Annotated in this window: 50 protein-coding genes and 2 tRNA genes (1 of these 52 running past the window's edge); 28 read left to right on the top strand and 24 right to left on the bottom strand. The window is 61.5% G+C overall.

The window, feature by feature from the left end; translation table 11 throughout:
* The 11 genes from DL899_RS07320 to DL899_RS07270 form a co-directional block, all read left to right on the top strand.
* Positions 1-1346, top strand: partial view of a type II and III secretion system protein family protein gene (locus tag DL899_RS07320; protein WP_111733382.1) — the 3' portion only. 76 nt of this gene lie to the left of the window's left edge; only the last 1346 of its 1422 coding nucleotides appear in the window; its start codon lies off the left edge, out of view; the stop codon is at positions 1344-1346.
* 16 nt (positions 1347-1362) lie between these two features.
* Positions 1363-2019 (top strand): OmpA family protein, encoded by a 657-nt coding sequence (locus DL899_RS07315; protein WP_111733380.1) that lies wholly within the window; start codon positions 1363-1365, stop codon positions 2017-2019.
* A 259-nt stretch (positions 2020-2278) separates the two neighbouring features.
* Positions 2279-3517, top strand: a complete 1239-nt coding sequence (locus DL899_RS07310; RefSeq protein ID WP_111733571.1) for a CpaE/TadZ family protein — start codon at positions 2279-2281, stop codon at positions 3515-3517.
* A gap of 14 nt (positions 3518-3531) precedes the next feature.
* Positions 3532-4968 carry a TadA family conjugal transfer-associated ATPase gene (locus DL899_RS07305; RefSeq protein WP_111733378.1) on the top strand — a complete coding sequence of 479 codons (1437 nt, stop codon included), beginning with the start codon at positions 3532-3534 and terminating at the stop codon, positions 4966-4968.
* 5 nt (positions 4969-4973) lie between these two features.
* Positions 4974-5942 (top strand): type II secretion system F family protein, encoded by a 969-nt coding sequence (locus tag DL899_RS07300; protein ID WP_111733376.1) that lies wholly within the window; start codon positions 4974-4976, stop codon positions 5940-5942.
* 10 nt (positions 5943-5952) lie between these two features.
* The gene (locus tag DL899_RS07295) at positions 5953-6936 is read left to right on the top strand and encodes a type II secretion system F family protein (protein WP_111733375.1); all 984 of its coding nucleotides are present in this window, start codon (positions 5953-5955) and stop codon (positions 6934-6936) included.
* 27 nt (positions 6937-6963) lie between these two features.
* The gene (locus DL899_RS07290; RefSeq protein WP_111733374.1) at positions 6964-7512 is read left to right on the top strand and encodes a tetratricopeptide repeat protein; all 549 of its coding nucleotides are present in this window, start codon (positions 6964-6966) and stop codon (positions 7510-7512) included.
* Between the two features lie 29 nt (positions 7513-7541).
* Positions 7542-8399: a tetratricopeptide repeat protein gene (locus tag DL899_RS07285; RefSeq protein ID WP_111733372.1), complete on the top strand. Its 858-nt coding sequence runs from the start codon at positions 7542-7544 to the stop codon at positions 8397-8399.
* 5 nt (positions 8400-8404) lie between these two features.
* On the top strand, positions 8405-8899 hold the full coding sequence (locus DL899_RS07280) for a prepilin peptidase (RefSeq protein ID WP_204355267.1): 495 nt from the start codon (positions 8405-8407) through the stop codon (positions 8897-8899).
* Positions 8900-9013: 114 nt separating this feature from the next.
* Complete coding sequence (locus tag DL899_RS07275) at positions 9014-10324, top strand: ATPase (protein WP_111733370.1); 1311 nt, start codon at positions 9014-9016, stop codon at positions 10322-10324.
* Between the two features lie 268 nt (positions 10325-10592).
* Positions 10593-11018, top strand: coding sequence for a PaaI family thioesterase (locus tag DL899_RS07270; RefSeq protein ID WP_111733369.1), 426 nt, complete (start codon positions 10593-10595; stop codon positions 11016-11018).
* A gap of 10 nt (positions 11019-11028) precedes the next feature.
* On the opposite strand, the gene folD is transcribed toward DL899_RS07270, so the two are convergent.
* The 3 genes from folD to ileS form a co-directional block, all read right to left on the bottom strand.
* Positions 11029-11931, bottom strand: a complete 903-nt coding sequence (folD, locus tag DL899_RS07265) for a bifunctional methylenetetrahydrofolate dehydrogenase/methenyltetrahydrofolate cyclohydrolase FolD (protein ID WP_111733367.1) — start codon at positions 11929-11931, stop codon at positions 11029-11031.
* A gap of 78 nt (positions 11932-12009) precedes the next feature.
* Positions 12010-13686, bottom strand: coding sequence for a formate--tetrahydrofolate ligase (locus tag DL899_RS07260; protein ID WP_111733365.1), 1677 nt, complete (start codon positions 13684-13686; stop codon positions 12010-12012).
* A 167-nt stretch (positions 13687-13853) separates the two neighbouring features.
* Positions 13854-16757, bottom strand: coding sequence for an isoleucine--tRNA ligase (gene ileS / locus DL899_RS07255; protein WP_111733364.1), 2904 nt, complete (start codon positions 16755-16757; stop codon positions 13854-13856).
* 218 nt (positions 16758-16975) lie between these two features.
* Between ileS and DL899_RS07250 the strand changes: the two genes are divergently transcribed.
* The gene (locus DL899_RS07250) at positions 16976-17386 is read left to right on the top strand and encodes a group III truncated hemoglobin (RefSeq protein ID WP_111733362.1); all 411 of its coding nucleotides are present in this window, start codon (positions 16976-16978) and stop codon (positions 17384-17386) included.
* Positions 17387-17445: 59 nt separating this feature from the next.
* Here DL899_RS07250 and DL899_RS07245 read toward each other — a convergent pair whose 3' ends face one another.
* Together DL899_RS07245 and DL899_RS07240 are read right to left on the bottom strand one after the other, a co-directional pair.
* Positions 17446-18441: a YcjF family protein gene (locus DL899_RS07245; RefSeq protein ID WP_111733361.1), complete on the bottom strand. Its 996-nt coding sequence runs from the start codon at positions 18439-18441 to the stop codon at positions 17446-17448.
* Entirely contained in the window at positions 18438-19865 is a 1428-nt protein-coding gene (locus DL899_RS07240; RefSeq protein ID WP_111733359.1) for a YcjX family GTP-binding protein, read from the bottom strand. The genes DL899_RS07245 and DL899_RS07240 overlap by 4 nt, the downstream gene beginning before the upstream one ends.
* Positions 19866-19973: 108 nt before the next feature.
* Between DL899_RS07240 and truA the strand changes: the two genes are divergently transcribed.
* Complete coding sequence (truA, locus tag DL899_RS07235; RefSeq protein ID WP_111733357.1) at positions 19974-20756, top strand: tRNA pseudouridine(38-40) synthase TruA; 783 nt, start codon at positions 19974-19976, stop codon at positions 20754-20756.
* A 41-nt stretch (positions 20757-20797) separates the two neighbouring features.
* Positions 20798-20874, top strand: a tRNA-Arg gene (locus DL899_RS07230).
* A 77-nt stretch (positions 20875-20951) separates the two neighbouring features.
* Here DL899_RS07230 and DL899_RS19350 read toward each other — a convergent pair.
* Positions 20952-21329 carry a hypothetical protein gene (locus DL899_RS19350; RefSeq protein ID WP_162685523.1) on the bottom strand — a complete coding sequence of 126 codons (378 nt, stop codon included), beginning with the start codon at positions 21327-21329 and terminating at the stop codon, positions 20952-20954.
* Between the two features lie 214 nt (positions 21330-21543).
* Positions 21544-21619: transfer RNA gene (locus tag DL899_RS07225), tRNA-Thr, on the bottom strand.
* Positions 21620-21758: 139 nt separating this feature from the next.
* On the opposite strand from DL899_RS07225, the gene DL899_RS07220 reads away from it, so the two are divergent.
* Complete coding sequence (locus DL899_RS07220) at positions 21759-22631, top strand: hypothetical protein (RefSeq protein ID WP_111733355.1); 873 nt, start codon at positions 21759-21761, stop codon at positions 22629-22631.
* Between the two features lie 800 nt (positions 22632-23431).
* A complete protein-coding gene (locus DL899_RS07215; RefSeq protein ID WP_111733354.1) occupies positions 23432-25225 on the top strand; it encodes an acyclic terpene utilization AtuA family protein in 1794 nt (597 codons plus the stop codon).
* A 43-nt stretch (positions 25226-25268) separates the two neighbouring features.
* Here the strand turns inward: DL899_RS07215 and DL899_RS07210 are convergent, their stop codons facing one another.
* The 12 genes from DL899_RS07210 to DL899_RS07160 all read right to left on the bottom strand — a co-directional run bounded on the left by DL899_RS07210 (position 25269) and on the right by DL899_RS07160 (position 36672).
* A complete protein-coding gene (locus DL899_RS07210; protein ID WP_239494635.1) occupies positions 25269-26180 on the bottom strand; it encodes an MBL fold metallo-hydrolase in 912 nt (303 codons plus the stop codon).
* A 109-nt stretch (positions 26181-26289) separates the two neighbouring features.
* Positions 26290-26508 (bottom strand): hypothetical protein, encoded by a 219-nt coding sequence (locus DL899_RS19345; RefSeq protein WP_162685522.1) that lies wholly within the window; start codon positions 26506-26508, stop codon positions 26290-26292.
* Positions 26509-26865: a phenylacetate--CoA ligase family protein gene (locus DL899_RS07205; protein ID WP_111733351.1), complete on the bottom strand. Its 357-nt coding sequence runs from the start codon at positions 26863-26865 to the stop codon at positions 26509-26511.
* 162 nt (positions 26866-27027) lie between these two features.
* Positions 27028-27825 (bottom strand): ABC transporter ATP-binding protein, encoded by a 798-nt coding sequence (locus tag DL899_RS07200; protein ID WP_239494634.1) that lies wholly within the window; start codon positions 27823-27825, stop codon positions 27028-27030.
* A 45-nt stretch (positions 27826-27870) separates the two neighbouring features.
* Positions 27871-29109, bottom strand: a complete 1239-nt coding sequence (locus DL899_RS07195) for an ABC transporter substrate-binding protein (RefSeq protein ID WP_111733349.1) — start codon at positions 29107-29109, stop codon at positions 27871-27873.
* Positions 29110-29258: 149 nt separating this feature from the next.
* Complete coding sequence (locus DL899_RS07190) at positions 29259-30314, bottom strand: branched-chain amino acid ABC transporter permease (RefSeq protein WP_111733347.1); 1056 nt, start codon at positions 30312-30314, stop codon at positions 29259-29261.
* 3 nt (positions 30315-30317) lie between these two features.
* Positions 30318-31202 (bottom strand): branched-chain amino acid ABC transporter permease, encoded by an 885-nt coding sequence (locus DL899_RS07185; RefSeq protein WP_111733346.1) that lies wholly within the window; start codon positions 31200-31202, stop codon positions 30318-30320.
* Positions 31195-33147, bottom strand: a complete 1953-nt coding sequence (locus tag DL899_RS07180) for an AMP-dependent synthetase/ligase (protein ID WP_111733344.1) — start codon at positions 33145-33147, stop codon at positions 31195-31197. The genes DL899_RS07185 and DL899_RS07180 overlap by 8 nt, the downstream gene beginning before the upstream one ends.
* Positions 33144-33917 (bottom strand): ABC transporter ATP-binding protein, encoded by a 774-nt coding sequence (locus DL899_RS07175; RefSeq protein ID WP_111733342.1) that lies wholly within the window; start codon positions 33915-33917, stop codon positions 33144-33146. Before DL899_RS07175 ends, DL899_RS07180 begins: the two co-directional genes overlap by 4 nt.
* A complete protein-coding gene (locus tag DL899_RS07170) occupies positions 33918-34706 on the bottom strand; it encodes an enoyl-CoA hydratase/isomerase family protein (protein ID WP_111733340.1) in 789 nt (262 codons plus the stop codon). It lies immediately after the preceding gene.
* Positions 34707-34783: 77 nt separating this feature from the next.
* Complete coding sequence (locus DL899_RS07165) at positions 34784-35941, bottom strand: acyl-CoA dehydrogenase family protein (RefSeq protein ID WP_111733338.1); 1158 nt, start codon at positions 35939-35941, stop codon at positions 34784-34786.
* Between the two features lie 41 nt (positions 35942-35982).
* Complete coding sequence (locus tag DL899_RS07160; protein WP_111733336.1) at positions 35983-36672, bottom strand: TetR/AcrR family transcriptional regulator; 690 nt, start codon at positions 36670-36672, stop codon at positions 35983-35985.
* 287 nt (positions 36673-36959) lie between these two features.
* On the opposite strand from DL899_RS07160, the gene DL899_RS07155 reads away from it, so the two are divergent.
* The 11 genes from DL899_RS07155 (at position 36960) to DL899_RS07105 (ending at position 50452) form a co-directional block, all read left to right on the top strand.
* Positions 36960-38126, top strand: a complete 1167-nt coding sequence (locus tag DL899_RS07155; RefSeq protein ID WP_111733334.1) for a beta-ketoacyl-[acyl-carrier-protein] synthase family protein — start codon at positions 36960-36962, stop codon at positions 38124-38126.
* Positions 38123-39310 carry a thiolase family protein gene (locus DL899_RS07150; RefSeq protein WP_111733333.1) on the top strand — a complete coding sequence of 396 codons (1188 nt, stop codon included), beginning with the start codon at positions 38123-38125 and terminating at the stop codon, positions 39308-39310. Before DL899_RS07155 ends, DL899_RS07150 begins: the two co-directional genes overlap by 4 nt.
* Before the next feature lie 20 nt (positions 39311-39330).
* Entirely contained in the window at positions 39331-39795 is a 465-nt protein-coding gene (locus DL899_RS07145; RefSeq protein ID WP_111733331.1) for a Zn-ribbon domain-containing OB-fold protein, read from the top strand.
* A 105-nt stretch (positions 39796-39900) separates the two neighbouring features.
* The gene (locus DL899_RS07140; RefSeq protein ID WP_275426787.1) at positions 39901-41472 is read left to right on the top strand and encodes an acyl-CoA carboxylase subunit beta; all 1572 of its coding nucleotides are present in this window, start codon (positions 39901-39903) and stop codon (positions 41470-41472) included.
* Positions 41473-41511: 39 nt separating this feature from the next.
* On the top strand, positions 41512-42675 hold the full coding sequence (locus tag DL899_RS07135) for an acyl-CoA dehydrogenase family protein (protein WP_111733327.1): 1164 nt from the start codon (positions 41512-41514) through the stop codon (positions 42673-42675).
* Positions 42675-43502: an enoyl-CoA hydratase-related protein gene (locus DL899_RS07130; RefSeq protein WP_111733325.1), complete on the top strand. Its 828-nt coding sequence runs from the start codon at positions 42675-42677 to the stop codon at positions 43500-43502. Before DL899_RS07135 ends, DL899_RS07130 begins: the two co-directional genes overlap by 1 nt.
* Positions 43502-45493, top strand: coding sequence for an acetyl-CoA carboxylase biotin carboxylase subunit (locus tag DL899_RS07125; protein ID WP_111733323.1), 1992 nt, complete (start codon positions 43502-43504; stop codon positions 45491-45493). The genes DL899_RS07130 and DL899_RS07125 overlap by 1 nt, the downstream gene beginning before the upstream one ends.
* Complete coding sequence (locus DL899_RS07120) at positions 45490-46635, top strand: NAD(P)H-dependent flavin oxidoreductase (protein ID WP_111733321.1); 1146 nt, start codon at positions 45490-45492, stop codon at positions 46633-46635. Before DL899_RS07125 ends, DL899_RS07120 begins: the two co-directional genes overlap by 4 nt.
* A gap of 44 nt (positions 46636-46679) precedes the next feature.
* On the top strand, positions 46680-47576 hold the full coding sequence (locus DL899_RS07115; protein WP_111733319.1) for a CoA transferase subunit A: 897 nt from the start codon (positions 46680-46682) through the stop codon (positions 47574-47576).
* A 15-nt stretch (positions 47577-47591) separates the two neighbouring features.
* Positions 47592-48416, top strand: a complete 825-nt coding sequence (locus tag DL899_RS07110; protein WP_111733317.1) for a CoA-transferase — start codon at positions 47592-47594, stop codon at positions 48414-48416.
* Positions 48417-48430: 14 nt separating this feature from the next.
* Entirely contained in the window at positions 48431-50452 is a 2022-nt protein-coding gene (locus DL899_RS07105; RefSeq protein WP_111733315.1) for an NADPH-dependent 2,4-dienoyl-CoA reductase, read from the top strand.
* A gap of 328 nt (positions 50453-50780) precedes the next feature.
* On the opposite strand, the gene bktB is transcribed toward DL899_RS07105, so the two are convergent.
* From bktB to DL899_RS07080, 5 genes are all read right to left on the bottom strand, one after another.
* Complete coding sequence (gene bktB / locus DL899_RS07100; RefSeq protein WP_111733313.1) at positions 50781-51968, bottom strand: beta-ketothiolase BktB; 1188 nt, start codon at positions 51966-51968, stop codon at positions 50781-50783.
* 86 nt (positions 51969-52054) lie between these two features.
* The gene (locus DL899_RS07095; protein ID WP_239494632.1) at positions 52055-53071 is read right to left on the bottom strand and encodes a phosphotransferase family protein; all 1017 of its coding nucleotides are present in this window, start codon (positions 53069-53071) and stop codon (positions 52055-52057) included.
* A 20-nt stretch (positions 53072-53091) separates the two neighbouring features.
* Complete coding sequence (locus DL899_RS07090; RefSeq protein WP_111733566.1) at positions 53092-54699, bottom strand: AMP-binding protein; 1608 nt, start codon at positions 54697-54699, stop codon at positions 53092-53094.
* 13 nt (positions 54700-54712) lie between these two features.
* Positions 54713-55924, bottom strand: coding sequence for an acyl-CoA dehydrogenase family protein (locus DL899_RS07085; protein WP_111733309.1), 1212 nt, complete (start codon positions 55922-55924; stop codon positions 54713-54715).
* 10 nt (positions 55925-55934) lie between these two features.
* A complete protein-coding gene (locus DL899_RS07080; RefSeq protein ID WP_111733564.1) occupies positions 55935-56720 on the bottom strand; it encodes an SDR family NAD(P)-dependent oxidoreductase in 786 nt (261 codons plus the stop codon).
* Between the two features lie 116 nt (positions 56721-56836).
* On the opposite strand from DL899_RS07080, the gene DL899_RS07075 reads away from it, so the two are divergent.
* Complete coding sequence (locus DL899_RS07075; protein ID WP_111733307.1) at positions 56837-57532, top strand: TetR/AcrR family transcriptional regulator; 696 nt, start codon at positions 56837-56839, stop codon at positions 57530-57532.
* Positions 57533-57671 lie beyond the last annotated feature (139 nt).

The raw sequence follows: 57671 nt of genomic DNA, 5'->3' as shown, positions 1-57671 counted from the left end.
CAGCGGAAACGCTGCGCGTCCTGCGTGAAGGGACATCGCAGGATCTGAGCATAACGATGAACCAGGCCGTGGTCGTCGAAAGCGACGTGCCATTCGCCGAGTTGAGCATCGCAAACCCCGCGATCGCCGATTTCTCGACCCTGTCGGACCGCACCATCTATGTGCTGGGCAAGACCCCGGGCCGCACCACACTGACACTGCTGGATGCGACCGGCCGGCTGATCACCAATGTCGATGTGCGCGTCAGCGCAGATGTGACCGAGTTCAAGGAACGGCTGCGCCAGATCCTGCCGCGCGAGGACATCGAGGTGCGCACCGCCAATGACGGCATCGTGCTGTCGGGCACCGTCAGCAGCACCACCAGGATGGACCGGGCGCTGGAGCTGGCTGAACGGTACGCGCCCGAACGGGTGTCGAACCTGATGTCCGTTTCCGGCAAGCAGCAGGTGATGCTGAAGGTCCGTTTCGCCGAGATGCAGCGCAGCGTGTCCAAGGCGCTGGGATCGTCGCTGTCGATCGACGGGCGCAACAGCTCTGGCCTGGGCGTGATCGGCGGCACCAACACCACCAACACGCAAGGATCGGTCCTGAACACCCTGTCCGGCGCCATCCCCAGCGTTCAGTCGAACAACGGCGCCATCGCGTTCGGTTTCGACGTCGGCTCGGTCGAGGTCGGCATCCTGCTGGAGGCGCTTGAAAACAAGGGCGTCGTACGCACCCTTGCCGAACCGAACCTGACCGCCCTTTCGGGGCAGGAGGCGACGTTTCTGGCGGGCGGCGAATTTCCTATTCCGGTGGCGCAGGACAACGGCACCACCACCATCGAATTCAAACGCTTCGGGGTCGAGCTGGACTTTACCCCGCGGGTCGTGGACGATGGCGTGATCAACCTGGAAATGGCGGCAGCGGTATCGTCGATCGACTCGGCCAACTCGCTGGTCGCGAACGGGCTGACGATCAATGCCTTCCGCCGGCGGGATACTTCGACCACGGTGGCAATGCGCGACGGGCAGAGCTTTGCCATCGCCGGGTTGCTGCAGGACGATTTCCGCGACACCAACGGCCAGGTTCCGTGGCTGGGCGACGTGCCGGTTCTGGGCGCGCTGTTCCGCAGCGCCGATTACCAGCGTTCGCAGACCGAACTGGTGATCATCGTTTCGGCGCATCTGGTGATGCCGACCTCCGGCGAGGCGCTGATCCTGCCGACCGACAGGATCCGCCCACCGACCGAGTCGGAGCTGTTCCTGCACGGGCGGGTCGCGGCAGATGCACAAGAGAGCCAGACCCCCGCCGGCGAAGTCGCCCGGCAGGATTTTGAAGGCTCCTACGGCTATGTGATGGATTGAGGGAACGGGTGCCGACATGAAACAACTTGCCGCCGTTTTCGGCCTTGTGGCGCTAGGCGCCTGCACCACCCAGCCCGGCGAAAGCGTCGGCTTTCATAACGGTCAGGCCGGCGTTCTGACCGACGGGCCGACGTTGGGTGAGGCGACCATGAACAACACCCAGATCATGAGTGGCGAAAAAAGCTATGCCATCGACCTGGCGCACAAGTTCGCCAACAAGGTGCCCAGCATGGTGAATTTCGCCTTCGATTCGGCGGTGCTGGACGCCCAGGCGCAGACAGCCCTGATGCAGCAGGCGCATTTCATTCGCCAGTATCCCGAGGTCCGGTTCCGCGTATACGGCCACACCGACGCGGTGGGATCGGCCGCCTACAACCAGCGACTCGGCCTGCAGCGGGCGCGGACGGTGGTCAACTTCCTGGTGCGCCACGGGATCAGCCGCTCGCGGTTGGAAGCCGTCGCATCCTACGGTGAGACGCAGCCCCTGGTGGTGACCGAAGGGCGCGAGCGCCGCAACCGCCGCACAGTTACCGAAGTTTCGGGTTTCGTTCAGTCGCACCCGCTGATCATGGACGGCAAATACGCCGAGGTGGTCTATCGCGAGTACATCAAGAGCGCCGAGCCAGCCAGCACGCTGAAACTGGTCCAGCAAGAGGCCGGCGGCGAGGAATAAACCCGGAAAAGGGACGCGAATACATCTTTCTCCCTGTCCGGCAAGTGCCGGGCGAACTGAAAAACCCGCCCCTCGAGGGCGGGTTTCTTTGTCTCAAGGTTCCGCACAATTACGGTTTTTTGGCCCCAATGTTGCCCTGTTTATAGGGGAGTTTTAGCCAAGTAAGAGTGCATTTCCCCGTGCAGAGACTGCGTGCATAGGGCGGCAAAACAGCCGTTCGGCCACCACCGCCCATGCACATTGACGAATGGAAACCGAGATGACGAGTAGTGATAGCAACCAGGACGGACAAGGCCGGCTGATCGCCTGCACGGTCAGCCGTGACGTGCAGAATTTTGACTTGCTGATAGAGGATATGGAGGCCGCCCTGGGTGAAGCGTGGGGCGATCTCAACATCAACGAAGCGCTGGCATACTTCGGTCAGCCCGAAGCGAACGATCTCGAATTCGCCGCCATAGCCATCGATGATTCGGACGAGGACGACCTGCCGCTGCTCAGCGAAATCATTTCCCTGGCGGCGTCGCGCGGTATCCGCGTGATCCTTATCGCCGAAGATGTCAGTCCCGCCGTATTGCATCAGCTCCTGCGCCAGGGGGCGGACGAATTCGTACCCTACCCCCTGCCCGAAGGCGAACTGGAAGCCGCGATCCAGCGCATCCGGCGGCGCGACGCGGTCGCCGCTATCGAAGGCACACCCTTTGCCGCCGGCAACGCCCCGGGCGACGGCGTTCTGCTGGCTGTCCAGGGTCTTGCCGGGGGCACCGGCGCCACAACCCTGGCTGTGAACCTGGCCTGGGAACTGGCGACCGTCGACAAGACGAACCCGCCGCGCGTCTGCCTGCTGGACCTTGGCCTGCAAACCGGCACCACCGCCACATACCTCGACCTGCCCCGCCGCGAGGCCGTGTTCGAGATGTGGTCGGACACCGAATCGATGGACGAGGACATCTTCAAACAGTCGCTGACCCCTTACGAGGAGAAGCTCTGGGTTCTGACCGCACCGTCCGAGATGCTGCCGCTCGACATGATCACGCCCGAGGATGTGGGCCGTGTCCTGGAATTCGCGCGCAGCAAGTTCGACTACGTGATCGTCGACATGCCCGGCGCGCTGGTTCAGTGGACCGAGACCGTGCTGTGCGAAGCGCAGATATATTTCGTCACGCTGGAACTCGACATGCGTTCGGCCCAGAACGCGCTGCGGCTCAAGCGTGCACTCAAGGCAGAGGACCTGCCGCTGGAAAAGCTGCGCTATTGTCTCAACCGCGCGCCCAAGTTCACTGACCTCAACGGCAAGGGCCGCGTCAAGCGGCTGGCCGAGAGCCTGGAAATCAACATCGAGGTGCAGCTGCCCGATGGCGGTCGGGTCGTTACCCAGGCCGGGGATCACGGTGCACCGCTGGCCAGCGCCGCCGCCAAGAACCCGCTGCGCAAGGAGATCGCGAAGCTTGCGGCCTCTCTGCACGAGATAGGCAAGGCCGACGCCGAAGAAGCGGCGTAAAAAGGATCTGAGCGATGTTTTCCCGATACAAGAAGACCGCGACCGCCGCGGCCAAGCCCGTCAAGGCTGAGAAACCGCCCGAGCCGAAGATCGCACCCAGTGCCGATCCGGCACCGAAGCCATCGCTGCGGCGCGCGCCCCAACCGGCTGCGCCCCGCCCTGCCGACAAGGAACGTAAGCGCAAGGAGCGGATGGCCGAGATCAAGCTGGACCTGCACCGTTCGCTGCTGGACAACCTCAACCTTGCCGCGCTCGACACCGCCACCGAAGCCGACCTGCGGCAAGAGATCAGCTCTATCGCGTCGGAGGTGCTGGAGGAAAAGGGTATCGTCCTCAACCGCGAGGATCGCGCCACCCTGACGCAGGAACTCTATGACGAGGTCAAGGGGCTTGGCCCGCTTGAAACCCTGCTCAAGGATGACACCATCAACGACATCCTCGTGAACGGCCCGCAGCAGATTTTCGTCGAACGCGACGGCAAGCTGGAACTCAGCGACGTCACCTTCAAGGATGAAAAGCACCTCTTGCGTATCATCGACAAGATCGTCTCCGCCGTCGGCAGGCGGGTGGACGAATCCAACCCGTATGTCGACGCGCGCCTTGCCGATGGCTCTCGTTTCAACGCGATGGTGCCGCCGATTGCCGTCGATGGCAGCCTGGTGTCGATCCGTAAGTTCAAGAAGGACAAGCTGGGCATCGACGACCTGATCAGTTTCGGCGCCTTTTCCGAGGAAATGGCGGCCTATCTCGAGGCGGCGGTCGCAACCCGGCTGAATATCATCGTCTCGGGCGGTACCGGTTCGGGTAAAACCACCACGCTGAACGCGCTGTCCGGCTTCATCGACAATGCCGAGCGCATCCTGACGATCGAGGACACCGCCGAACTGCAGCTGCAACAGACCCATGTCGGCCGAATGGAAAGCCGCCCGCCCAACGTCGAGGGCAAGGGCGAGGTCAGTCCGCGCGACTGTCTGAAGAACGCGCTCAGGATGCGCCCCGACCGGATCATTGTGGGCGAGACCCGCGGCGAAGAGGTGATCGACATGCTGCAGGCCATGAATACCGGCCATGACGGATCGATGACAACGATCCACGCCAACAACGCACGCGACGCCATCAGCCGACTGGAAAACATGATCGCCATGGCCGGCATCGAGATGCCGCTCAAGGCGATGCGCAGCCAGATCGCCAGCGCGGTGAACCTGATCGTGCAGGCCTCGCGTCTGCAGGATGGTTCGCGGCGGATGGTCTCGATCACCGAGATCACCGGGATGGAAGGCGACGTGATTTCCATGCAGGAAGTCTTTCGCTTTCAGCGCACCGGGCTTTCGCCGGACAACAAGATCGTCGGTCACTATACCGGCACCGGTGTCCGCTCGAACTTTACCGAACGCTTCCGGCTGTGGGGCTATGACCTGCCGCCCAGCATCTATGAACCGGTCACGGGGTAGACATCATGGGCATTTCACTCGAGCCGATCATCTATGTGCTAATCTTTGCCGGTGTCCTGGCGCTGGTCGAAGGCATCTACCTGACCGTTTTCGGCAAATCGATCAGCCTCAACAGCCGTGTAAACCGCCGTCTGGACATGCTCGACAAGTCGGGCAACCGGGAAGAGGTGATGGAAAAGCTGCGCAAGGAAATGACGCAGCACCTAAAGGCCCGCAACATCCCGATCTATTCGATCCTGTCGTCTAAGGCGCAAAAGGCGGCGATCGCATTCACCCCCAAACAGCTGATCATGCTGATGGGCGGGGTTTCTGTGCTGGCCTTCGCCTTGCTAACGGTGGGCACAGACACCGACATTGCAATACGCGCCGCGGTATCGCTCGGCATCGGCATCGCCGGGGTGTTCGTCTGGATCAACGCCAAAGCGGCCAAGCGCATGAAACTGATGGAAGAACAGCTGCCGGACGCGATCGAACTGATGGTGCGTAGCCTGCGGGTGGGACATCCGTTTTCCTCAGCCATTTCCATCGTCGCCGACGAGGTCGCCGACCCGTTGGCCACCGAATTCGGTATCATTGCCGACGAAAGCGCCTATGGCCGCGATGTGGGGGAGGCGCTCAAGGACATGGCCGAACGGCTGGACATGCAGGATCTGCGTTTCCTTGCGGTGGCGGTGACCATCCAGCAGCAGTCCGGCGGCAACCTAGCTGAAATCCTCGAAGGGCTGGCCAAGGTGATCCGTGCGCGGTTCCGCCTGTTCCGCCGGGTCAAGGCCATCACGGCCGAGGCGAAATGGTCAGGCAATTTCCTGTCCGCCTTTCCGATCCTGGCGCTGGTCGGCATCCAGATGATCAAGCCCGACTATTACGACGACGCGATGAACCATCCCTTGTTCATTCCGGCCTGCCTAGCTGTGGGCGGGTTCCTGGTGGCAAACATCTTTGTCATGCGCTCACTGGTGAACATCAAGGTCTGAGGCACGCAACATGGAATTCTTCAGTAACATATACGGCACGCTAACCGGCTCGCTCGGTCCTTTCGGGCCGCTCATCCTGGTGGGCACGTTGGGGGTGGTCCTGGTTCTGGTCACCATCCCCATCATGATCAGCCAGTCGCGCGACCCGATCGACAAGCTGAAAAAAGCCACCGCCAGCGGCCAGCCTGAATCGCACAACAAGCAAAAGCTGCGCGCCAAGGGCCACAATGACAAGCTGGACAAATACGCCAACTTCCTTGAACCCAAGGATGAAAAACAGCTCAGCCAGATGCGGCTGACACTGATGCAGGCGGGTTATCGCAACCGCGACGCGGTGCGCTATTTCCACTTTGCGCAGTTCGCACTGGGCATTCTCGGCCTGGTGCTGGGTGTCGCCTATTTCCTGATCTTCAAATCGGGCGAGGGATCGACCACCCAGCAGATGCTGCTTTATATCCTCGGCCCCGGCGGCGCCGGCTACATGCTTCCCAAATACTGGGTCACCAAGCGTCAGCAGCAGCGCCAGCAGGAAATCGAAGAGGGATTTCCGGACAGCCTGGACATGATGCTGACCTGTGTCGAGGCGGGCCAGTCGATGGATCAGGCCATCATCCGGGTCTCGCACGAAATCCGCGTTTCCTTCCCCGCCCTGGCGGAAGAGTACGAGATCGTCTCGCAGCAGATGAAGGCCGGACGCGACAAGCCCTCGGTGCTCAATGACATGGCCGAACGCTGCGGTGTGCAGGACATTTCCAGCTTTGTCACCGTGCTGATCCAGTCGCAGACCTTTGGCACCTCGATCGGTGACGCGCTGCGCATCTATGCCGGCGAAATGCGTGACAAACGGGTCATGCGCGCCGAGGAAAAGGCCAACAAGCTGCCGACCAAGATGACATTGGCCACGATGATGCTTACAGTGCCCCCACTACTGATAATCCTTGTGGGTCCGTCGGTTCTGGGCATCATGGAACTGGTCGCGATGGGCTCGCAATAGACAAAACGCCGAAAAGGCGGGGCAGCAATGATACGGGCAGGGGCGGTTTTGCTGACATGTCTGGCCCTCGTCGCTTGCGACGGGGGTGTTACCCATGACACCCCCTATGCACCGGGCCTTGCCCCCAATGGCGAGGCCGTGGATGGCCTGCTCGTCGGGCACCGGCTGATGGATGCGGGCGAATACGAACTGGCGATCGACGCCTATTCGCGCGCCGCGCTCAACCACGGCATGACCGCCGAAATCCTTGCCGGGATCGGCTCTGCCAATCTAAAGCTGGGGCGGGTCCACACTGCGGAACGGCTGCTGCGAAAGGCCATCGACAAGGACGAGCACGCGCCGGAGGTCTGGAACAATCTGGGCGTCGCGCTGATGGAACGGGGCGAAACGGCCGAAGCCGCACAGGTTTTCCGCCGCGCCTACGCGCTCGACAATGGCGAAAGTGACTCAATCCGCGACAATCTGCGGTTGGCACTCGAAAAAGTTGAAAAACCGGATTATGATGTTCCCGAGGACCAGTCCTATAAATTGGTGCGGCGGGGCAGTAACGACTATCTGATCCGCAAGATACCATAACGGGGCAAGAGCAGCAAAAGGACGCAAAAATGCGCCACCTTCTTCTTACCGGCTTGTGCGCCGCGGGCGCATTGGCATTGGCGGGATGCGAAACCGCGCCGAATGCCGATGTCGACCGCGCCTTTCAGGGTGTCAACGCCGTGGACGGCAACAACCTCAACGATGTCATGCTGACCGTGGCCGACCCCGAAGAGGCGGTTTCCTACTTTCAGCGCAGCATCGGCCAGAACCCCGACCGGATCGACCTGCAGCGCGGGCTGGCGAAATCGCTGGTGCGCGCCAGGCGCTTTACCGAGGCGGTCACGGCATGGAAGACGGTCACCGACCACCCCGAGGCAACGGATGACGACCGCGTCGATTACGCTGACGCGCTGATCCGCAACAATGACTGGGAACGCGCCGAGGCGGTGCTGGATACCGTTCCGCCCACCTTTGAAAGCTTCAAGCGTTACCGGCTGGAGGCAATGGTCGCCGACAGCAACCAGGAATGGAAAAAAGCCGACAGTTTCTATGAAATTGCCGTCGGCCTGACCACCCGGCCGGCAGGGGTGCTGAACAACTGGGGGTATTCCAAGTTGACGCGGGGCGAATTCCCCGAGGCAGAGCGCCTGTTTTCAGACGCCGTCCGGCAGGATGGTTCCCTGTTCACCGCCAAGAACAACCTGATGCTGGCGCGCGGGGCACAGCAGAACTATGCCATGCCCGTGATCCCGGTAACGCAGACCGAACGCGCGCAGCTGCTCTATACGCTGGCGCTGTCGGCGATCAAGCAGGGCGACACGACCATCGGCAAGGGGCTGTTGCGTGACGCCATTGACACCCACCCGCAGCATTTCGAGGCGGCTGTTCGGTCGCTTCGCGCGCTCGAGGAAAACGTGAGCAACTGATCCGCATGGACCTGCAGATCACCCCGGCAGAGGCGCTCTGGTTCCTGCCCTTCCTGACACCGCTCTGCCTGTGGGTAATGTGGAGCGACCTCAGCGCGATGCGCATACCCAACGTGGCGGTGCTGGCAATGGCGGCGGTGTTTGTCTTGGTCGGGCTGATCGCGCTGCCGCTGGCGGAATATCCTTGGCGGCTGGTGACCATGGTGGTGGTGCTGGTCGTGACGTTTATGGCCAACATGGTGGGGCTGATGGGCGCGGGCGATTCCAAGTTCATCGCCGCCGCCGCGCCGTTCCTCGACCCCGGCGACATCGCACCGCTTTGCCTGATCTTCGCCGCCTGCCTGCTGGCCGCCTATGTCAGCCATCGCCTGGCCAAGTATTCCCCGCTGCGCCGGCTGGCACCGAACTGGACAAGCTGGGACCGCGGCCGAAAATTCCCGATGGGTTTCGCCCTGGGCGGCACATTGGTGATCTATCTGGCGCTCGGGGCTACGGGCTAACGCCCTCGCCCTGCCCGCGCCCGCCACGGACCATATTTTCGGCACGTTTTCACGCGATATTGGCTTTGGCCCGGCAATGCGCCGGTATCGCAGCAATAACAGGGGCAAGCACCTATGAACATGCAGGCCACTCAGGGCGTACAGCCGCCGCCGCCGCCCAACCGGATCGAAGAGATGCAATTGCCGATCGTGATGATGCGCGACATCATGATCAAGACGATGTTCCGCAAGAACATCGACATGGTCAGCGAACTGGCCGAGGCCCTGTGCCTGCCGCGCGCGGTGACGCAGGAACTGGTCGACATGGCCCGCAGTCAGACGCTGCTGGAGGCCACGGGCACCCTGAACGCCAATGCCGGCGACGAGATGGGCTATCAGCTGACCGACAGCGGCAAGGCGCGCGCGCTCGACGCGCTCAGCCAGTCGGAGTATTTCGGCGCCATGCCGGTGCCGCTGCAGGCCTATGGCGAGCAGGTCAAGCGCCAGTCGATCCGCAACATCCAGATCACGCGCCAAGAGCTGGTGCAGGCGATGGGACACCTGGTTCTGCCCGACAGCCTGCTCGACCATCTCGGGCCGGCGGTGTCGGCGGGACGGTCGATCCTGATGTACGGCCCCCCCGGCAACGGCAAATCCTCGATTTCGAACGGCATCCGCGACGCGATGGGCGACAAGATCTATGTCCCCCGCGCGATCGAGTATTCCGGCCAGGTCATCACCGTCTATGACCCCATCGTGCATTCCAAGGCCGAGGTCGAACGCGACGACCCCAACAGCCTGCGCCGGCGCCGTACCTTCGACACCCGCTATGTGCGCTGCGAGCGGCCGACCGTGATCACCGGTGGCGAGTTGTCACTGTCGATGCTCGATCTGGTCTACAACCCCACCGCGCGCACCTACCAGGCGCCGTTGCAGTTGAAATCAACCGGCGGCATCTTTATCGTCGACGACCTTGGCCGCCAGCAGGAACCGCCGCAGGCGCTGGTCAATCGCTGGATCGTGCCGCTGGAGGAATCAAAAGACATCCTGGCCCTGCAATCGGGCGAAAAGTTCGAGGTGCCGTTCGATACGCTGGTGATCTTTTCCACCAACTTTCACCCCAACGAGATTTTCGACAACGCGGCGCTGCGGCGGATCTTTTTCAAGATCAAGATCGACGGCCCCAGCCAGGCAGATTTCCTGAAAATCTTTGCCATGGTGGCGAAAAAGCGGGGCATGCCGCTGGACGAGGCGGCGCTGCTACACCTGCTCAAGAAAAAGTACCCCACGATCAAAAACGTCTATGCCAACTACCAGCCGATATTCCTGATCGACCAGATGATCTCGATCTGCGATTTCGAAGGCATCCCCTATCAGATGACGCCCGACCTGATCGACCGGGCCTGGGCCAACATGTTCGTGCGCGATGAGGCGATCGCGCACTGATGGCGGCCACGCCGATCCGCTGTCATCCCACCCGCGCCCCGGGCTGACCCGGGGCCTCGGGTTTTCAGCCGCCGTTTCAGCACCCAAAACAGCCGCAGTCTGTTGCGCGCGGGGCGCTTTCCCGCCCGCGCTGGCGGTATGACTGCGCTGCCCGGCCGCTTGAGACGTTGCCGGCCACGCTTACCATTGGGCGCCGCGCCTGTGCTGGCGACTTGCCCAGACCACCCCGGTTGTGCCTTAATTCATCCCATCCAAAGGGGCGATCCACATGACACCTGCCGTCGAGAAAAAGATACGCGACAGCTTTGCCGCCCAGGCGATGATGGAAACGCTGGGGGCCAGGCTGGTCAGGGTCGCGCCGGGCGAGGTAGAAATCACCGCGCCGATCCTGCCATCCAGCCGCCAGCAGCATGGCTTTGCCCATGCCGGGCTGACCTTTGCCATCGGCGACAGCGCGGCGGGGTATGCCGCGCTCAGTACCATGGCCGAGGATCACGAGGTTCTGACCGCCGAGATGAAGATCAACCTGCTCGCCCCCGGCGCCGGCGACGTGCTGATCACCCGTGGCCGGGTGATCCGGCCGGGGCGGCGGCTGGTGGTGGTTCAGGCGGATGTCTTTGCCGTCCGGGAAGGGGCCGAGGCGCATATCGCCCTGCTGACCGGCACGATGGTGCCGGTCATACCAAAGGGCTGAACAGCGCCTCTCAGGCGGTCAGGCCCTCGGGCTCCGCCAACCCGTTCGCGCGGCAGCAGGCGGTCACCGTGTTGGCCAGCAGGCACGCGATGGTCATCGGCCCGACACCGCCGGGCACCGGCGTGATCGCCCCTGCCCGCGCTGCCGCGCTTTCGAAATGCACGTCGCCCACGAGGCGGGTCTTGCCCTCGCCCCTTTCGGACGCGTCGATGCGGTTGATGCCGACGTCGATCACGGTTGCGCCTTCGCCGATCCAGTCGCCCGGCACCATTTCCGGCCGGCCCACGGCGGCGACCACGATATCAGCGCGGCGTACCACGTCGGGCAGGTCACGGGTGCGGCTGTGCGCAATCGTCACGGTGCAGCTGTCGCGCAGCAGCAGCTGCGCCATCGGCTTGCCAACGATGTTCGACCGCCCGATCACCACCGCGTTCATGCCCGACAGGCTGCCGTGATGGTCGCGCAGCATCATCAGGCAGCCCAGCGGGGTGCAGGGCACCATGCTTTTCTGCCCGGTCGCCAGCAGACCGACATTGGAGATGTGAAAGCCGTCGACATCCCTTTCGGGATTGATCGCGTTAATCACCAGGTCTTCGTCAAGGTGGCCGGGCAGCGGCAGCTGCACCAGGATGCCGTGAACGGCCGGATCGGTGTTGAGTTTCTCGATCAGCGCCAGCAGATCGGCCTCTGAGGTGTCGGCGTCAAGCTTGTGCTCATAGGAATTCATCCCCGTCTCGATGGTCTGCTTGCCCTTCGATCGCACGTAGACCTGGCTGGCGGGGTCTTCGCCCACCAGCACCACCGCCAGGCCGGGGGTAATACCATGCTCTTCTTTCAGCCTTGCAACGTGCGACGCCACTTTTTCCCGAACGGTCGCGGCAAAGGCTTTCCCGTCAATGATCTTGGCCGTCATGTCTCTTCCTTGCAAAATGGTGGGGTGGGACCCCACCCCGCACCTTACGCGCAGGGTGGGGTTCGTATCCACCGTTCCTCAGAACAAGCCTTCGATCTGGCCCGCGTCGTTCAGCCGGATATTCTCGGCCGACGGTTTTCTGGGCAGGCCCGGCATGGTCATGACCTCGCCGCAAACCACCACCACGAACCCGGCGCCGGCGCTCAGCCGGACCTCGCGCACCGGGACGGAATGCCCGGTCGGCGCACCGCGCAGGTTGGGGTCGGTGGAAAAGCTGTATTGCGTCTTGGCCATGCAGACCGGCAGGTCGCCGTATCCCTGTTCTTCCCACAGGCGCAGCTGGTCGCGGATCTTCTTGTCGGCCAGCACCTCGTCAGCGCGATAGATGCGCTTGGCGATGGCTTCGATCTTTTCGAACAGCGGCATGCTGTCGGGATAGAGCGGCGCGAACTGGCTGGCGCCGCTGTCGGCGATCTCGGCCACGCGGCGTGCCAGGTCCTCGGCGCCCGCACCGCCATCGGCCCAGTGGCGGCTGACGATCGCCCCGCTGCCCTGGCTGGCGGCATAGTCGATGACGGCCTGGATTTCGGCGTCGGTGTCCTTGACGAAGTGGTTGATCGCCACGACCACCGGCACGCCAAAGCTCTTGAGGTTGCCGATATGGCGGCCGAGGTTGGCGCAGCCCTTCTTCACCGCCTCGACACTCTCTTCGCCCAGGTCCTCCTTGGCGACGCCGCCGTTCATCTTCATCGCCCGCACCGTGGCGACCAGCACCACGCAATCGGGTGCCAGACCGGCCTTGCGGCACTTGATGTTCATGAACTTTTCCGCCCCCAGGTCGGCGCCAAAGCCGGCCTCGGTCACAACGTAGTCGCTGATCTTCAGCGCGGTCGTGGTGGCGATGACCGAGTTGCAGCCATGGGCGATGTTGGCGAACGGGCCGCCATGCACGAAGGCGGGGTTGTTTTCCAGCGTCTGCACCAAGTTGGGCTGCATCGCGTCCTTGAGCAGGACGGTCATCGCGCCCTCGGCCTTGATGTCGCGGCAATATACCGGGCTGCGGTCGCGCCGGTAGGCCACGATCATGTCGCCGAGCCGGCGTTCGAGATCCTTGAGGTCCATGGCAAGGCACAGGATCGCCATCACCTCGGACGCGACGGTGATGTCGTACCCACCCTCGCGCGGAAACCCGTTGGCGACGCCGCCCAGCGACACGTTGATCTGCCGCAGCGCGCGGTCGTTCATGTCGACCACCCGACGCCAGACCACCCGGCGCACGTCGATTTCCTGGCTGTTGCCCCAGTAGATGTGGTTGTCGATCATCGCCGACAGCAGCGAATGCGCACTGGTGATGGCATGGAAATCGCCGGTGAAGTGAAGGTTCATATCCTCCATCGGCACAACCTGGGCATAGCCGCCGCCCGCGGCGCCGCCCTTCATGCCGAAGTTGGGGCCAAGCGATGCCTCGCGGATACAGATCGTGGCCTTCTTGCCGATCCGGTTCAGCCCGTCACCCAGGCCCACCGTGGTGGTGGTCTTGCCCTCGCCCGCGGGCGTGGGGTTGATCGCAGTGACAAGGATCAGCTTGCCGTTCTTGTTGCCCTGAACAGAGTTGATGAAATCCTGGCTGACCTTGGCCTTGTCGTGACCATAGGGCAGCAGGTGATCTGTCGGAATGCCCAGCTTGTCACCGATCTCCTGGATCGGTTTCTTGCTGGCTTCGCGGGCGATCTCAATATCGGTCTTGTAGCTCATGGTTAATCCTCTGCTGTCCACATCGGGCAGAATCCCTCGGGCAGTTGATTAACCGGTCCAACGCAAACGCCGTACCGCGAATACGACATTACCGGCGTTTGTTGCGGCGATTACGGGATTCGGGGGTTTCCGATGTGAAACCCCCGAATCTGATCGCGTTCGGGGCACTAGCCCAATGCTGCATCGCAGCGCGCGCAGGTGCCCGGATGCGAATGGGTGCCGACATCCGGCAGGATTTTCCAGCAGCGCTGGCATTTCTCGCCTTCGGCGCGCTCGAACACGACGGTCACGCCGTCGGTTTCAGGCAGGCGGAACGCCTCTGCGGGGCTCGGGTCACCCGTCAGCCGGATATCCGAGGTGATGCAGATATCGGCGAAATCAACCGATTTCAGCGTTTCCAGCAGGTCGGGGTCGCGCACATGCACCACCGGTGCAGCCTCGAGGCTGGCGCCGATCACCTTGTCGGTGCGCTGCACCTCCAGCGCGGCAGTCACCACCCGGCGGGCGCGGCGCAGCTCGGCCCATTTCGCCGCCAGCGGTTCGTTCAGCCAGTCGGCCGGCGTTTCGGGGATGTCGACCAGGTGCACGCTGCTGTCCTCGCCGGGGAAAAGTTCCAGCCAGACCTCTTCCATCGTGAAGACCAGCACCGGCGCCAGCCAGGTCGTCAGCCGGTGGAACAGCAGGTCCATCACCGTGCGCGCGGCCCGGCGGCGGGGCGTGTCGCCGTCGCAATACAAAACGTCCTTGCGGATGTCGAAATAGAACGCCGACAGCTCGACCGTGCAGAAATTGAACAGCGCCTGGAAAACACCCTGGAAATCATGGGCGGCATAGCCCGTACGCACCTTGTGATCCAGCTCTGCCATCCGGTGCAGCACCCAGGCCTCCAGCTCGGGCATGTCGGCGGGATCGACGCGGTCCTCTTCGCGGAAATGGGACAGCGCCCCCAGCAGGAACCGCATGGTATTGCGCAGCCGCCGATATCCGTCGGCGACCCCTTTCAGGATTTCCGGCCCGATGCGCAGATCGGCGGTATAGTCCGACTGCGCCACCCACAGGCGCAGGATGTCGGCGCCGTATTGCTTGACCACCTCGTCGGGGGCAACGGTGTTGCCCAGCGACTTGGACATCTTGATGCCCTTTTCGTCGAGCGTGAAACCATGCGTCAGCACGCCGCGATAGGGGGCCCGGCCGATGGTGCCGCAGGCCTGCAGCATCGAGGAATGGAACCAGCCGCGATGCTGGTCGGTCCCTTCGAGATAGAGGTCAGCCAGCCCGTCTTCGCTGCCGTCCTCGCGGTCGCGCAGCACAAAGGCATGGGTCGAGCCGCTGTCGAACCACACGTCGAGGATGTCGAACACCTGTTCCCATTCATCGGGATCGTAATCGGTGCCCAGAAAGCGTTCTTTCGCGCCCTCCTTGTACCATGCATCGGCGCCTTCGGACTCGAACGTCTCGACAATGCGGGCATTCACCTTGTCATCGCGCAGCAGGAAGTCCGGATCGGTCGGCAGCGCACCCTTTTTAGTGAAACAGGTAAGCGGCACACCCCAGGCACGTTGACGCGACAGCACCCAGTCGGGGCGCGCTTCCATCATTGAATGCAGGCGGTTGCGGCCCGATTGCGGGGTGAACTTCACCAACTCGTCGATCGAACGCAGGGCGCGTTCGCGGATCGTCTTGCCATAGGTATCGTTGCCGCCGCAGGGCACGTCGATGGCGGCGAACCATTGCGGTGTGTTGCGATAGATGACCGGCGCCTTGGATCGCCACGAGTGCGGGTAGGAGTGCTTGATCTTGCCGCGCGCCAGCAGGCCGCCGACCTCGATCAGCTTGTCGATGACGGCCTTGTTGGCGTCGCCCTCTTTCCCCTTGCGGCTGAGGATGTACTTGCCCCCAAAGAAGGGCAGATCGGGGCGGAACGACCCGTCATCGAGCACGTTGTAGGTGATCACCTGGTCGAGCATCCCGAGGTCGCGGTAAAGCTCGTATTCCTCCATCCCGTGCGAGGGTGCGCAATGGACAAAACCGGTGCCCTCTTCGTCGGTGACGAAGTCGGCAGTGCGGAAATCGCGCGGATCATCCCATTCGCCTTTGGAGCCTTCGGCCCCGGCGAGGGGATGGGAAAGCGACAGACTCGACAATTCTTCGGCACTGACGTCGCGCACGCGCTGCCACATCCCCGGCTCCAGCCGGGCCTTGGCCATCACGTCCTCGGCCAGCTTGTCCGCCAGGATGAACTTGTCGCCGACATTGGCCCAGCATTCATCGGGCGTGCCCGTGACCTCGTAAAGGCCATAGGCGATGTCCGCGCCATAGACGACCGCCTTGTTGGACGGGAGAGTCCAGGGCGTGGTGGTCCAGATGACGACATGGGCGTTATGCAGATCACCGTCATTCAGCACCTTGAACTTCACCCAGACGGTAAAGCTCTCCTTGTCGTGGTACTCGACCTCGGCCTCGGCCAGCGCGGTCTTTTCAATCGGCGACCACATCACCGGCTTGGACCCCTGATAGAGCGTGCCGTTCATCAGGAACTTCTGGAACTCGGCCGCGATCACCGCCTCGGCGTGGAAATCCATCGTGAGGTACGGTTTGCCCCAGTTGCCGGTGACACCGAGGCGCTTGAATTCCTCGCGCTGGATATCGACCCAGCCATCGGCAAAGTGGCGGCATTCCTGGCGGAAATCGACGATATCGACCTCGTCCTTGTTCTTGCCCTTGGCGCGGTACTGTTCCTCAATCTTCCATTCGATGGGCAGGCCGTGACAGTCCCAGCCCGGGATATAGCGCGCGTCCCGCCCCATCATCTGCTGGCTGCGCACCACCATGTCCTTGAGGATCTTGTTGAGCGCGTGACCGATATGCAGATGCCCGTTGGCGTAAGGCGGGCCGTCATGCAGGGTGAAGGGCGGGCGCCCGTCGGCCTTGTCGCGCAGGCGGTCATAGATACGCAGGCGTTCCCAGCGTTGCAGCCATTCGGGTTCGCGCTTGGGCAACCCGGCCCGCATCGGAAAGCCGGTTTGCGGCAGGTTGATCGTGTCTTTGTAATCGGGGGTCTCGGCGCACATATGATGCGTCCTTCGTCAGCTGTATTGTCTGGTATCGAAACAGGCGGCGGGGTTTCCCATGCGCCTGAAATCCCGGTCGCTCCTGATGGTCAGAGCGCCGGGCATGTAATTCGAACGATGATCGCAAGGCCAGTCATCACGGGGGCGCTTATAGGACGGCACCCCTGCCGCGTCCAGAGCCCCTTGCGCCTGCCCCCGCCGCGCGCCACATACCCACCATGACAACCGCCCTGCCCCCGCGTTTCGACGTCTCGCGCCCCGAGATCGAAAGGGTCGTCGCCCGTTTTTATGCCGCGGTGCGCGATCATCCGGGGCTTGGCCCGATTTTTGCCGTGCATGTCACCGACTGGCCCGCGCACGAGGCCAGAGTCGCCGATTTCTGGGCCAACACCATCCTGCACGAACGCGGCTACCAGGGCACCCCGGTCGAGGCGCATCTGCGCGCCGGCAATGTCAGCCCGGGGATGTTCTCGACCTGGCTGGCGCTGTTCGACACGGTGCTGCAGGTGGAACTGCGCCCCGACCAGGCGGCGGCGTGGTCGGCACTGGCGCATCGCATCGGCCGGTCGATGCGCGCCGCCGTGGTCGAGCGCGACACCCACCCCGGCGGCGTTCCCAAGCTGCGCTGAGGCCCGTTGCGGACGACCTGCTTCTTCTTGGTCAAAAATACCCCGGGGCACCCGCCAACCTACCGGCCGAACAGCCCGGTCAGCGCGCGCCGCACCAGCCCGCTCACTGACGGGCGGCTCAGGCGGGCAAAGGGCAGCGGGCGGCAGACCTCGATCGCCGCCACGCCGACCCGCGCGGTCAGGGCGCCGTTCACCAGCCCCTCGCCGAACCGGCGCGAGAGCTTTGACAACACCCCGCCACCGGCGACCGAGCCCAGCATGTCATCGCCCACCGCCACCGCGCCGGTGGCCACCAGGTGCGTCATCACCGCCCGCGTCAGCCGCCAGCCACCCAGCACACCTGCGCGCCCGCCATAGATTTCGGCGATGCGCCGGATCATCCGCAGGTTGGCGGTCAGCGCGGCGATCACATCGGCCAGCGCCAGCGGCACCAGCGCGGTCACCATGGCCACCTGCCGCGCCGCCGCCTCGACCTCGCGCGCCGCCGCACTGTCGAGCGGGCCCAGCAGCTCGGCCTCAGCCACGCCCAGCAGGCCGGCGGCGTCAAACTGGTCCGCCCGCGCCTCTGCCAGCCGCTCGCGCGCCCAGCGCGTGTCCTCTCGCCCGCGGTAAAGCCGTTCCAGCCCGTCCACCACCTGCCTCGCGCCCGCCAGGTCATCGCCCGTCAGCGCGGCCTCGGCCTGTCGTTGCAACCCGTCGATGCGGCCCAGCCGGGCAAACGCCGCCAATTCCCTGAGCGCGATGACGGCCAGCAGGGTCAGCACCGCCGCCATCAGCGCGGTGACGGCATAGCCCAGCACCGGCGCCCGCGCGATCAGGCCCGCCGCGAAATCCCACGCGGCCACCGACAGCACCGCCCCCAGCAGCGCCAGCACCAGCCCCCAGAACCACCGCGCCAGCCGTGACGGCCGCCGCGACGCCAGCACCGCAAGCGTCTGCATCGCCCGGCCCTCGGGCGGCGCGGGGGTTTCGGGTTCGGGCACCGGCGGGGCGGTATCCGGGCCCGGCGCGGTGTCGCCCTCGTCAAGGTCGATCAGGATCGGTCCCTTGGTCATAGCCGGTCTCCGAACAGGAATTGCGCCGCACGGTCGAGCCGTATATGCGGCGGCCCCTCGCCCGGTTTCAGTACCAATGGCGCGGGCGCAAACCGCATCGCACCGAAATCGGCATCAAGCCATGCCTTCGCCCCCTCGCGCGCCGGTTGCAGCAACAGTGCCGGGTCTTCGGGCAGGTCGCCGGGGTAAAACGCCGCCAGCCGACCACGTCCGCCGCCATCACCCAACAAGGTGCCGCGCACGCAGTCGACCTGCCGGCCCTGGTGGCTGCGCGTCTCTTCGGTGGTGGCGCGCAGCGCGGCAATCGCCATCGCGCCTGTTTCAGCCCCGGCGAAATCGGCCCGGTCGCGTGCCTCGCGCATCAGCGCCGCCATGATCGCCGTCAGGCGCATGTGCTGGGTGTGGTGCAGATGGTCGGCCTTGGTCGCGGCAAAGAGGATGCGTTCAACCCGCCGCCCGCCCAGCAGACGGGTAAGAAACGCGTTCCGCCCCGGGCGAAAGGCGCCCAGGATTTCGGCCATGGCGCGGCGCGTTTCCTCCAACGCGGCGGGGCCGCGATGGATCGCGTCCAGCACATCGACCAGCACCACCTGCCGGTCGATCCGGGCGAAGTGATCGCGAAAGAATGGCTTGACCACCCGCGCCTTGTAAGCCTCGAACCGCCGCTCCATCTCTCGCCAGAGCGACCGGCGCGGCGCATTTCCGGGGTTGGGCAGCGGCGCAAAGGTCAGGACGGGCGATCCAGCCAGATCGCCCGGCAGCAGGAACCGCCCCGGCGTGCCGCCCGCATACCCGGCCGCCCGCGCCGCACCCAGATAGGCGGTAAAATCCGTCGCCAGCGCCTGCGCCTGCGGCTCCTCCAGCCGCGCTGCCGCATCAGTGGCCTGCGTCGCCTGTCGGAACGCCCCTGCCTCGGGCACATCCGTCAGGGAGTCCAGCGTCTCGGCCGACCAGGTGGCATAGTCCTTGTCCAGCAAACCAAGGTCGAGCAGCCATTCGCCGGGATAGTCGACAATATCGAGATGGATCGTGCGCACCCCCGTCAGCCCGGCCAACAGCCCGGCGGGCCGCACCCTGAGCGACAGCCGCAATTCCGACACCGCGCGGGTGCTTTCGGGCCAGTGCGGATCGGGGCCGGTCAGCGCGCCAAGATGGGTTTCATAATCGAAGCGCGGCACCGTGTCGTCGGGCTGGGGCTGCAGGAACGCCGCGACGATGCGCCCCTCCGCGGCGGCGGCAAGCCCGGGCATACGGCCCCGGTCCAGCAGGTTCGCCACCAGCGAAGTGATGAACACGGTCTTGCCCGCGCGCGACAACCCGGTGACGCCCAGCCGGATAGCCGGCTCGAACAGCGCCTCGGATACGCGGCCGGCCACATCCTCGGCGCCGCGCGTAACACTGTCCGCGATGGTGGAGATGATCAAACCGTCGCCTTTCCCTGCCGCCTGTCAGCCAAGATAGACACCCCCTGCCCCGGTTGCCAGTGGCGATGGGGATTGCCCGACACCCGGTGCCACGCTATCAGCCGCACCATGCCCCGCTATGCGCTCAGGATAGAATACGACGGTGCGCCGTTTTCCGGCTGGCAGCGCCAGGCCGACCGGCCCAGCGTGCAGGGCGCGATAGAGGCCGCGCTTGGCCGGCTGGAACCCGGCCCCCACACCATCGCCGCGGCCGGGCGCACCGACACCGGGGTGCATGCGCTGGGACAGGTGGCGCAGTGCGATCTGCAAAAGGACTGGGATCCGTTCCGCCTGTCGGAGGCGCTCAATCACCACGTCAAGCCGCAGCCGGTGGCGATCGTCGCCTGCGCCCGCGTGGCCGACGACTGGCACGCAAGGTTTTCCGCCATCGAGCGGCGTTATCTCTTTCGCCTGCTGATGCGCCGCGCGCCGACGGTTCACGACCGTGGCCGGGTGTGGCAGGTGCCCCGCGTGCTGGATGTCGCATTGATGCGCGAGGGCGCGGCGCACCTGGTCGGGCATCACGACTTCACCACCTTCCGTTCCAGCATCTGCCAGGCGAAAAGCCCGGTAAAGACGCTTGACGAGATCACCATCGAAGAGGTCAAGGGGCTGGCCGGGCCCGAGCTGTGGTTTCGCTTGCGCGCGCGCTCGTTCCTGCACAACCAGGTGCGTTCGATCGTGGGCACGCTGGAACGGGTGGGCGCCGGCGCATGGGCCCCCGGCGACGTGGCAAAGTCACTGGCGGCCCGCGACCGCGCCGCCTGCGGGCCCGTCTGCCCGCCGCAGGGGCTCTACCTTGCCGCGGTGCGCTATCCGCAGGACCCGTTTGCCGGGACAGGCGCGCATTAGCCTTTGATCTCGCCAAATCTCGCGGGTAAACGTGCGCCAGCGGTCCCGTAGCTCAACTGGATAGAGCAGCTGACTTCTAATCAGCAGGTTGGGGGTTCGAGTCCTCCCGGGATCGCCAGTTTTTCAAAGACTTGAACGCGACGCCCTTCGGATGTCGGATAGTGCTGGATCACGTATGTTCACTTCTTGATCCAGTTATTTCTTGTGACGCACCTGGACAATCTGGGTCGCTCCGGCACTGCGATTTCTCAAATAACGGTTTGTCGTCGCCGTGCCGGCGTGCTGGGCGGCATCCCTGAGCGCGTAAGGATCGACCCCAAGACTGTTGACCTCAGTCACGGCACGGCCCTTCCATCCATCATCCAGATATTCTCTGGCAGGCCCGCACCCTTTCGCAACCGCGCCCAGGCTTGGGTCCAGCCGCTTGCGGTATAAGGGAGCCATTCCTTGCGCATCGAACGGATCACCGGACTGACCGGGTTCTGCCGTCTCAGACACGGTAGCCGCAACCGCCTGCATGAACTGATTATGAGCTGGCACAAGGCCGCGTCCGCGTCTGGCAATAAGCTCCACCGGTCGCACCGCGAGACAAGATACTGCTCTGGTGGACAAATCGGCAGGTGCTCGACGCCGTTCTGGCCGCTTGGCATAATTGCGGGTATCCCGCGTGGAGACATCTTAGGCAGACCAAACAACAAATACTGTATTTACGCTGTACTTGACCGAAGCCAAGTCGCTGAGCCAAGCACAGAAAAGTCCGCAGGTAGTTGTTTTTATTGTGGAAATGTGGTGCCCCCACACGGACTCGAACCGCGGACCTACTGATTACAAATCAGTTGCTCTACCAGCTGAGCTATAGGGGCACGGGGCGCTCAATACGCCAGTTGTCCCCCACCCGGCAAGGTGGAAATTCACAGCTTGTCGCAGGTCGGGCAATTCTGTTTAACAACAGACAGAGACCGTTATAGTGAACGTCCGACAGTAACCAGCACAGGTCCAGCCATGCAGATTGTCATTCACGCCGGCGCCCACGTCACCGACGAGGACAGGCTGATCGGATCCCTGTTGGAAAACGCGGACATGCTTGCGCAGCAGGGCACCTTCGTTCCCAGGCCGGACAGCTACCGCATCCTGTTGCGTGACATACTGAACACCGCCACGCGGGCCGGCGCATCCCCCGACATGCGAGAGGCCATATTACAGGCCATTGCACCGGTCACCGGCACCACGCGGCTCGTACTGTCCAACGACAGCTTTTTCGGCACCCACAAGATGGCGGTGAAACGCATGTTCTACCCCGCCGCCTGTGCCCGGCTGGAGACGCTGCGCCAGATATTCGCGGGCGACCAGATCGAGCTGTTCTTTGCCATCCGCGATCCGGCAACCTTCATGCCGGCGCTGTTGGAAAAGACCAACTTCAACTCGATCGAGGATATCTTTCGCGGCTACGACCCGCTCAGCTTTCGCTGGTCGGAATTTTTCGAGCGCGTCCGCCTGCAGGTGCCCGACATAGCGATCACCGCGTGGTGCAACGAAGATACGCCGCTGATCTGGGCCGAGGTGGTGCGCGAGATGGCCGGGCTGGACCCGGCTGTGCCGTTCAAGGGCGAATTCACGCTGCTGCAAGAGATCATGACCGAAGCGGGGATGAAGCGTTTCCGCGCCTATCTTTCCAGCCATCCCGGAATGACCGAGGTGCAGAAACGCCGCGTCATATCGGCCTTTCTGGACAAGTTCGCGCGCGAGGATGCTGTCGAGGAGGAATACGATCTCGACGGCTGGACGGTGGACATGATCAACCAGTTGACCGACATCTACGACGAGGATGTCTTTACGATTCAACGGATCGCGGGCGTGAACCTGATCGCACCCTGAGCCCTGATCACGCGGCGCGCCGGGCGTACGCGGCGCCCGTCCTAGAAGTTGTCCCGGTTTTCCGGACAGCTCAGTCGCTGATCAAAGGTGTATCCGGGTTAGGTTTCATGCCGCTAATTTCGTGCAGTGATTGATCTCATAGGCTCTGCCTGCTGGATGGCCCTTGGTATTGGCGCAGCGAAAGAGTGGTCCCCGGCCCCTTGTGCGGGAACCTCGCCGCAGTCGAAGTCGGCCCAAAGCGGTTATTCGGCAGTTTTGCGGTGAACGTCTCTTTCGAGGTTTTCGCCTAATTATACCTCTACCTTGGCCGAGATTATTGACGGACTGAATTATGCAGTCACAGTTGGAGTTGAGGTTTTGATTAACGTGCATGACGGTTTTAATTGATATCGAACTCGCCGACATCAAGGGAATTGTCCGCAAGGGCAAGACTGCCCATGACATGTCGCCCGTGACCGGGTATTGCTCCTCCGCTTACAGCATCCCAACGGTTTTTTCGCGATTTACTCAAGATCTGCGAACGAAAAGCGGAACATTCGCCTTGAACTGGTGTGTAAACTTTCGACGTTTCGCCATCCCGTATCCCTTCAATAGGTTCAGGCTACGCTTTAGCTCCCTGTCCGAAATTATGGGACTACTTCACCCGACGCGAAACCCATTGAAGGGGACCAAAGGCGAAGCCGGGAAAAGTTATTGAATGTAACTCATTTTTCTTTAGGCCCCGGCCCGGATGCAATAGAGTTGTACGATGACTTAAGTTGGTTATTGAACAACCGACAGGCAGGTGAAAGGCAAACGATATGCGATCAGTGAAAATCGGCTGTTGGGCCGGATTCTGGGGTGATTCACAATACGCGGCCAGCCAGTTGATGAAGGTCGATGGGCTGGACTATCTGATTTCCGACTACCTGGCCGAGGTGACGATGTCCCTGTTGGTGCGCGCGCGCGCCAAATCCCCCGACATGGGCTATGCGCCCGATGCCATTGCCGCCATCGCCCCTTTTCTGTCGGAAATCAAACAGCGCGGCATCCGGGTTGTCACCAACGCTGGCGGCGTCAACCCACAGGCCTGCCGTAAGGCGCTGGCCGAGGTCGCTCGAAAGGCGGGTGTGGACATATCCATTGCCACCGTCACCGGCGACGACGTGTCGTCGCGCGCTGATCTATTGCAGGCCCCTGGGTTGAAAGAGATGTTCAGCGGCACCCCCGCGCCAAAGGTGTTCACCAGCGCAAACGCCTATTTCGGTGCCCGCCCGATTGCCCGTGCACTGGATGCGGGGGCCGATATTGTCATCACCGGACGCTGTACCGACAGCGCCCTGGCACTGGGGCCATTGATGCATGAATTCGGCTGGCAGGACGACGACTGGGATATGCTGGCAACCGGATCACTGGTCGGACATCTGCTGGAATGCGGCGCGCAAGTTGCCGGCGGCATCCATACCGACTGGCGCGATGTTGGCGGCTGGGACGACATGGGCTTTCCCCTGGCCGAATGCCACGCGGATGGCCGTTTCACCATCACCAAACCTGAACACACCGGCGGACTCGTCACCTTTGGCACGGTGGCCGAGCAGCTGCTCTACGAAATCGGCGATCCGGCCAACTATATCCTGCCCGACGTGATCTGTGACTTTACCCAGGTGAAACTGGCCGAGGACGGGCCAGACCGGATTGCCGTGACAGGCACCCGCGGACGGCCCTGCACCGACCAGTACAAAATCAGCGCCACCTATCAGGACGGCTATCGCGCTATGTCGATGCCAACGCTGATCGGTCCCGATTCCGCTGAGCGCGCGCAACTGCTGGGTGAATCGATCATCCGCCGGTGCGAACGTATCCTGGGCGACAGGAACATGCCGGGTTTCGACGAGGTCTCGATAGAAGTTCTGGGTGCAGAGGTCAATTATGGCACCCGTGCCGCACGCCCCCCCCGCGAGGTTGTGCTGAAGATCGGCGTGCGCCACAAACAACGCTCGGCGGTAGAGGTTTTCGCCAGCGAAATCGCGCCCATGGGCACCGGCGGGCCGCAGGGACTGACCGGGTTCTTTGCCGGCCGGCCACGCCCGCAACCGGTGGTGCGGCTGTTTTCGTTTCTGGCTCCCAAGGCGGGCATCTTGCCGCTTGTCCATCTGGATGGCGAACCGGTGAGCTGCGCCGTGGCCCCCGGCACGGCCAGCCCCGGCCCCGCACCGGATACCATATCAAAACCGACCCCTCTGGACGACGAGCCAATGGTCGATGTCCCGTTGGTCGCGCTGGCCTGGGGGCGCAGCGGCGACAAGGGCGATCTGGCCAATATCGGCCTGATTGCCCGCAAACCGGCCTATCTGCCATTTATTCGCGCTGGCCTGCCGGCCAGTGCCGTGGCCGAATACTTTGCACATTTCTGTCAGGGGCGCGTCGATTGCTTTGAACTGCCGGGACTGCATGCGCTGAATTATGTGCTGCATGAGACGCTGGGCGGAGGCGGCATGGCCAGCCTGCGGATTGACCCGCAGGGCAAGGCCTATGCGCAGATCCTGATGGACCTCCCAATCCCGGTGCCGGCACGGCTAGCGCAGGAGGATGACCTGCCCGTCGGGTCCCGTTGAACACATGCGCAGAAAACCCACAGGGGCTTGAGGCGCAGCCGCCTCAGACCTTCTGATACCAATCCACGCCGTTATTGTCGCGCTGGCGTTTGATCTGGCCAAGACTTTCGAGATAATTCAGGTTGGCCACACATTCGCCCGTCGCCATGTTCAACAGATCGGTACCCAGAATCTGCCGCTTGAACAGGCTTTCAAATACATCGACCGCGCGCTTTGGTGTGCTCAGGGCTTGCTTCAGCTTGCCAAAATCCGTGTAGTGCTCTTCCAGCAGATCGTTGACGCGGGCATGAAGACCGGTAAAGGCGGTCTTATGCGATGGCAACACCAAGACATCGTCCGGCACCGTGTCGCGCACATGCGCCAGCGAGGTCAGCCAGTCATGCATAGGATTGGCGTCCGGCTCGGTCGGATAGACCGAGATATTTGACGAAATGCCGGGAATAACCTGATCGCCGGACAGGAACAGCTTCAGGTCCGGGCAGTAAAAACAGGCATGTTCCGGTGAATGACCAGAGCCGACAACCACCGTCCACATGTGATCACCAATGGCGAAACTGTCGCCTTCGCGGATGCGTTTGAAACTGTCGGGCAAGGGGTGGATGAACTTGCCGTAACTGCCAAACTGGGTACGATAATCGTCAATCTCATCTTCGTCCCAGCCGGCAGCGCGATAAAACCGGATACCGTCCTCGGGGGCTTCACGCAGGGTGTCGGCCACCAGCATCCGGCAGTTCAGATAATCCAGCCGTGTCATCCACAACCGACAATCGAACCGTCGTGTCAGCCAGCCGACCATGCCAATGTGATCGGGGTGCATATGCGTGGCAATCACCCGTGTGATCGGTTTGCCCCGCAACGCGCCCTCCAACAGATTACGCCAAAGCTTCACAGTCAGTTTAGTCTCAAGCCCGGTATCGATGATCGCCCAGCCATCGCCGTCGGCAATGGCGAACACGTTGATATGGTCCAGGACAAACGGCATCGGCATCCGGATCCACAGGACTCCATCGGCAACCTCCGTCCATTCGCCGGCCTCGGGCGGTGCGTCAAAAGGAAAGTTGATTTCAGAGTGAATTTGCGAACTGGGCATTTATGTCTCCTGCAAGCCAATACTGGATGCGGTTCAGTTGTCTTATTAATACACTAAAAAGGGCGGCACTTTCTCTTAATACATCCGAGCCAACAATGTCGAACCGGCCCAGTCGGATACGCGCGACGCGCTGAAACGTCTCCAGAGCGGCCGCTTCGTCAAACCACAGCCCGGCGGGGACCAGATGATACATCTAGGTGTTCAACACAACATCGTTCGCGCCAACACCTGCAGCCCGAAACAAAGAATCCATCCCGTGCCCCGGCCCACTGCGCAGGGTGGGTTCAAATATCGGCCCCGGCGAGACATAAATCCGCGTCAGATCCTTGTACCTGGCGGCCAGATAGCCACCAAAAGGCGGATCCTGCCTTTGCAGGTCTGGCAACTCTTCCTTTTTAAGAACCGGAAGGCATGACAGATCATTAACCGATGCGATCCTTGCCGGGTCAACGCCCGCCACCTCAAATCGTTGTTGCAAAGCCGGGGCCGCCTTTGCAGCCTTGATATGGGCCGATTGAAGATGCGTGTAGATATCGGTCGTCGATCCCATTTTCGGTTGTCCTGAATGAAAAATACCCTGAGCCGCCGGATTGGGCGCTCAGGCATAATTCCTAGTAAGCAATATTTCCATGGCCGGCGGCATATGCACCCGCATACAGTCCAAAGTCCAGAACCTCAAGCAGGTCCGAGGCAACAGGATCAAGATGCCGACCTAGCCGATCCAACGTTTGCGGCGTTTATAATGCTTGATGTCGCGAAAGCTCCTGCGGTCCTGATCCATCGACAGCCCCAGATAGAACTCCTGAATATCCTGATTTTTCTGCAGTTCCTCTTTCGGCCCGTGCATGACGATACGCCCGTTTTCCAGAACGTAAGCATAGTCAGCAACCGCCAATGCCGCGTTCGCGTTCTGCTCAACAATGATCATACTTATATTTTCTGCCTCGTGGATCTGTTTCAGGCAGGATACGATTTCTTGAACGATCAGAGGGGCCAGGCCCATTGTCGGCTCGTCCAGCAGCAGTATTTTCGGCTTCGCCAGAAGGGCGCGCCCGACCAGCAGCATCTGCATCTCGCCGCCCGACAGATAACCCGATGTGCGTTTCAAGAGGCCACGCAGAGCGGGGAAATAAGTGAATATGCGCTCCATATCCTCGGCCACCACATCCCTGTCCTTGCGAAAATGTGCCCCGAGGCGCAGGTTCTGTTCGACAGTCAGATGCTCAAGAACCTTGCGGCCCTCAAGCACCTGAACGATCCCCCGCTGAACGATGTCGGCAGGGTCGGAATTGGCGATATTGGTGCCCTGAAATAGGATTTCGCCGCCGGTCACTTCACCATGTTCAACCTCGAGCAAGCTCGAGATTGCCTTGAGCATGGTGGTTTTTCCGGCCCCGTTGGCCCCCAGAATTGCCACGACACTGCCTTGCGGCACGTCGACATTCACACTTCTGAGAACCTGAACGACGCCGCTATAGACGACTTCGACGTTTTTGAGTTCAAGCAGCACGTTCAGGATCCTCCCTTTGGTATCAGGTTTTCAGGGCTTGCCGGTTCACCACTTTTCAAGCTCCGGCGCGGTCAGCCAGTCTTGGGAAACCGGCACGATCTCGCCATCCTTGACTGTAATCGCCTTTGCGGTGATCGTGCCCACCGGGAACGGAGCGGTGTTGTCGAAGTCCAGATTGGACGTAAGGCCAAGCATCATCTCCGAGGTGAATTCGGTCGCCATCAGGCTGTCGTACATCGCCTTGCCGGTCACGTTCTCGGCCCCGACGGCAGCAACGGCACCTTCGAGCGCACGCAACGCCACAAGCATCTGCGCAGCCGATTGCGCGGCCCCCAGATCCCATTTGCCGGCACCGGTGTGGTACTTGTTGTAAACCTCAAGCGCCTTCAGACCCGGCTCCATCGACGGGGCGAAGGAGAACACCGAGTAATCGCCCTCGAGCGCCTCAAGACCAACAGAACTGCCGACAACATCCAGGCCGTTCTGCGACGCAGTCACAACCATGACGTCAGTCGCTTTCAGTTCCTCAAGCGCACGCACGGTGGCGATCACCTGTGTGGTGGTCGCGCCAATGACAATCGCATCAGGCTTGGATTCAAGCATCCGGCGGATTTCGTTGGTGACCGAAACCGGGTGGTCGGTCACCCACTCGTGACCGGCAATCTCGAACCGGTCGGGGTACATCTTGGTCAGTTGCACAATGCCGTTGACCTGATCCTCATACCCGGCGCGGCCCTGTGTGGACACGGTGCCAATCCGCAAGGCGCGGTCCTCGCCCAGTTCCTTTTGCAGATGATCCAGGAGGGCGGCAAATTCGTGGCTATAGGTCGGACGGAACGAGAAATGCCAGCCGTCCGGATTCCAGACCAGACCGACCATGGCCGTACCCATGATCATCGGCACCTGATCGCGCGGCAAACGTTTCATCAGGCTCAGCAAATCGGGCGTGCCCATGCCGACATGCATGATCGGGTGTTCGCTAGCCAGAATGCCCGGCCAATTCTTGGCAACAACCGATGCGTCATAGCGCATGTCGTTGACGGCCATTTTGACCTTGACACCCAGGTCTTTGCCGGTGGTATCGTTCCAGTAATCGACCATGGCGCGGTGGGCCGAATGCCAGTTCGGCATGATGTCCGCATACGGACCGGTGAAATCGACCGAAACGCTGAATGTATAATCGGTTTGTGCCTGCGCACCGGGGGCAATTGCAAGTGCGAGCCCGAACACAGCGGCCGCGCTGACCCCTCGCCCAAGCGCTTCAATCCTTCTTAAGATCGACATATTCTGTCCTTCCTCTTGTTAGACTTCACTTTTTGGGCACCGGAAAATCCGATGTCGCGGCGATTATTCTTTGGTCGATTTTCCGGCAATGTCGGCCGACCATCCGACGCGTTCCGCGATGCGCGCCAAATTTCATTCAGTTCCGCTCGTTAGCCATGCGGTTTGGGCCAGATCCGATATGCCGCCTTTGCGATCCGCCAACGCCGCACCATGCCATTCGGTTCAAAGATCAGCACCGCGATGATCACCGCACCCAACACGATGTTGGTCGCCGGAAAGATCACGCTTTCATCGAGAAAGCTGATCCGGTCCGACAGAAAGCCGCCTATGTCATGGGTCGTTTCCTGCAACAGGGTGATGATGATCACGCCAAAGATTGCCCCCAGAGGGCTGGTCATGCCACCAATCAGCAGCATTCCCAGATAGATCACCGACAGCCAAAGCGTGAATTGTTCGGCCGTGACATAGGTGACGTAATAGGCATAAAGACCGCCCGATATGCCAGCGAACACCGCACCAGCGAAGAACGCCAGTATCTTGTACTTGACCAGATTGATGCCCATCACCGGAGCCACCACATCATTTTCGCGGATCGCGATGAAAGCGCGCCCGGTGCGGCTGCGTTGCAGGTTGAAGGTCAGGGTGGCAAAAACGATCAGGAAACACAGATTGATCAGGTAAATCCCCTGCTGCCCCCATATCTCGTATCCGAACAGTTCCATTGACGGCATCGACATGCCGTTCGGCCCGCCGAACCACGATCGTGGCAGGCGCGAGATTGCCAGCGGGAACATCACCTGTGCAGCCACCGTCGTCAGCGCCAGATAGAACCCCTTGATCCTTGCTGCCGGCAGACCGAACAGGATGCTGGTCAGCCCCGCCGCCAGCCCGCCAATCGGGATCGCGACGTAAAACGGCAGTTCGTAATTCACCGCCATGGCGGCCGTGACATAGGCTCCGACTCCGACAAAGGCGGATTGGCCCAGATTGATCTGCCCGGCCATGCCGACGGTGATTTGCAGGCCCAGCACCGCGATCATGGTGATAAACATGAAAGACACCGTGCCCAGCAGATAGGTGGAACTGACCATCGGGAACAGAAACAGTGCGACGATGAACAGCGCAAACACCAGCTTTTGCGGCCTGGTCACCAGATAGGCCTCTTCGCCGCTGTATTTTTTGAAAATCACACCAGAGGGCAGCATCTCTCAAATCCTTTCGAGGATCTTCCATCCGAACAGCCCCTGCGGGCGGATCAGAAGGACAAGGATGATCAGAATGAATGGGAAAATCTGCGACAGCGCACCGTTGGTCAGCGGATCAAGATAGGTCGAGGCAAGCGCCTCTGCCATGCCGACAATAACCCCGGCGATGACCGCGCCGCGCACCGATTCCAGCCCGCCCAGCAACGCCACAGGCAAGGCGCGAAAGCCGATTTCCGCCGCCGTCACGCCCAAGACACTACCCGACAGCATGATGATCGCCGCCATAGTCGCCAGCGTCGTTCCCAGAACCCAGGCGATGATCGCCGATTTCCTGACCGAAATGCCCATCGACAACGCTGTGGTATGATCCTCGGCCACCGCCGCCAGCCTCAGCCCGGCATCTGTGCGCATGAAGAACCAGTTCAGCCCCTCGGCGCAGGCAATGGTAATCACCCCACCAATCAGCAGCGTCGTATTCAGCAGGATCGGCCCGACCTCGACCGCACCCAGCGGGAACACCTGCGGGAAAGGCCGCGTGCTTGGCCCCCAGATCACCATTGTCGCGCCGCGCAGCAGGATGATCAGGCCGATACTGGCCATCACGATCGAGAAAATCGGCTGGCCGGTCAGGGGCCGGAATACGAACCGTTCGATCATCAGCCCAAAGCATGCCGCCATCACCAAAGCCGCCGGCACCGCCAGATACAGCGGCAAACCGAACGAAGACGACGCCATCCAGGCCAAGAACGCGCCGATCATGACAACTTCGCCCTGGGCTAGGTTGACCACCCGCGAGGCACGGAAAATCACCACGAACGACAACGCTACGATGCCGTACAGCAGCCCCAGCAGAACCCCCGAGGCGAGGCTTTGAATAAGTTCAACCATCAGGGTTCTCCATCCGTTTTATCGTCACCATTGAGCGCACCACAGATTCCCGACCGTCCTGGTAACTAACCACCACCTCAAGGTCACAGCGGTCTTCGTCGCCATAAAGCGCGTCGATTACCTTGGCGTAGCGGTCGAAAATCACGTTGCGCCGCAGCTTGCGGGAACGGGTCAGTTCAGCATCGTCCGGGTCCAGTTCCTTGGGCAGACAGGCAAAGCCAGTCACCCGCGACGGGGCATCCAGCATCCGGTTGACGCCGCTGATGGTCTCGGCGATCTGCCCGATCACCGCAGGCAGTTGGCTAAGTTCGGCGAAGGTGCCGAACCCCAGGCCGTGACGTTCGGCGTAGCGCCCGCATATCTCGGAATCAATGTTGATCAGCGCCGTCACCCGGTCGTAGTTTTCGTCACCGATGATCACCGCATCCTTGATGAACGGCGACGAGCGCAGGTTGTTTTCCAGGAACTGGGGCGGGTAGACGTGACCGTCGGCCAGCGTGCGCAAGTCTTTGACCCGGTCCAGAAACATCATGTCGCCTGCTTCGGTTATCCGGATCGCATCGCCACTCTGGAACTGACCAGCCTCGTTGAAACTCTCGGCGATGGCATCGGGGATGTTGCGATACCCCGAAAACTTTGCGCCGCCGCTCAGCAGCAATTCGCCGCTATCCGAAACCTCGGCGACCACAGGCGCACCGATGGTCGGATCGACCGGCAAAAGCTGGCCCATGGTGCGCGGGTCGAATTTCCCCTTCCAATGGGCGGCAACAAGGCCGGATTCGGTCGCGCCATAGAGGTTACGCAGCGGGATGCCGATCGCGTGGAAATAGGTAAAGAGCTCTTCCGCCAGCCCCGAACCGGCACTTAGCGGCGCATTGGCCCGCTTCAGCCCCAGATTGTCGCGCACGCCGGCCAGCACCAGCACTTCGGCCAGAGCCATCTTCACCCGGCTGCCCAGCCCCGGCGCATCACGGTGTTGTTTGCCGGTTTCCAGCGCCCAGTTGTACAAACGCCGCACCAGCGGGTGCGCGTCAAACATGCTGGCCTGCAAGCCGGATGCCATCATTTCCCACTGGCGCGGGGTGAACAACAGAAACTCAGGTGCCAGTTCGCGCAGATCATCGGGCACGGTTTCGGGCTTTTCGGCAAAACTGATCACCATCGGGGCCAGCACGCCCAGAGCGATGCCGCAGATCTGTTCGGCCGCCCACGCCTGCGAGATATACGAGAGGTATTCATGGCCATGCTTGACCTTGAACGCGTCCATCAGCCGATAGCCGCTGTCGAGCACGAACTCGTGGGTCAGCAACGCCCCCTTGGGCAGGCCGGTCGTGCCCGAGGTATAGCTGATGACCGCCACGTCATGAACGTCGATACCGCTGGCGACCTGCTCGAACTGCTCGGGGTTCTGTGCGTGCCCCCCCTCGCCCCGGCTTTCCAGTTCATCGATGCTCAGAACCTGGGGATGGTCGTAATCCCACATGCCGCGATCATCGAAATAGACAATCCATTCCAGTGTTTCGACCTTGTCGATCAGGCTCAGCGCCTTGTCCACCTGTTCCTGATCTTCGGCAAACACCACGCGGGCACCACTGTCGCGGAGGATATGCTCCATCTCGCTGGCGATCATGTCGGGATACATCGCCGCGAACAGCGCGCCTCGGCACAGGATCGCATATTCGGCAACAAAAGCTTCGATGATGTTTTCGCTGATCAGCGCCACGCAATCGCCCGGATCAACCCCCAGCGCGGCCAGACCATAGGTATAGCGGCTGACCATGTTCAGGGATTCAGCCCAGCTGAGGGGTTTCCACAGCCCGAAATGTTTCTTTTGCAGGAACGTGTCGTCTGGAAAGGACTTGGCCCTGTCCAGCAAAAGCTGCGGGATCGAACGTCCGTCGATGGTGCGCGGATCGGTCCCCAGAACGCCGGTGATCTGTTTCATGCCACGTCCCCGCCCAGATAGGCCGATATAACCTTGGGGTCATTGCGCACCGCATCCGGTGCCCCCGAGGAAATGACCTTGCCCCAATCGATCACCGTAACCTCGTCGGATATGTCCATCACCACTTCCATGTCGTGTTCGACCAGAATGACCGGAATGTTGCGCGCATCGCGGATATCTAAAATGAAGCGCGCCAGATCGCCCTTTTCCTCGGTGTTCATGCCGGCCATGGGTTCATCCATGATCAGGATTTTCGGGTTCAGCCCCAGTGCGCGACCCAGATCAATACGCTTGCGCAGCCCATACCCCAACTCGCCGACAATCGTATTGCGTAGCTGCTCAAGCTCCAGGAACTCGATGATTTCCTCGGCCAGGTTGATGAAATGTGCATTTTCCTTCTGGACCCGGCCCCAATACAGCAACCCACCCAGCAAGCCGCTGGACATCTGGTTATGGAAGCCCGAAAGGATGTTTTCGCGTACCGTCATCGACTGATAGGTCTGGTTGCCCTGAAAGGTCCGGGCCATGCCCCTTTCGGCGCGCCGAAATGGCGCCAGGTTGGTGATATCCTCTCCCTCGAACTCGACCATGCCGGACGAGGGTTTGTAGAAACCCGACAGACAGTTGAGCAGGCTGCTTTTACCCGCGCCGTTGGGGCCGATGACGGCACTGATCTGGCCTTTCTTCACGTGAAGCGAAATATCGTCCACGGCGGTGATCGCTCCAAAGGTCAGACGCAGGTTTTTTGCGGATAGAACTATGTTACTCATTCACCTGAACTCCGGGACGCGTTTATTGTGAAAGGCGGCCATCCCTTCGTCCCAGTCGGGGGAACCAATCAGGTTGCTGAGCGCCTCAAGCCCATAGCGGCGGGCGGTGCGCAGGTCGCAATCTTCGGCGATGTGGATCGAGGCTTTGCACTGGCCGATGGCCATCGGGCTGAATTTCTTCAACTTCGCGGCCAGATCAAGCGCAGTGTCCAGCAGGCCGTCTGGCGGTACAGAGGCGAACAAGAGCCCAAGCTCGCGCGCATAATCACAGTCGATATCCTGCGCCAGCAGGATCACCTCGGTCGCCTTGCCGCGACCACAGTATTTCGCCAGCTTTTGCACGCCCCCCGCGCCCGGTGTGGCGCCCAGCTTGACTTCGGGCAGTGCCATGATGGCACCGTGCGCCATGATGCGGAAATCACAGGCCAGCGCCATTTCGCAACCGCCGCCCATGGCATAGCCGTTGATGGCGGCGATGACCGGGACGCCGATGGCCTCTATTCGGTCAAATAACAGGGCAATCCGGTTCAGGTAGTTGTCTCGGATATCAAAGGGGTCGAGTTCATCCCTGTCAAAGTACTTGAGATGAGCGCCGCAACAAAAGGCGCGCCCACTGCCGGTCAGGATAAGCGCGCGGGCCTTGTTCTCAAGCGCCTCGTCAATGGCGCGGCCCAACTCGTCGATTAGGTCCAGATGCAGGGTGTTCATTTCCGCCGCACGGGTCATAGTGGCCAGAGCGACACCCGACACGGGCCAACTCAAACTAACGGCATTCCCCTCAAAACCCATGATTCAGCCCCTCCCAAAGCCTTATCGGTTTAGTGTTGCGGGCGGTTACAATCCCCCCGCAACACGCTATTTCAGCGTCAAAACTGTACGTCCAACCCCAGATCCCTTGCCATGATCAGCTTTTGGATTTGACTGGCGCCATCACCAATCGTGCAGACCCGGTTGTCGCGGTAGTATCGCGACACTGCACAGTCATCCATGAAACCCCAGCCGCCATGCACCTGGATCGCCAGATCGGCGCATTTCGTGCCGTTCTCGGTGGCAAAATACTTGGCATAGGCCAGATCCCGCAGCGATGCGGTGCCTTCGTCCGCCAGTTTGGCGGCGCGATAGGTCAGCAGACGGGACGCCTCGGTGCCGACGGCCATGTCGGCGATCATGTCCTGCACCATCTGCAACGATCCGATGGCGCCCTTGAAGGCCTTGCGATTGTTGGCAAATTCAATCGAATGGTCGATGCTGGCCTGGGCCAGGCCGACCGAACAGGCCGACAGGAAAACGCGCGCCTGCTGATAACCGCGATGCAGCAGAATGCGACCGCCATGCACATCGCCGAGAATGGAATCATCGGCAATGAAACAGTCATCGAAATATAGCGGTCGCGTATCCGAAGACCGCCAGCCCAGTTTCTTGTAAGGCTCACCAGGGGTGAAGCCTTTGGTGCCCGCCGGTACGATGAACAGCGTGTATTGCTTGCGCTCGGCGTCCGGCTCGCTGGTGACGGCCATGACCAGCACATAAGAGGTCAGCGGCGTTCCGGCGTTTGTGATATAGGCCTTTTCGCCATTCAGCATCCAACCGCCATCGACTTTCCTAGCCCGCGTGGTGATGCCGGCGGTCCATGACCCTGCTTGCGGTTCAGTGCCCGCAATCGCGCCGATTGCCTTGCCCGAAACGATGCCGGGCAGGTATCTCGCGACCTGTTCCTTGGTCCCATAACGCATCATTATCAACCCGCAGGCAACGCTGACCATGGTGGTTGCCGCCAGCGACTGGTCGGCGCGGGCCAGCTGTTCCAGCGCGATGACCATTTCCAGCGTGTCGAACCCCATGCCACCATGTTCCGTCGGGAACGGGATCGAGGTGATGCCCATCTCGGCAACCTTGTGGTACAGGTCGGTAGGAAACACCGCCTCGGCGTCCAGACGTTCGGCAATCGGGGCCACTTCCTTTTCGGCAAAGCGGCGAACCGACTCCTGCAACCGTGCTTGATCTTCCGTTAGATTGAAGTCCAATTTGCTTCTCCTGTTGACTTGGTGGCGAGCGCGCTAACCACCTATTTCCCGACCCCGCCCTGGTTTTTCCCGATCTCTGACGGATCTGCCGACAGTCTGGCCGCCGGCGTGGGGGACAAGGATCGGTTGATGATCTCGGCGATTCCGGCAGCAACCTGATCGTTCGACCAGCGGCCATCCTGACGAAACCAGCGCTGGGTCCAGTTCACTGATCCCAACAGGCTGAATACAACCAGCTTGGAATTGCAGGGTACGATGCTGCCGTCCGCGATACCTTGCTCGACCAGATCGCGGAGCCGTCCCTCGAACTCATCGCGGATGCTGATGATCTGGGACTCATAAGGGTCTTTGAGAACCCGCTCCTCCATGCTGACCACGCAGATCGAATCTTCGCTGTTGATGCTGCGGATATAGTCGCTCAGCGTGGCGACAAGTCGTTCACGAGCGCTGCCGCCGCGCGCTTCTGCGAGTTCAAGACTCTCAAAGGCCGCCGCCAAGGTTGCCTCGCGCAGCAGAAATAGCAGCTCCTGCTTGTTCTTAACGTAGTGATAAAGCGCCGGCTTGGTCACCCCGAGGCTTGCTGCGATATCGCCAAGCGACGTGCCGTGATAGCCGTATTTGTTGAACGCCTGGGCCGCCCCGCGCAGCAATGCCGCCCGCTTGAGCGCCCGCACCTGCGCCGCATCCGGAATCACATTTCCCCACACCTGCTTTCCCGAACCCTTCACCACTTATCGCCCCTTACCATCGCTAAAGCCATCGCCGCATTTGCCAGCCTGATTCGCACTTATTGAACGACCGGTCACCACCCAAACCTAGTAGAAGACAAAATGAACCACAACTAAAATTACTGAATGGCAATTCGCCCCATGCCATCGCTAAAGCCCCCCAAAGTTTCCAACCCGAATCGCCGCCATTGAACGATCGGTCACAACCCAAACCCGACAGAAGATATAATGAACCAAAACTAAAATTAGTGAATGACAATTCGATTTTCCTGCGCTAGCGTTTCTCGGAAATGTTTGCCGTCAGCCTTTGGGCGGTCGCGCTCCACCCGCTGCCTCAGGAGAACGCAATGGCACCAAAATATCAGGAAAATGATGCCTATATTCTGGGTGTTACGCTGCACGAGGCGATGCCTCGGGTGGCGGATAAACGCTTGGAAGAAATGGTATATGACACCGCAAAAGAAGCGCTGGACGCGGTGGGAATCAGCCGCAGAGCACTGGACCATGTGACCATTGCAGCCTGTGACGAATTGGACGGGCGCAGCATTTCGAGCATGCTGCTTGCCGCCCCGGCCGGTGCCTATCTGAAGGACGAAATCAAGGCGACCGATTCGGGTCTGACCGGGCTTTGCCTTGAAGCAACGCGCATCCGTTCAGGACGATTCCACCTTGGTCTTCTGGTCAGCTGGAACAAGAGTTCGATCGCACCGTTTGAGGATGTGATGCGGATGCGCTGCGAGCCGTTTTATACTCGCCCCATCGGCCTGAACATGTCCATCTCGGACGGGCTGTTCGCCGCTGCCATGCAGGGTGTGGACGAGGCAGATGCCAGCAAGGTCGCGGCCAGCTATCGTCAGGCTGCCGCCAAGAACCCGCGCGGCGTTGCCGCCGTTCCGGTCGCGGCAGACGCAATCGCCGCCTCGCCCTATGTGTCCACGCCACTGCGCGAGGGGCACCGCCCACCGGTCACGGATGGTGCGGTGGCGATGGTTGTGGTGTCCGGCGCATGGTTGAACGACCACCCCGATGCCAGGCCGTTAGCGCGTCTGTCCGGCATTGGCTGGAGCCTTGAAAGCTATCAGTTGGGCGGCGACAGGCTGGCCTCGATGCTTGGGCTGAAGACCGCGTTTGGCGACGCCATGAAAGATGCGGGTCTGGGCAATGCCGACGAACTTGATGTGATCGAGATCGAGGCTCAGACAGCCTTTCACGATATCGCCACCCGCCAGGCGCTTGCCCTGCCGGCGGATCAGACCGTGTCACCATCGGGCGGGCCATTCGCCCAAAACCCCTATTTCTGCACCGGTCTGGTCAGCGCCGCCGAAGCGGTGTTGCAGGTCGCCGGAAAAGCTGGGCCGGTTCAGGCGGGCCGCGTGAAAACGGCCGCAGCTATCGGCTTTCACGGGTTCGCCCATCAGGGCAATGTCACCGCCATTTTCGAGGAGATTCCAGCATGAGCCCGCAACAGGTAGCCGTGATTGGCACCGGCCAGACGGTGTTCAAGAAACACCACGACGACAAAACCTATGTCGAACTGGTGCAGGATGCGACGCTGGCCGCCCTTGCAGACGCCAAGATGACGCCGGATGAAATAGATGCAGTGGTGTTTTCCATGGCACCAACCGAATTTGCCGGCATCCACGACATCGAAAAATGGTCGGTCGACTCGATTTTCGGGGCCGGAAAGCCGCTGATGCGGGTGCATACCGGCGGAGCCACGGGTGGGTCGGCGCTGCATGCGGGGTATACGCATGTGGCCTCGGGACTGTTTCGCAACGTGCTGGTTGTGGGGGCCGATCGGGTGGCCGAAACTCCGGATGCTCAACACATTCTCAACCTGATCTGGGATCGGTTCTATGAGTTTGATTTCGCCCTGAATACGGTCACTATGACGGCACTGTCCACGCAACGTCAGATGGCCCGTTACGGCACCACCGAAGAACAATTCGCGCGGGTGGTCGTGCGGGCACGCGCCAATGCGCTGAAGAACCCGTATGCGCATCTTAAGGGCAAAATCACCGTCGAGGACGTGATGAATTCACCGGCCGTTGCCTGGCCCTACAAACTGTTCGACTGCTGCCCGCGTTCATCGGGAGGGGCGGCGATGGTGTTGACAACACTGGACGGCGCGCGTGAAAAATGCGCCAGTCCGGCCTTTATCAACGGGGTTGGGGCCACCACAAGCACGGTATTTCAGGGCGACAAGACCGGACCGAAGGCCGATGTCGAATATGCCGATCTGGCCGAACTGGAGATTGCCGGTAAAGAGGCCTATGCGCAGGCCGGAATCACCGACCCGAAGAAGCAAATCCAGGTAGCCGAACTGTATGATCCGTTCAGTTCGATGCAGTTCCCGCAGCTTGAATCGCTTGGGTTTTGCGAGCGGGGAGAGGCGCCGGCGCTTAGCGATGCAGGGGCATTCGATCTGGGCTCCGACCTGACGGTTTCTCCGTCAGGGGGGTCGCTCTGCACCAATCCGATCGGCGTGACCGGCCTTGTGCGGGCCATCGAAGCTGCCAATCAGGTGATGCAACGGGCCGGCGACATGCAGGTATCAGGTGTGCGTAACGCCGTGGCGACAGCCATCGGCGGGTCTGCACAATTCTACACAGCTTCGGTCTTCGGGGCCGATCATCTCTGACAGACAAAGGAGCCAGAACAATGGCAACCGAAAAAACTCAGGCCAGCGACGTGATTTCCGGCGAATGGAATGTCAGGTACAACTATTCGGTCGGCAAGGTTGCCGGAACCTTCTTTGACGCTCTGAAAGAGCGCAAGATACTGGCCACCAAAAGCAGCAAGAGCGGCATCTCCTACCTGCCGCCCCGCGCCTATTGCGAACGCTCGTTCGAGCCTTGCGATGAATGGGTCGAGGCGGGCCACGAGGGTGTGATCGAAGCCGCGACAATCGTGTCGGCGGCGTTCGAACACCTGCCGCCGCCGCCCTATGCCATCGCGTATGTCCGCCTTGACGGAATCGATACCGCGATGATCAATTTCGTGCGGAATCTGGACATGTCGGATGTTGGCGCAGCCATGGAAAAGCTGAAACCCGGCACACGCGTCAGGGTGGAATTCATCGACGATCCCAAGGGCGAAGTGACCGATTTCCACTACGTGCTTTAGGCGCGGCCCCGGTCCCGGCCCCCGATTGAACCAATCCACCGCGCGCTGACCAGAACTGGCCCAACGATGTTTCAATCCCACCTTCAGCCAGACAGCCCAGAGGCCATGCAGAACCGCATGGCGATGATCGCGCTGATTGACCGGATGCGCGAGCTTGAGGCGCGTGCAATAGAGAAATCCGGGCGTTCGGGCCCGCGCTTCGCCAAGCGCGGTCAGTGTCTCCCGCATGAGCGGCTGGCACGGCTGCTGGATCCCGGCGCGCCATTTCTCGAGATTGGCAACATGGCGGGATATCTGCGCGACGGGGCCTCGCCCGATGCGTCGGTGCCCGGCGCCAGCCAGATCGCCGGGATCGGTTTTGTCAGCGGCATCAAGTGCATGATCGTCGCCAATGACAGCGGCATTGATGCCGGCGCGATTACCGATCCGGGCGGTGAAAAGATCATTCGCTGTCAGGAAATCGCGCTGGAAAACCGTTTGCCGTTTGTGTTTCTGGTGGAAAGTGCCGGTGCGAATCTGATGCGCTACCGGGTCGAACGGTTTGTGCATGGCGGGGCGATTTTCCGCAATCTGGCGCGCTTGTCTGCCGCTGGTTGTCCGGTGGTCACGGTGCTGCATGGCTCGGCCACCGCCGGCGGAGCCTATATGCCGGGGCTGAGCGACTATGTTGTGTCGGTGCGCGGGCGCGGACGGGCGTTTCTGGGTGGGCCACCGCTGGTCAAGGCCGCCACCGGCGAAACCGCCGACGCGGACGAATTAGGCGGCGCGGAAATGCACGCCACCAAGACCGGCCTGGTGGAATTCCTGGCCGAGGACGACGTGGCCGCCCTTGGCATGGCCCGCAAGCTGATCGGCGGATTCAAGTGGGATCGGGGCGCGGCGACGGCCAGTGATTTTGCCGAACCGCGTTATCCGCGCGAGGATCTCATCGCGATTGTGCCTGCCGATGCCCGCAAACCCTATGACATGCGCGAGATTGCCGCGCGACTGACGGACGGATCGGATTTCTCTGAGTTCAAGCCGCTGTTCGGGCCTCAGACTGTCTGTCTGCAAGGGGCGATCCACGGCCACAACTGTGCGATCATCGGCAATAACGGCCCCATCGACAATGCCGGGGCGATGAAGGCGGCGCAGTTCATTCAGCTATGCTGTCAGTTGGACCGGCCGATCATCTATTTGCAGAACACCACCGGGTACATGGTCGGCGTGACCTATGAACAGGCCGGCATGATCAAGAACGGCGCGGCGATGATCCAGGCCGTGGCGAATGCCACTGTGCCGCAGATCACCCTGATGACCGGGGCCAGTTTCGGGGCCGGAAATTATGGCATGTGCGGTCGTGCCTTTGGCCCTCGGTTCCTGTTTTCCTGGCCCAATGCCTCGACCGGGGTGATGGGCGGAGAACAGGCGGCCAAGACCATGAGAATTGTTGCTACCGAGGGGGCCGAACGGCGCGGCCAGACCATCGACCCGGACGAGATCAAGGCCCAGGAAGACCGGATCATAAAGCTGTTCGGAGATCAGGCCGACGCCTTCACCACCTCTGGGCTGCAACTGGACGACGGGGTGATCGACCCGCGCGACAGCCGCAAGGTTCTGGGCTTTTGCCTGGCCACCATCGCCGAGTCTCGCGCATGCAATCTGCACCCTACGAGTTTTGGAACTGCGCGTTTTTAAACGAAAAACCGACATCTGACCAACCGAGGGGCCAACCCAATGGAATTCAGTAGCGAACATATCGAACTCGGCCGCTCGATTGAGCGGTTCATCGCATCCGAGATCAACCCTTATGTAGATCAATGGGAACAGGCCGGGATATTTCCCGCCCATGAGCTTTACAAGAAAATGGGCGATCTGGGGTTTCTCGGCATCCACAAGCCGGTCGAGTATGGCGGCATGGGGCTGGATTACAGCTATGGCATCGTCATGGCCGAAGCGCTGGGAACGGCCGATTGCATGGGGGTGCCGCTGTCGATCGGCTGTCAGACCGACATGGCGACCCCGGCGCTGGCGCGCTATGGCTCGGATGCTTTGCGCCGTGAATACCTGGCCCCGTCGATTGCCGGCGATCTGGTCGGCGCGATTGGCGTGTCCGAACCCGGTGCCGGATCGGATGTGAACGCGATCAAGACCACCGCACGGTCGGACGGCGATGATTACATCATCGACGGTCAGAAGATGTGGATCACCAACGCCACACAGGCCGACTGGGTCTGTTTGTTGTGCAACACCGCCGACGGGCCATCGTACCGTGACAAATCGCTGATCGTGGTGCCGCTGAATACGCCCGGCGTGACTCGGGGCGAGAGGTTGGACAAGCTGGGGATGCGCTCGTCTGACACGGCACCTTTGTTTTTCGAGGACGTGCGCGTGCCCAGAAGCAACCTGATCGGCGAGGAAAACCAAGGGTTCATCTATCAGATGCAGCAGTTCCAGGAGGAACGGATGTGGGCCGGTGCGGCCAGCCTGAAACTGATGGAACGCTCGATCGCCGATGCGGTGGAATATACCGGCCAGCGCGAAGCCTTTGGTGGCACCATTCTGGACAATCAATACGTGCAATTCCGGCTGGCCGAATTGCAGACCGAGGTGGAATTGCTGCGGTCAATCGTTTACCGGGCCTGCGATCTTTATATCACCGGCGAGGACGTGACCACGCTGGCCTCGATGGCCAAGCTCAAGGTCGGGCGGTTGCAGCGCGAAGTGGCGGATGCCTGTTTGCAGTTCTACGGCGGCATGGGGTTCATGAACGAAACGCCAATCTCGCGGTTTTACCGTGACGGGCGCTTGTGTTCCATCGGCGGTGGTGCGGATGAGATCATGCTGAAAATCCTGACCAAGAACCTTGGCATGACACCATCGCCCAAGAGGCGGGGGTGATGCCGGCCAGCGTCCGGCATATCGTTTGCGAAACGCTGGATCTGTCCGGCGATGACAGAGTCCTGCACCTGACGCTGAACCGGCCCGAACAGCGCAACGCCATTAACGAGATGATGATCGGCGAGCTGGAAACGGTGGTGGCGGCGCTGGCGGATGACCCTACCCTGCGTATTGTAGTGATCCGCGGCGCGGGCGGCAGTTTTTGCGCCGGGGGCGATCTGAAGGATTTTCAGCGCAACTATCAGGGCGCTGACAATGTGACACGGGTGGCGGGTGAAAACCGCCGCTTTGGCCGTTTGCTGAGCGCGATAAACGCATTGCCGCAGGTGGTGATCATGCTGGTCGAGGGCGCGGCTATGGGTGGCGGCGTTGGCCTGACCTGTCTTGGCGATTTGTCGATCTGCACCACCGATGCGCTGTTTTCCATGACGGAAACCAGTATGGGCATTCCTCCAGCCCAGATCGCGCCGTTTGTGGTGCAGCGCATCGGCCTGACCCGCGCCCGCCGCCTGATGCTCAGCGCCGCGCGCTTTGACGGCACCGAGGCATTGCAGCAGGGGCTGGTGCATCAGGTCGTCAGCGACGCAACGGCGCTTGAGACCGTTGCGGATGAAGTGATCGCGCAGGTCTTGCGCTGCGGGCCGCGCGCTAACGCGGCCACCAAGGACATCCTGAGAAGTTGCCTTGAGGACACGCTTGAGGACACGCTCGACATGGCGGCAACCCGCTTTGCCACCGCCCTGAAGGGCGACGAGGCGCGCGAAGGCATCGCCGCCTTTCATGAGAAACGCGCGCCCGGTTGGGTGCCTGCCCGGAAAGGCGCGTAATGGCCCGATTTGATAGTGTTCTGATCGCCAATCGCGGCGAAATCGCCTGCCGGATCATCCGCAGCGCCAAATCTTTGGGTTATGGCACAGTGGCGGTCTGTTCCGACGCCGACAAGGACAGTGCGCACATGCGCGCCGCCGACATTGCCGTGGCCATCGGCCCTGCCCCCGCAACACAATCCTACCTGAGCATTCCGGCGATCATTGATGCGGCGTTGAAAACCGGCGCGGGTGCGGTGCATCCCGGCTATGGGTTTCTGGCTGAAAACGATGACTTTGCGCAGGCCTGCGTCGATGCCGGGCTGGTGTTCATTGGCCCCTCGCGCGAGGCAATTCGCGTCATGGGCGACAAGGCCGAGGCCAAGCGGCGAATGATCGACGCAGGCGTGCCCTGCGTGCCCGGTTACAATGACCGCGACCAGTCGGACGCAGCCCTGCTGGCGGCGGCACGGGACATTGGCGTACCGCTGTTGGTCAAGGCCTCGGCCGGGGGCGGCGGCAAGGGAATGCGGTTTGTCGAGGACACGAACGACATTCAGGCCGCAATCGAGGCCGCGAGGCGCGAAGCGCTGAGCGCGTTCGGCAATGACACGCTGATCCTGGAGCGCGCCATCCGCAACGCGCGCCACATCGAAATTCAGGTGTTTGCCGACAGCCATGGCAACGTTCTGCATCTGGGCGAGCGCGACTGTTCGATCCAGCGCCGCCACCAGAAAGTGATAGAAGAGGCACCTGCCCCCGGCGTGTCACCTGCGTTGCGCGAAGAGATGGGCAATGCCGCCATTCAGGCCGCCCGTGCGATCAATTACTGCGGTGCGGGCACGGTGGAATTTCTGCTGAGCAATGATGGCAGTTTCTATTTCCTTGAGATGAACACACGGCTTCAGGTCGAACATCCCGTGACCGAACTGATCACCGGGCAGGATCTGGTGGCCTGGCAACTGGCGGTGGCGCAGGGCGACCCGCTGCCGCTGAGCCAGGATGAAATCAGGTTTGACGGCCACGCCATCGAGGCGCGGCTTTACACCGAGATGCCGCACAAGGGGTTCATGCCCTCGACCGGCAAGGTGCGGGTCTGGCAGGCCGCTTCAGGCGACGGTATCAGAGTTGATCATGGTCTGGAGACGGGCCAGGAGATTTCCTCGTTCTATGATCCGATGGTGGCCAAGATCATCGCCTTTGGTCCCGACCGCGAAGTGGCGCGGCGGCGGCTGAAGGCGGCGTTGAAGCGCACCGTGCTTTTGGGCGTCGAGACCAATGCCAGTTTTCTGACCAGGCTGCTGGACCACAAGGCGGTCATCGACAGCGCCACCGACACCGGGTTTCTGGACCGCGAGATCGGTACTCTGGGCCTGAGCGCGCCCAGCGCCGGACCGGTTCAGGTCGCGCTGGGCACCGTTTTGATGCTGCGCCGTTGTGCCGCCGGGCTGGGCGGCGTCGCACCGGAACTGCGCGGCTGGCACAGCGGCGGGCAGGCGAGTTCGTATTTCCGGCTGGGCGATGGAGAGGGCATTTTTGATCCGCGTGTAAGCGCAAGGGGCGAGGATGCCTATTCGGTTACGCTGGACGATCAGGTGATTGATCTCGAAATCCTACGGGATGCCGCTCCTGGCGTTACCGCGTCGATCAATGGCGTTACCCGAACGGGGGCTTATGTCTTTGACGCCGACCATGGGCTGCTGCTCCAGTTTGACGGTCCGGCCCTGCGGCTGACTGACATGCTGGCCAATCCGTTCGTCACCACCTCATCGGGTCCGCAGGACCGGGTTGTTGCGCCACTGCATGGCCGGGTGCTGAAGCTGATGGCCCACGAAGGGCAGGACGTGACCGAGGGCACACCATTGATGATCATGGAAGCGATGAAGATGGAACATACCATCACCGCCCCCGTCACCGGGCGCATCGCCGAGATCAGCACGGTCGAGGGTCAGCAAGTAACGATAAACGCACAACTTATCCAATTTGAACAACCCGAGGAGGCCGACCAATGACCAGATCTGTATTCCGAACCCATCTGTGTGACCTATTGGGCATCGACTATCCGATCATGCTGGCAGCGATGGCCCCGGATGTGTCCGACCCACGCCTTGTGGCGGCGGTGTCCGAGGCCGGCGGCATTGGCGTTCTGGCCTGCGCCGACAAATCGCCGGACGAAATGCGCGATTTGGTGAAGGAAACCCAGAAACTGACCGGCAAGCCGTTTGGCATCGACGTCGGCCTGCCGATCAAGGCCAAGAACTTTTCCACTGATTACCGTAAGGCGCTGGAACTGGCCAACCTGCCCAAGGACCACGTGATCTTTCGCGACGGGTTCATGGATGAACATGACATTCCCTATGATGACGACACCAGCCACGCCACGCCGGGGATGAGTTCCATAGCCGCCTACAAGCTGAGCTATGAACTGGGCCAGCAACAGGTGCGCGCCATCCTTGATCTGAAACCAACCGTTTTCGTGTCGGCCCTAGGCGATCCGTCGTTCATGGTGGACGATGCCCACGCCGCCGGAATCAAGGTGATGTCGGTGGTCGGCAAAACCAAGGACGCGATGCGGGTCGGCAATGGCGGCGTTGACGCGGTGATCGCCACCGGAACGGCGGCAGGCGGTCACAGCGGCGAGGTGGACGGCACCGTCCTGATCCCGGCTGTCGCCGAAGCCGTGGCCCCGACCCCGGTTGTCGCCGGCGGCGGCGTCACCAACGGGCGGTCTTTGGCCGGGATGCTGGCGCTTGGGGCGATTGGCGCCTGGGTCGGCAGCAGGTTCATCGCGTCCCGGGAATGCTCGGTGCCGGATTGGTATAAGGACAAGCTGGTCGAGGCCACGGATACTTCGACCGTGCGCAACCGCTGGTTCACCGGCAAAACCACCCGCCACATCAATTCCGACTGGGACCGTCAATGCGATGCCTCCGGGCTTGAGGCGCTGCCGATGCCCGAACAGGGTATTCTGGTCACGCCGATGACGATTGGCGCGGCCCAGGTCGGGCGGCAGGAAGATTCAGGCATCTACTGTGGTCAGGGCACCGCCCGGATCACCGAAATTCTACCCGCCGCAGCAATCATTGAGGAAATGATCGACAGCGCGACTGAAATCCTGGCACGCGAACTGCCGGCACGGGTGAGCTTTGCCTGACAACGCCACCTCGGCCTGCACGTAACACAAATTACAGGAGGAACATGATGGACCCCATATTTCTGAATTCAGAAAACAGACAGTCAAAGCTTGGCACTCTGGAAGACGCCGCAGCGATGATACAGAACGGCAGTCAGCTGGCGTTTGGTGGCCTGCATTCACACAACGGACCGATGGCGCTGATCCGCCAGATCATCCGACAGGGCACCAAGGACCTGCACATGATCGCCAATGTTTCGGCCGGGATGCCCGCCGATATCCTGATAGGCGCGGGTTGCGTTGACACGGTGACGGTCTGTTATATCGGAATGGAGCATCTGGGCTTTGCCCCGCGGTTCCGCAAAGCGGCCGAGGAAAAGCGGATCAATATCATCGACGGCGATGAGATCTATTATGTACTGGGCCTCAAGGCCGGGGCGGTCGGTATGCCGTTTGTCCCCTACCCGCCCGGTCACGAAGCGCGCGACAATCCGATCTTTGAAAAGACCTATAAGCGCACCACCGACCCCTATACCGGCAAGGAAATCATCGTGTCCCCGGCGATTCAGCCCGATGTGGCGATCATCCATGTGCCGCGCGCTGACATCTATGGCAATGTAGTGCATCTTGGCTCGGTCGTGGCCGATGACCTGCTGGCCAAGGCATCGACCCACACGATTGTCACCTGCGATGAAATCGTCACCAATGACAGCATTCGCGCCGATCCGCGCCGCACCACCATTCCCGGGCATTACATCGACATGGTGGTTCAGGTGCCTTACGGCGCGCATCCGCTATCCTGCCACGGCATCTACAACCACGACGAAGACCACATAAAATCCTACGTCAAAAGCGATATTGGCGCCTATCTGGATGAATATGTCTTCGGCGTAAAAGACCATTTCGAATACCTTGAGAAGTTCGGCATCGAGCATCTTATGGGTTTGCGTGAACAGATATAGCCGGGAGAATAAAACATGACAGATGCACATAACAACCCCGACTATGCCATCGGCGAACTGATGGTGTCGGCCATCGCCCGCCAAATGGGCAATCACGATCACGACTGGGCTGCCGTTGGTGCCTATTCTCAATTGCCCATGGCGTCGATGAAACTGGCGCGGATGATCTATGCGCCAAATATGTGGTGGCTTGCCGGTGGCGGCGGGGCGATCAATTCGACCTCGAAACTGGTGCAGTCCACGTCGGATCACCGGGTGATGCGCGGCGCAGAATACATGATGAACATGGAGGATATCGTCGATATCGAAATGTGGCGTTACAACCGGGGCCGCGAACAGGTGGTCGGGGTCGTCGGCGGCATCCAGATCGACAAGCAGGGCAGTTGTAACATGGTCGCGGTGGGCGATTACGAGAACCCGACCGTGCGCGGTGTCGGCACTGTCGGGCTGGCCTTTGGCGTGTCGTTCACGCTGGTGTATTTCTTTACCATGCACCACAACAAACAGGTGTTTGTCGATACGGTCGATTTTGTATCCTCGGTCGGTCACACCGGGAAACGCGCCGAATTTGTGCCACCCGCCTGTATCGGCCCGCAAAAAGTGTTCACCCCGCTGGGCGTGTTTGATTTCTGCGAAGATGGCCCGGATACCAAGACCATGCGCGTGGTGTCTCTGCATCCCGGCGTAACGCTGGAAGAGGTACAGGACAAAACCGGGTTTGATCTGATCATTCCCGATACCATCGCTGAAACCGCTGCTCCGAGTGATCTGGAGCTGACCCTGATCCGGAATGAGATCGACCCGGACGGCATCCTGAAAACCCTGCGCATTTCGCGCTGAAACCGGAGCGCAGGATGAGCACAGGCCCATACCCCACGCTCATGAGTCCGATAAAGGTTGGTCACACGGTTCTGCGAAACCGTGTGATCATGGGCGGTATGCACACACGGGTCGAATTCGCCGAGAACGCCGGCGAGCGGCTGGCAGGCTTTTATGGAGCACGCGCACGCGGCGGCGTCGGGCTGATCATCACCGGTGGCTATTCGCCCAATGCGGCAGGCGGTTACGACGCTGATGGCCCGTTCCTGATGACCAAGGATCAGGCCGCTGATCTGGAGCAGGTGACAGAGGTCGTTCATGCGGCTGGCGCGAAAATCTGCCTTCAGATTTCCCATACCGGAAGGTCCGCGCGCCATGAAGGTCTTGTCGCGCCCTCGGAAATCCGTTCGCCGATCAGCCGGTTCACACCGCGCGCGCTGAGCCATGACGACATCATTCAGACTATCGACGACTTTGCCAATTGCGCCCGGCTTGCCCGCAATGCGGGGTTTGACGGTGTCGAGATCATCGGTTCGGGCGGCTATCTGTTAAGTGAGTTCACCACAAGGCGCGCCAACATACGCGACGACATTTGGGGCGGCAGCGTGGAAAATCGCCACCGATTGCCGGTCGAGATCGTCCGGCGCATCCGCGCCGAGCAGGGTGCGGGGTTCCTCATTACCTACCGGATCGGGGCCGCTGATCTGGTCGAGGACGGGCAGACCGGTGCGGAAATAGACCAACTCGCAGCCGCGCTGACCGGGGCCGGAGTGGACCTGTTCACCGGCTATGTCGGGTGGCATGAATCGCGCATCCCCACCGTGGCTTATCCGGTACCACGCGCGGCATTTACCTATGCGATCAACCGGCTCAAACGAGGGCTGAGTGTGCCAGTGGCGGCCTGCAACCGGATCAACACGCCTCAGGTCGCGGATGACATTCTAAGCCGCGGCGAGGCCGACATGGTTTATATGTCGCGCCCGTTTCTGGCGGATGCCGATTTCGTCGCCAAGGCGCGGGATGGCCGAGCCGATGCGATCAACACCTGCATCGCCTGCAATCAGTTGTGCCTCGATCACATTATGACCGACCGCGAGGCGGGGTGTCTGGTCAATCCGGCTGCCGCGCGTGAAACCCAGTTCGACGAAACCCCTGCGGCCAGGCCCCGCAAGATCGCCGTCATCGGCGGCGGGCCTGCGGGGCTTAGCTGTGCGACGACCGCCGCCGCGCGCGGCCATGACGTGACCCTGTTCGAGGCCGCTGACCACATCGGCGGCCAGATCAATCTTGCCTGCCATGTGCCCGGAAAAACAGAATACAATGAGCTGTTGCGCTACTATCGGACCCGTCTGGACACAACCGGTGTGACCCTGCGCACCGGCAGGACCGCAGATGCCGAAACGATTGCCGGACAAGGGTTTGACGCGGTTGTGGTGGCCAGCGGATCCTTGCCTCGCCAGCCTAGTCTGCCCGGTTTGGCGGGCGATGCCCGCGTGGTGATGTATGACGACCTGCTGGCGGGGCGCGTCACGGCGGGACCGCGCGTGGCGATCATGGGCATGGGCGGGATCGGCTTTGACGTGGCAAAATTCCTGCTGATTCCCGGCGAACTGGCAACAGACCCCGAGGCATTCCAGAGCTATTATGGGCTTGATACCTCTGTGCAACAGGCGGGCGGTTTGTTGGAAACCCCGGTGCCGGCCCAGGGCCCGCATCACCAGGTAACCATGTTGCAACGAAAACCCGGCCGGCCGGGTGCTTCTCTCGGGGTTTCGACCGGCTGGATCGGACGGAGTACCTTGCAGCAATATGGCGTGGATATGCTGACCGGTGTCACCTACTCGCATCTGGACGCGGCGGGTCTTCACATTGAACAAGGCGAAAAAACCGCAGTCGTCGCGCTGGATACGCTGGTGATATGCACCGGACAGGACCCCCACCCGGTGGCGGTACAGTCCGGCCTGCCGGTTCACCTGATTGGCGGCGCGCGCTCGGCTGCGGAACTAGACGCCGCCCGCGCCATTGACGAGGGTTACCGGTTAGGTCTGCAGTTGTAGGACAACCAATATGGTTGTGCTCCCACCGACGGTCAGAACCCGCAGCATAACAACCTCAACGAGGGGAATTGACAGCGATACCATTGTTGCCCTGCGGAAGAAGGTAGTGTCCCGGGGCGTTCTCTGATCACCATGGTCAAGAACTGATTTGTCTACGGTTCATTCTGCGCGCCGGGCTCTTTGGTTCTCTCCGCGGTCATCGCATGGGACACCGCATGTTTGCGTTCAGGGTCGGGTGGATCAGAGTTATGAGGTGCCCCTGGAATTGTAGACGCTTTGCCTGGTAATTCTGGAAGCCAGAGAGAAGCGCGGATTTCATCGGTCGCGGTCATTCCGGGGTGTTCTCGACGATGACGGCAATGCCTTGCCCGCCGCCGATACACATCGTGACCAGGCCGAACCGTCCGTTCGTCCTTCTGAGTTCGTAGATCAGCTTTACGAGCAGGATGGCCCCCGACGCGCCGACCGGGTGCCCCATGGCGACAGCGCCACCGTTCGGGTTGGTTTTCTCTTCCGGAAATCCCAGGTCCCCCGCGACCGCGCAGGCCTGGGCGGCAAAGGCTTCGTTGCTTTCGATGACATCCATGTCCGCGACGCTCAAACCGGCCCGCTCCATGGCCTGTCGCACGGCGGGAACCGGCCCCAGACCCATGACCTCGGGCGCCACGCCTCCTAGGCCATAGGACACGATCCGTCCCATCGGTACGATACCGCGGTCGGCCGCGAGCGCGCCGTCCATCAAAACAAGGGCCGCTGCGCCGTCGTTGATGCCGGACGCGTTGCCGGCAGTAACCGAACCTTCGCGATCGAAGGCCGGTCTGAGTTTACGCATATCTTCAAGAGTGGCTTCGGCGCGAACATGCTCGTCGGTGTGGAAAATGGCCTCGGTGCGCCCCATCTTCACGGTAATCGGCAGGATCTGCTCCTTGAAGCGCTCCTCGGCGATGGCCTGCGCGGCCCGCCGGTGTGACTCTACGGCAAATCTGTCCTGCGTTTCCCGGTCGATGCCGTATCTCTTTGCCACATTCTCGGCCGTCATTCCCATGTGGCCGTTGCCGAACGGGTCGGTCAGCGCGCCGATCATCATATCGGTGGCGGCGACGTCACCCATTTTCTGACCGAACCGGGCCTGTGTCATCAGATGACCGATCCGGCTCATGTTCTCCGCGCCGCCCGCCAAGGTGATCTCGGCATTCCCGAGAAGGATGGCTTCTGCCGCGGTGACGACCGCCTGCAAGCCCGATCCGCAGAGCCGGTTCAGGGTGAGCGCCGGGGAGGTTTCCGGTACGCCTGCGCGGATGGCTGCGACGCGCGACAGATACATGTCTTCGGGCGCCGTGTGGATCACGTTGCCAAAGACCGTCTGTCCGATTTCGCTCGCGGGGACACCGGACCGCGCGATGGCTTCACGCGCCACAATCGCCGCGAGTTCGCAGGTCGCGATACCTGCAAGAGCCCCGCCAAAATCCCCGATGGCGGTGCGAACGCCCGATACAATGACGACTTCATTTCCCATTTCAACCCTCTCTAAAAGTTGCTCCGCTCCCGTCCGAGTGCTTCACGGGAGATCCAAAACCAAGTGCTAAGACTATGCTGCCGCGCTCAACAGGCATGTGCGCGACCCTCAACGATCTCAAGCGCCCGTTCCGCGAACCGTTCCGCAAGCGGGCCGACATCGGCGGCGTTCTCCGCCACCGCGCTCCCTGCACGGGCCCGGTCGGCGATGCCCACAAAGATGACGGCGAAACGAAACAGGGCGAAGGCCTTGTGAAACGGGAGAAGCGGAGCGCTGTCAGGTGCGCCCTCCATGTAGCGCGTGACAAACTCGCTCTCGCAGGGAATACCGAGCGCCCCCTGGTCGCGGCCAAGAATTCCCCCATATTCGTCGGGCGTGCTGTGCCAGGGCACGACGCAAAAGCCGAGATCGGCCAGCGGGTGGCCGAGCGTCGATAACTCCCAGTCGAGGATCGCAACAACCCTGGGCTCGGTCGGATGAAACAGCATGTTGCCCATGCGAAAATCGCCATGGGCCAGACGCACCATTCCGTCGTCTTCGGGCAGGTTCGCGGGCAACCACTCAGCCAGCTTGTCAAGCGCGGGGATTGGGTCGCTTTCGGATTGCCGCCACTGCTTCGTCCAGCGGCCGATCTGGCGTTCGAAATAATTGCCTGGCTTGCCGTAATCGCCGAGCCCCACATCCTCCGGGCGGACGGAATGCATTAGGGCCATGGCATCGGCCAGGGCCATCCAGATGTCGCGCCGCTCCTCGGGGGCAAGCTCGGGCAGCGCACAATCCTCGAACACCCTGCCTTCGACCCGCTCCATCAGATAGAAGGGAGTGCCAAGCAATTCCGGGTCCTCATGCAGCAGAACCGGCCTGGGCACGGGAACGTCCGCCGGATACAAGGCGGAAATGACCCGGTATTCCCGCTCGATCGCGTGGGCGCCGGGCAGGATCGGCCCCGCCGGCTTCTTGCGCAACACCATGCGCCGGTCGCCGTGAGTGACGAAATAGGTCGGGTTGGACTGCCCGCCGGAGATCTTTTCGATTTCAAAATGCCCGCTCTTTCCGAAGCGCGCATCCAGAAACCCGCGCAGCGCACCCGGCTTGAAATCCATATTGGGCAAGGTCCCGGCGCTCATCTCGATACTCCCGCGTCGCGGAGCCTGTTACGCAGCTCGAACTTTCTGATCTTTCCGGTGGCCGTCTTTGGCAGCTCGCCGAAAACGAATTCTCGGGGCACCTTGAAATGCGCCAGATGTTCGCGGCAAAAGAGCCGCAATTCCTCGGCATCCACCGACTGGCCCGGTCTGATCTCGACGAAGGCGCATGGGGTCTCCCCCCATTTGGAATCGGGCCTGGCGACAACCGCAGCCAGCATCACCGCCGGCTGGAGATGCAGGACGTTCTCGATCTCGAGACTCGATATGTTCTCGCCGCCCGAAGTGATGACATCCTTGGCACGGTCCTTGATCTCGATCTCACCCTCTGGGTGCATCACGGCCAGATCCCCGGTGTGAAACACCCCATCGCGAAAGGCCTCCCCCGTGGTCTCGGGATCCTTCAGATACCCGGCCATGACTGTATTGCCCTCCAGCACGATCTCGCCAATTGTCGCTCCGTCGCGGGGCACTTCGTCCATGCTGTCGTTCACCACGCGGATCCGGTTGGCCGTAATGTGGCGAAAGCCCTGGCGGGCCAGCAGCGTCGCGCGCTCGCTTGTCTCCAGAGAGGTTTCGGAGGCGTCCAACACTCGCAGCGAGACGGGACCATAGCTTTCGGTCAGCCCGTAGAGGTGGATGAACTCAAAACCCAACTCGTCCATCTGGGAGATCAGCGCGCTCGTGGGTGCCGCCCCGCCCGACGCGACGGTCACAGGTTTCGACGGATCGCGGAGGCCGCGCGCTTCGTCGTTGATAAGCATGTAGAGAACCACCGGCGCGCAGGCCATATGCGTGACCCTGGCCCTCTCGATCGTTTGGAAAATCTCCGCCGGATCGACCCGGTCGAGGCAGACATGCGTCCCGCCCGCCGCCGTGATCGCCCAGGTGTGGCACCAGCCGTTGCAATGGAACATCGGCAGGATCCATAGATAGACCGTTTGGTGGTTGAACCCGAGCGTCAGGATATTGCCCAGCACGTTGAGATAGGCGCCGCGATGGTGCAGCACCACCCCTTTCGGATAACTGGTGGTTCCGGACGTATAGTTGAGCGCGATGGGGTGCCATTCATCTGTCACCCGCGACGTCGCATCCAACTTGGTGGCGGGGACAGCGTCGAGAAACGCCAGCCCGACCGCCGCGTCACCGCCATCCGGCGCCAGCGTAAAGACCGGCACCCCCGCCTTTCCCGCCGCTTCGATGGCCACCGGCGCGCAGCCGGGATCGGCGATCAACAGACGGCTTTCGGAATGGCCGAGGATAAATCTGACGGTGCCGCCATCAAGCCGGGTATTGATGGAATTGAGCGTCGCGCCCAGCATCGGCACCGCGTAATGCGCCGCGAGCATCTCGGGCCGGTTCGTGCACATCATCGAGACGACATCACCGGGGCCGACGCCCTGCGCCTCCAGCCAGGCGGCGAAATCCCGCACGATGCCGCCCAGTTCTCCGTAGCTCCAGGTTCGGTCGTGCCAGATCACCGCTCTCCGGTCCGGGTGGCACGAGACGGCGCGTTCAAGGAAATCCAGCGGTGTGAGCGGCCTGAAATTCGCCTCTCGCCTTGTGAGAAATGTCTCCTCCTGCATCGCCAGCACCCCCTCAGGCCTCGGCTACATCCCAGCTCCAGAAGCGCCGCCCATCGGCCTCGACATTTCGGTGCAGCACCATCTTGTGGACCTCGTCCGCGCCATCGACCAGCCGCGCCTGTCGGGCGTAGCGATAGATCCACTCCAGCGGCGAATCCTTGGAGTAGCCCCGCGCGCCGTTGATCTGGATCGCCGTATCGGCGGCCTTGTGAAGTACGTTGGCGACCTGGATTTTCGCCATCGACACTTCCTTGCGGGCAAAGCCGCCGCGATCCAGTTCCCACGCAGCTTTCATCACGAGCATCCGGCCGATCTCGATCTGCATCGCCAGATCCCCGAGCATCATCTGAACGCTCTCACGCTTGGACAGCCGCTCGCCAAAGGCGAAACGGTTGTGCGCGTACTCGCTGGCGATCTCGACGCAGCGCTTGCTGAGGCCCAGCCAGCGCATGCAATGGGTCAGCCGCGCGGGGCCAAGGCGGATCTGAGTCAACTTGAGCCCGTCGCCTTCCTCCATCAGCACGTTCTCGGCGGGGATCTCCATGTCCTCGTAGACGATCTCGCAATGGCCACCATGTTCTTCTGGTCCCATGATCGGAATGCGCCGCTCGATCCGGAAGCCCGGCGTGTTCTTGCTGTGCAGAAACGCCGTCAGCCCTTTGCGCGGGTCGTCCGAGGTGCGGGCGACGAGGATAAAATGATCGGAAATCTCGGCGCCGGTGATGAACCACTTGCGGCCGCGGATAATGTATCGGTCGTTCTTCTTCTTGGCAGTGGTCAGCATCATTCCGCCCGGGTCGGAGCCGGAGCCGGGGTGCGGCTCGGTCATCACGAAGGCCGAGCGGACGTCGCCTGTCACGATAGGTTGCAGCCAGCGCTCTTTCTGGGAGTCGTTGGCGACCTTTTCCAGAATCTGCATGTTGCCGTCGTCGGGCGCGGCGGCGTTGAAGACTACGGGACCAAAGATCGAGCGGTTCATCTCCTCGTAGCAGACGGCCATGCCCACCTTCCCCAGGCCCTGCCCGCCGGTTTCCTCTTTTAGCTGGAGGCACCACAACCCCTCGCCCCGCGCTTTGTCGCGCAAGCATTCCAGCACGTCGGCCCTGATGTTCTCGTGCGGGTCATAGTTCGAGCGGTCCTCCTCCAGAGGCATAATCTCGTCCTCGACGAAACGCGCGATGCGGGTGCGGTAGTCCTCGATGCGGGGGGAGATTGTGAAATCCATGGATCTTTCCTTAGAGAGAGGACACGAGATGCCCGCCGTCCACGACAATCTCGGCTCCCGTCATGAAGGCACTGTCATCGGAGGCCAGCAGCAGGAGCGGGCCGTCGAGGTCCGGCATCTGGCCGAGACGCTTCTGCGGCACGCGCTTGATCAGCGCCTTGCCCGCGTCGGAGGCAAAGAAATCGCGATTCAGGTCGGTCTCGATGTAGCCGGGGCACAGCGCGTTTACGCGGATGCCGTAGCGCGCCCATTCCAGCGCCAGACTTTTCGTCATCTGCACGAGGCCAGCCTTGGCGGTGACGTAGCCGGCGAGGTTGCCAGCGACGCGCAGCCCGAGGATTGAGGCGATATTGATGATGCTGCCGCCCCTGCCCTCGGCGACCAGTGCTTTGGCTGCAGCCTGCGCGACGCGGAACGCGCCGGTCAGATTGGTGTCGATCACCCGCGCCCAGTCGTTTTCGCTTGTCTCCAGCGCAGGGCCGGAATGGGTCACACCGGCATTGTTCACGACGATATCGAAGGGGCCTTTTGTCGTCGCAAAGACCGCGTCGATGCTCGACTGATCCGTGACGTCCATCTCTGCAATAGCTACTTTGCCGCCAGCAGCCTCGATAATTCCTGCGGTCTGCTCCAGCGCGCTGCGCCTGCGAGCTGCCACAGTCACAGATGCGCCCGCCGAGGCAAGTACCAAGGCAAAATGACGTCCAAGCCCAGAGGATGCGCCCGTTACGATTGCAGTCCTGCCAGCCAGAGCCGCCGTTACCGCGGGCCCGTTACCGCCCGAGCCAATTTGCATCATAGCCCCCTATTTTCGAGCGTTCGCTCGATTTAGACTTACCCTCCACCACCTTAACAAGCAAGACGAAATCTAGCACAATAATGGGCGTATGTGGTTTCATAGGAGCGAAAGCGATGCTGGATACCGAAAGTTTGACAACTGACGCACTATGCCGCTCCATCCTTAAGCGGCACCGCGAAACGATTGCCGTTCAGAAGCCAGACTTCGCCGTTCGAAAGTTGAACGTGATCATCACTGCGGCGCTCAAGATTTCAAACCGAAAGGGCTTTCATGCGATGTCTCTTCGCGATCTTGCCGAAGAATCCGGCGTCTCGATGGGAGGGCTATACGCATACTTCGACAGCAAGACGACGTTGCTGCGGATGATACTTGGTGAGGTTTCGTCGGTCGTTGAACAGGTCTTGTCGGACCCGCCTCCAGAGGTCGCAGGCGATCCTCTAAACCATCTGAAATGGCTCATAGCAACGCATGTGCGCCTAACCGAAGCTATGCTACCATGGTTCTCTTTCGCGTTTATCGAGGCGAAGAATTTTCCGCCGCTTGAGCGACGCATGGCGGTCGACAGTGAAGAGCGTACCGAACAATATTTCGCGGAGGTGATAAACTCTGGAATCAAGAACGGATGTTTTGATCCTGATACAAGCCCATTGATCGCAGCGCTCGTAAAACCACTGCTTCAAGATTGGTATGTAAAGCGAGCAAAGTACCGCCGCCGCAAGGTTACCGTCGAAGCCTATATTGAAGCAGTAGTGAGACTCATCACTTCTGCTTGCCTTGGTTCAGGGGTAGTGCCCCACCGGGTGGTGTAAGAGGCCGCGCGTGGAGCCTTTTGGCGTAGCGCAGCGCGCGGCCGGGGCTGGCGGCCACCGCGCATCTTCGTAGTCTGAGGTTGTTCAACGACCGATGACAACGATGGAGAGCACGATGACCGGGACCATGATTGACCTT

Origin of the sequence: Roseovarius amoyensis (assembly GCF_003260265.1) — a bacterium.
Lineage (GTDB): Bacteria > Pseudomonadota > Alphaproteobacteria > Rhodobacterales > Rhodobacteraceae > Roseovarius > Roseovarius amoyensis.
The sequence above is the reverse complement of the archived record's forward strand: the minus strand, read 5'-3'. Positions and strand labels throughout refer to the sequence as shown.

Bases quoted from the DNA above. Each gene is read 5' to 3' on its own strand.
- DL899_RS07315 (WP_111733380.1), top strand. From the start codon at position 1,363: ATGAAACAACTTGCCGCCGTTTTCGGCCTTGTGGCGCTAGGCGCCTGC.
- DL899_RS07310 (WP_111733571.1), top strand. From the start codon at position 2,279: ATGACGAGTAGTGATAGCAACCAGGACGGACAAGGCCGGCTGATCGCC.
- DL899_RS07305 (WP_111733378.1), top strand. From the start codon at position 3,532: ATGTTTTCCCGATACAAGAAGACCGCGACCGCCGCGGCCAAGCCCGTC.
- DL899_RS07300 (WP_111733376.1), top strand. From the start codon at position 4,974: ATGGGCATTTCACTCGAGCCGATCATCTATGTGCTAATCTTTGCCGGT.
- DL899_RS07295 (WP_111733375.1), top strand. From the start codon at position 5,953: ATGGAATTCTTCAGTAACATATACGGCACGCTAACCGGCTCGCTCGGT.
- DL899_RS07290 (WP_111733374.1), top strand. From the start codon at position 6,964: ATGATACGGGCAGGGGCGGTTTTGCTGACATGTCTGGCCCTCGTCGCT.
- DL899_RS07285 (WP_111733372.1), top strand. From the start codon at position 7,542: ATGCGCCACCTTCTTCTTACCGGCTTGTGCGCCGCGGGCGCATTGGCA.
- DL899_RS07280 (WP_204355267.1), top strand. From the start codon at position 8,405: ATGGACCTGCAGATCACCCCGGCAGAGGCGCTCTGGTTCCTGCCCTTC.
- DL899_RS07275 (WP_111733370.1), top strand. From the start codon at position 9,014: ATGAACATGCAGGCCACTCAGGGCGTACAGCCGCCGCCGCCGCCCAAC.
- DL899_RS07270 (WP_111733369.1), top strand. From the start codon at position 10,593: ATGACACCTGCCGTCGAGAAAAAGATACGCGACAGCTTTGCCGCCCAG.
- folD (WP_111733367.1), bottom strand. From the start codon at position 11,931: ATGACGGCCAAGATCATTGACGGGAAAGCCTTTGCCGCGACCGTTCGG.
- DL899_RS07260 (WP_111733365.1), bottom strand. From the start codon at position 13,686: ATGAGCTACAAGACCGATATTGAGATCGCCCGCGAAGCCAGCAAGAAA.
- ileS (WP_111733364.1), bottom strand. From the start codon at position 16,757: ATGTGCGCCGAGACCCCCGATTACAAAGACACGATCAACCTGCCGCAA.
- DL899_RS07250 (WP_111733362.1), top strand. From the start codon at position 16,976: ATGACAACCGCCCTGCCCCCGCGTTTCGACGTCTCGCGCCCCGAGATC.
- DL899_RS07245 (WP_111733361.1), bottom strand. From the start codon at position 18,441: ATGACCAAGGGACCGATCCTGATCGACCTTGACGAGGGCGACACCGCG.
- truA (WP_111733357.1), top strand. From the start codon at position 19,974: ATGCCCCGCTATGCGCTCAGGATAGAATACGACGGTGCGCCGTTTTCC.
- DL899_RS07220 (WP_111733355.1), top strand. From the start codon at position 21,759: ATGCAGATTGTCATTCACGCCGGCGCCCACGTCACCGACGAGGACAGG.
- DL899_RS07215 (WP_111733354.1), top strand. From the start codon at position 23,432: ATGCGATCAGTGAAAATCGGCTGTTGGGCCGGATTCTGGGGTGATTCA.
- DL899_RS19345 (WP_162685522.1), bottom strand. From the start codon at position 26,508: ATGTATCATCTGGTCCCCGCCGGGCTGTGGTTTGACGAAGCGGCCGCT.
- DL899_RS07205 (WP_111733351.1), bottom strand. From the start codon at position 26,865: ATGGGATCGACGACCGATATCTACACGCATCTTCAATCGGCCCATATC.
- DL899_RS07195 (WP_111733349.1), bottom strand. From the start codon at position 29,109: ATGTCGATCTTAAGAAGGATTGAAGCGCTTGGGCGAGGGGTCAGCGCG.
- DL899_RS07190 (WP_111733347.1), bottom strand. From the start codon at position 30,314: ATGCTGCCCTCTGGTGTGATTTTCAAAAAATACAGCGGCGAAGAGGCC.
- DL899_RS07185 (WP_111733346.1), bottom strand. From the start codon at position 31,202: ATGGTTGAACTTATTCAAAGCCTCGCCTCGGGGGTTCTGCTGGGGCTG.
- DL899_RS07180 (WP_111733344.1), bottom strand. From the start codon at position 33,147: ATGAAACAGATCACCGGCGTTCTGGGGACCGATCCGCGCACCATCGAC.
- DL899_RS07175 (WP_111733342.1), bottom strand. From the start codon at position 33,917: ATGAGTAACATAGTTCTATCCGCAAAAAACCTGCGTCTGACCTTTGGA.
- DL899_RS07170 (WP_111733340.1), bottom strand. From the start codon at position 34,706: ATGGGTTTTGAGGGGAATGCCGTTAGTTTGAGTTGGCCCGTGTCGGGT.
- DL899_RS07155 (WP_111733334.1), top strand. From the start codon at position 36,960: ATGTTTGCCGTCAGCCTTTGGGCGGTCGCGCTCCACCCGCTGCCTCAG.
- DL899_RS07150 (WP_111733333.1), top strand. From the start codon at position 38,123: ATGAGCCCGCAACAGGTAGCCGTGATTGGCACCGGCCAGACGGTGTTC.
- DL899_RS07145 (WP_111733331.1), top strand. From the start codon at position 39,331: ATGGCAACCGAAAAAACTCAGGCCAGCGACGTGATTTCCGGCGAATGG.
- DL899_RS07140 (WP_275426787.1), top strand. From the start codon at position 39,901: ATGCAGAACCGCATGGCGATGATCGCGCTGATTGACCGGATGCGCGAG.
- DL899_RS07135 (WP_111733327.1), top strand. From the start codon at position 41,512: ATGGAATTCAGTAGCGAACATATCGAACTCGGCCGCTCGATTGAGCGG.
- DL899_RS07130 (WP_111733325.1), top strand. From the start codon at position 42,675: ATGCCGGCCAGCGTCCGGCATATCGTTTGCGAAACGCTGGATCTGTCC.
- DL899_RS07125 (WP_111733323.1), top strand. From the start codon at position 43,502: ATGGCCCGATTTGATAGTGTTCTGATCGCCAATCGCGGCGAAATCGCC.
- DL899_RS07120 (WP_111733321.1), top strand. From the start codon at position 45,490: ATGACCAGATCTGTATTCCGAACCCATCTGTGTGACCTATTGGGCATC.
- DL899_RS07115 (WP_111733319.1), top strand. From the start codon at position 46,680: ATGATGGACCCCATATTTCTGAATTCAGAAAACAGACAGTCAAAGCTT.
- DL899_RS07110 (WP_111733317.1), top strand. From the start codon at position 47,592: ATGACAGATGCACATAACAACCCCGACTATGCCATCGGCGAACTGATG.
- DL899_RS07105 (WP_111733315.1), top strand. From the start codon at position 48,431: ATGAGCACAGGCCCATACCCCACGCTCATGAGTCCGATAAAGGTTGGT.
- bktB (WP_111733313.1), bottom strand. From the start codon at position 51,968: ATGGGAAATGAAGTCGTCATTGTATCGGGCGTTCGCACCGCCATCGGG.
- DL899_RS07095 (WP_239494632.1), bottom strand. From the start codon at position 53,071: ATGGATTTCAAGCCGGGTGCGCTGCGCGGGTTTCTGGATGCGCGCTTC.
- DL899_RS07090 (WP_111733566.1), bottom strand. From the start codon at position 54,699: ATGCAGGAGGAGACATTTCTCACAAGGCGAGAGGCGAATTTCAGGCCG.
- DL899_RS07085 (WP_111733309.1), bottom strand. From the start codon at position 55,924: ATGGATTTCACAATCTCCCCCCGCATCGAGGACTACCGCACCCGCATC.
- DL899_RS07080 (WP_111733564.1), bottom strand. From the start codon at position 56,720: ATGCAAATTGGCTCGGGCGGTAACGGGCCCGCGGTAACGGCGGCTCTG.
- DL899_RS07075 (WP_111733307.1), top strand. From the start codon at position 56,837: ATGCTGGATACCGAAAGTTTGACAACTGACGCACTATGCCGCTCCATC.